Below are 47788 nucleotides of genomic sequence, written 5' to 3'. Positions count from 1 at the left end.
AGACTACACAGGTGGTATCATCGGCGATCTGACATCGCGTCGCGGTCAGGTTCAGGGTCAGGATACACGCGGTAACGCCATTGCGATCGACGCACAGGTGCCGCTGGCCAACATGTTCGGCTACATCAACACGCTGCGTTCGATGTCGTCGGGTCGTGCGAACTTCACCATGCAGTTCTCGCACTACGAACCTGTTCCGCAGAACATCTCTGACGAGATCCAAGCGAAATTCGCGTAACTGGCGCGTTGCAATAACTGGGACGGCGGGGATAACCCCGCCCTACCCAAACCGTAGGGTGGGTGTTCAACCCACCGCCCAATTTGAAAACCAAGGAGGCCACCATGGCTAAGGCAAAGTTTGAACGTAATAAACCACACGTTAACATCGGTACCATTGGTCACGTTGACCACGGCAAAACCACGTTGACCGCGGCGATCACCAAGTACTTCGGCGACTTCCGCGCCTATGACCAGATTGACGGCGCGCCCGAAGAAAAAGCACGCGGCATCACCATCTCGACCGCACACGTTGAGTATGAGACCGAAGCACGTCACTACGCCCACGTCGACTGCCCCGGCCACGCTGACTATGTGAAAAACATGATCACCGGTGCGGCGCAGATGGACGGCGCGATCCTGGTTGTGAACGCTGCTGATGGCCCCATGCCACAAACCCGCGAGCACATCCTGCTGGGCCGTCAGGTCGGCATCCCCGCCATGGTTGTCTACATGAACAAAGTAGACCAGGTGGACGATGAAGAGCTGCTGGAACTGGTTGAAATGGAAATCCGCGAACTGCTGTCTTCCTACGACTACCCAGGCGACGACATCCCTGTGATCCCAGGTTCCGCTCTGGCGGCGATGGAAGGCCGTGACGAGAACATCGGCGAGAATTCCATCCGCAAGCTGATGGAAGAAGTCGACAACTACATCCCGACACCAGAGCGCGCTGTTGACCAGCCGTTCCTGATGCCTGTGGAAGACGTCTTCTCGATCTCCGGTCGTGGTACAGTTGTGACCGGCCGTGTTGAGCGTGGCGTGATCAACGTTGGCGACGAAATCGAAATCGTTGGCATCCGCGACACCAAGAAAACCACATGTACCGGCGTTGAAATGTTCCGCAAACTGCTGGACCGTGGGGAAGCTGGCGACAACATCGGTGCCCTGCTGCGCGGCGTTGACCGTGAAGGCGTTGAGCGTGGTCAGGTTCTGTGTAAGCCAGGTTCGGTTAAGCCGCACACCAAGTTCACCGCCGAAGCCTATATCCTCACCAAAGAAGAGGGTGGCCGTCACACGCCGTTCTTCGCGAACTACCGTCCACAGTTCTACTTCCGGACCACAGACGTCACCGGTACCGTTCAGCTGCCAGAAGGCACTGAAATGGTTATGCCTGGCGACAACCTGCAGTTCGACGTGGAACTGATCGCCCCCATCGCGATGGAAGACGGTCTGCGCTTCGCGATCCGCGAAGGCGGTCGTACCGTTGGCGCGGGCGTGGTTTCCAAAATCACCGAGTAAGCCAACCCGCGGGTCACCCCGCGCACCGGCANNAANNCGAAGGCCGCTCCCACNCGGGGCGGCCTTTTTCGTTGTGTGGGGGCGGGCGGTGCTGGCTGTGACACTACCGCTTTGACCGCTGATTGCGGTCGCACTGGGCGGATTTGAGCGAAACCTCGGATTCCCCCCTTGCCACATGGCGCGACTCGACCTATAGAGCGCAAGTCTCAGCGGGGTGCGTTTTTACGCGCCCCGTTTGATTTACGACAAAACGCAATGAAGGGCCGTGATGAGGCGTCTCTTCCTCTTCGTTTCTACTCCCAATGAGGGATGATGACATATGGCACAAAGCCAAAATATCCGCATCCGTTTGAAGGCGTTCGATTACCGCGTGCTGGATGCGTCCACACAGGAAATCGTTAACACCGCCAAGCGTACCGGTGCATCTGTTCGCGGCCCAATCCCGCTGCCGAACAAGATCGAAAAATTCACAGTTCTGCGTGGCCCACACGTTGACAAGAAATCCCGTGACCAGTTCGAAATCCGCACGCACAAGCGTCTGCTGGATATCGTTGATCCGACCCCCCAGACTGTGGACGCGCTGATGAAGCTCGACCTGGCCGCTGGTGTGGACGTCGAGATCAAGCTGCAGTCATAAGCGTAGGAGGGTAATAATATGTTGCGCTCAGGCGTTATTGCAAAAAAGATGGGCATGACCCGTTTGTTCATGGAAGACGGCAAGCAGATCCCTGTGACCGTTCTTCAGCTCGACAAACTGCAGGTTGTNGCTCAGCGTACCCCCGAGAAGGACGGCTACACAGCTGTTCAGCTTGGNGCAGGTACAGCCAAGGCCAAGCGGACGTCGCAGGCCATGCGTGGTCACTTTGCTGCGGCAAAGGTTGAACCCAAGCGTAAGGTTGCGGAGTTCCGTGTGGACCCCGAAGCCATGTTGAATGTTGGCGAAGAAATCATCGCCGATCACTACTTTGCTGGTCAGTATGTTGACGTTGCAGGCACCTCCATCGGTAAAGGTTTTGCCGGTGCGATGAAGCGCCACAACTTTGGCGGTCTGCGTGCGACACACGGTGTNTCGATCTCTCACCGTTCGCANGGTTCGACAGGTCAGTGTCAGGATCCAGGCAAGGTTTTCAAAGGCAAGAAAATGGCCGGTCACATGGGTGCTGCCCGTGTTACCACGCAGAACCTCGAAGTTGTCAAAACNGACAGCGCACGCGGTCTGATCATGGTCAAAGGCGCCGTACCAGGCTCCAAAGGTGGTTGGGTGACTGTTAAGGACGCGGTGAAAAAGCCGTTCCCAGCAGACGCGATCCTGCCTGCCGCTTTGAAATCCGCCGCTGACGAAGCCGCGAAAGCCGCTGAAGAAGCCGCCGCAGCAGCCGCTGCAGAGGCCGANGCAGAAGCAGCACGCTTGGCAGAAGAGCAAGCAGCGACCGAAGCTGCCGCACTTGCCGAAGCCGAAGCATCCATTGAGTCGGACAAGAAGGAAGGTGACGAATGAAACTTGATGTCATCAAACTCGACGGCGGCGCAGCCGGTTCGGTAGACTTGGACGAGGCCCTGTTCGGTCTTGAGCCACGCGCCGACATTCTGCACCGTGTTGTCCGCTGGCAGCGTAACAACGCGCAGCAGGGTACGCACAAGGTCAAGACACGGTCCGAGGTCAGCTATTCGACCAAGAAGATCTATCGCCAGAAAGGCACCGGCGGCGCACGCCACGGCGCNCGTTCTGCACCGATCTTCCGTTCGGGTGGTATCTACAAGGGTCCAACCCCTCGTAGCCACGGCCACGANCTGACCAAGAAGTTCCGCAAACTGGGTCTGCGCCACGCTTTGTCTTCCAAGGCAAAAACCGGCAACCTGGTCATCATCGACGATGCCACATCCGATGGGAAAACAGCTGCTTTGGCCAAACAGGTTAAGAACCTGGGCTGGAANCGCGCGTTGATCATCGACGGTGCCTCGGTAAATGAGAACTTCTTGCAAGCCGCGCGCAACATCGAAGGTCTGGATATCCTGCCGACGATGGGTGCAAACGTCTATGACATCCTCAAGCGTGACACTCTCGTGATCACCAAAGCGGGGATCGAAGCACTGGAGGCCCGTTTGAAATGAGCGCCAAGCACGAACATTACGATGTGATCCGCAAGCCGATCATCACTGAAAAAGCGACAATGGCTTCCGAGCACAATGCAGTCGTTTTCGAAGTTGCGATCGACAGCAACAAGCCAATGATCAAAGAAGCTGTTGAAGCTCTCTTTGGTGTCAAGGTGAAGGCCGTNAANACGACCATCACCAAAGGCAAGGCAAAGCGTTTCCGNGGCCAGATGGGTCGCCGGAAAGACGTGAAAAAGGCTTACGTTACGCTCGAAGAAGGTAACTCCATCGACGTATCCACCGGTCTGTAAGTCAGCCTGGACGTAAAAGTTAAAGGGCCCCTCGCTGCAAGGCGGGGGGCCTTTTCCGTTTTCAGGGCGGTGGTGCCTGNATGATNCCCGNTGCGCATNTCGCGCGGGAANTTGCCGACCTACGGTGCGTTGACCTTGCACATCACGTCAAAGGAATGGCCCCGCTAATGGGGGCCGGCTTTGCCCGAAGGGATAGCGCCACTATGTCGATCAACTCCGTCCAGTCCACCCGATCCCAGATCCTGTCCGACGTCGATCCAGACGACTTCGCCTGGGCCGTACCGATCATGCGGACGGGGTATGCTGGGCGCGGCTTGGTTTACCTTGTCGTGGCCGGGCTGTCACTCTGGTCCGTTGTATCTGGTGGTCAGGCCGAGGGCACCAAATCGACGCTCCAGTCATTAGACGGCGCGACGGGGTTTGCAGTGATCTTCGCGATCGCCACAGGCATGTTCGCCTATGCGATCTGGCGCGCGGTTGATAGCTTTTGGGACCTCGAGGCATATGGCAGCGGGGCCAAGGGGATCGTTGCGCGNTTCGGGATGNTGNTCACNGGCCTGATNCACGGTGCCATCGGTGCACTGGCTGTGACGGTGCTGGGGGTGGCGTCCTCTGGCTCTAGCAGCAAGGAGCTGCTGAANCAGTTNNTGCANACNACAGCGGGCGTGTGGGTCGTGGGCGGGATCGGTCTGGCGACGATGGGCACGGGGTTCTACTATTTCTACAANGCAGCGTCNCAGTCGTANCGNGAGCATNTGGANGCNAACCACTTTACCCTGCATTGGAATNCGCTGTTGCGTATCGGNGTNGCTGCGCAGGGNGTCGTGGTGCTGATCATCGGTGGTTTGATCGCCTATGCCGCGATAAGNGCCAATGCGTCGAGTGCAGGCGGNATNGATGCGGCGTTTGANTGGTTGCANCAGCAGGCCTACGGACGGGTGCTGGTTGGGCTGCTCTGTNCNGGATTGCTGATGTTTTCGCTGTTCTGCTTTGTGAATGCGGTCTACCGTATNGTACCGAAGGCNGCCGACCCNTCNGTNGAAAGCGTCGCGCGCAAGGTCAAGGCNATGGCGTCNTGANGGGCACCGCGTAGGTCTACGTAGGTCTACGTTGGGTTTTCCNGACTATTCCCGAACGCTCCCTTGACCCTCGGCTGATCCTCCCCTAAACGACCCCATCGGCAGTGCCCCGGATTCGTCCGGGGCTGTGTCGTTTTGCGCATTGGTGAGTTCTAGCCACGCGCNANGTNGGGCAAAGGGGTTCTTTGTCTGGCATTTCAAATTGGGGACCTTCGGGGCCCTACAACCATCTCGGCNCCANCACNACGGGGCCGGGGACAAGCAAAACGGAAGACAGAGAACATGGCACTCAAGTCGTACAAACCGACGACGCCAGGCCAGCGTGGGCTGGTACTGATCGACCGTTCGGAGCTTTGGAAAGGCCGCCCGGTCAAATCCCTTACACAGGGTTTGACCAAATCTGGCGGTCGGAACAACACCGGACGGATCACAATGCGTCGCACAGGCGGTGGGGCAAAGCGCCTTTACCGTATCGTCGATTTCAAGCGCAACAAGCTGGACATGTCCGCGGTTGTCGCNCGNATCGAATATGACCCTAACCGGACCGCATTCATCGCACTGATCCAGTACGAAGACGGCGAACAGGCTTACATCCTGGCCCCACAGCGTATCGCTGTTGGCGACAAGGTGATTTCCTCGGCCAAGGCCGACATCAAGCCTGGGAACGCTATGCCATTTTCGGGCATGCCAATCGGTACAATCGTTCACAACATCGAAATGAAGCCAGGCAAAGGCGGCCAGATCGCACGCGCCGCCGGTACCTACGCACAGTTCGTAGGCCGTGATGGTGGATACGCTCAGATCCGTTTGTCCTCGGGCGAACTGCGTCTGGTGCGTCAGGAATGCATGGCCACCGTTGGTGCCGTGTCCAACCCTGACAACTCCAACCAGAACTACGGTAAAGCGGGCCGCATGCGTCACAAGGGTATCCGCCCTTCGGTACGTGGTGTTGTTATGAACCCGATCGACCACCCTCACGGTGGTGGTGAAGGCCGTACATCGGGTGGTCGTCACCCTGTTACGCCTTGGGGCAAGCCCACAAAGGGTGCAAAAACCCGCAACAAGAACAAAGCGTCCAGCAAGCTTATCCTNCGCTCGCGCCACGCCAAGAAGAAGGGGCGTTAATAGATGTCTCGTTCAGTATGGAAAGGTCCTTTTGTTGACTCTTATGTCCTCAAGAAGGCCGAAGCCTCCCGCGAAAGCGGTCGCAGCGAAGTGATCAAAATCTGGTCGCGCCGTTCCACGATCCTGCCACAGTTTGTTGGCCTGACGTTCGGNGTGTACAACGGTCACAAGCATATCCCAGTAAACGTCAGCGAAGAAATGATCGGTCAGAAGTTTGGTGAGTATTCGCCAACTCGCACCTATTATGGTCACGCAGCTGACAAAAAAGCGAAGCGGAAATAAGCCATGAGCAAGGATAAAAATCCCCGCCGCGTGGCTGACAACGAAGCCCGTGCAAAACTGCGCATGCTTCGCACAAGCCCGCAGAAACTGAACCTCGTCGCCGCGATGATCCGTGGCAAGAAGGTAGACAAGGCCCTGACGGACCTGACCTTCTCGAAAAAGCGGATCGCACAGGACGTGAAGAAATGCCTTCAGTCCGCCATCGCGAACGGCGAAAACAACCACAACCTTGACGTGGATGAACTGGTCGTTGCCGAAGCATATGTCGGCAAGAACCTGATCATGAAGCGTGGTCGTCCACGTGCGCGTGGCCGTTTCGGCAAGATCATCAAGCCGTTTTCGGAAATCACGATTGTCGTGCGTCAAGTTGAGGAGCAAGCCTGATGGGTAACAAAGTAAATCCGATCGGTATGCGTCTTCAGGTCAACCGCACCTGGGACAGCCGCTGGTACGCCGATACGAAGGACTATGGTGATCTTCTGCTCGAAGACCTCGCCATCCGTGACTTCATCAAGAAAGAATGTGCACAGGCCGGTATCGCCCGTGTGATCATCGAACGCCCACACAAGAAGTGCCGCGTCACGATNCACACAGCGCGCCCCGGTGTGATCATCGGCAAGAAAGGTGCAGACATNGAAGGTCTGCGTCAGAAAATCGCCAAGATCACCAAATCTGACCTGCACCTCAACATCGTTGAAGTGCGCAAGCCAGAGCTGGACGCAGCCCTTGTTGGTGAATCCATCGCACAGCAGCTGGAACGCCGGGTCTCTTTCCGTCGCGCCATGAAGCGTGCNGTACAGAACGCCATGCGTATGGGTGCNCTGGGTATCCGTGTGAACGTTGCTGGTCGTCTGGGTGGTGCAGAAATCGCGCGTACCGAATGGTACCGTGAAGGCCGCGTGCCGCTCCACACTCTGCGTGCCGACATCGATTACGCGCATGTTGAAGCGTCGACCGCTTACGGCATCATCGGGATCAAAACCTGGATCTTCAAAGGCGAGATCATGGAACATGACCCGGCTGCGCGTGACCGCAAGGCACAAGAAATGCAAGACGGCCCAGCACCACGCGGTGCCGGCGGTCGTCGCTAAGGGGGAATGAAAGATGCTACAACCAAAGCGTACTAAATTCCGCAAGCAGCACAAAGGCCGTATCAAAGGTGTGGCAAAGGGCGGGTCTGACCTGAACTTTGGTACCTACGGTCTGAAGGCTCTCGAGCCCGAGCGTGTAACTGCACGTCAGATCGAAGCTGCTCGTCGTGCCATGACGCGTCACATGAAGCGTCAAGGCCGTGTCTGGATCCGTATTTTCCCGGATGTNCCTGTCACCGCAAAGCCCATCGAAGTTCGTATGGGTAAAGGTAAAGGTTCCGTGGATCGTTGGGTCTGCAAGGTCAAGCCAGGCCGTGTTATGTTCGAAATCGACGGTGTCGCCGAGGACGTTGCACAAGAAGCTCTGCGTCTTGCCGCGATGAAGCTGCCTATCAAAACCCGCGTCGTTGTACGCGAAGATTGGTANGACCTTCGCTTCGACANNTGTCGGAGAATGAATAGAAAAGCCCCCGCTGAGACATCAGCGGGGGCTTTTGTTTTTGTCGGCCTCTGTAAGGGTTAGGTAAACAGCTTGGCGGGGCGGCGCGCCAGNTTTTGCCAGACCATCGCGATGACAATGGTCATGCCCACGTGCCCCACGAAGGATGACTGCGTGTAGGTGCCAAAACCCATCATGAAGCTACGCCCCATCAGCGGTGCCAAAATGCCTTGGGCGACAAACCACAAGATGACTCCGGCCAGGGCACCCGCGCCGANATAGCCGAGNTGTGTCATCCGCTTGGTCAGATAGACCACCGCTGCAAATCCTAACGCGCCAATCAGGAAGTGGACGGCGAAGGCCGCGCCGTAAGTCAGGTCNAGGCCNAAAAGCTTTTTGCTTAGCCCGATGACNAGGTTCGCGGGNTCTAGCTTGACGCCGAACAGGACGGGAGAGGCGAGCCATGCGTAGGCCTCGAATGTGAGTTCGCCGACCAGACCGGCAAGGGCAAGGGCAAGGGCGGGCAGGGGGNTTTGGTTTGGGGTATCCACGTGGGGCTTCCTTATGTGCGCATCGTTTACGGTAACGGGGTCGAGATGGCACCGGGACACATGCAATCCTAGTCACAAGCTGCTGAACCCGCGGTGACGTGATCCAGCCCGCGATTTTTGAAACATTAATGCATGATGAATAAGCGGCGGCAGGGTCTAGCCAGCGCAAGGCGTGGCGCATAGGCTCGGGCTAACCTGCCTATAGGAGCTGACATGAAACATGTGCCCAAGCCCACCACCGACGAAGACCTGATCAANGCNTTTCTNGAGAAGGGGGGNACGATCAAAAAGGGCAAGACCAAGCCGATGCCNGATGATCTGGGNCTTAGCAATAATCAGTGGGGCAATAAGCTGACCAAAGAGGAAAANGCCGCGATCAAAGANCAAGAGGCGGCGCGCAAGGCAACGCCGCCCAAACGTGGTTAACCCCAGGCGTAGTTGAACGAGACCGAGATGCGATCGTCTTCGGACATGTTCATCGGCACTTCGTGCCGCAGCCAGCTTTCCCAAAGCAGCACGTCACCGACGACGGGTTNTGCATAGACGAACTGGCGCAGCTCCCGCGGGGCGTCTTTCTTGCGACCGGGGGCAGCCATCATCATCGGCAGCCGCGGATCTTCGAGCTTAAGCGCGCTCGTGCCTTCGGGCATCGCCACATAGGTCGTGCCGGAGATCACCGAATGGGGATGGATATGCGCCGTATGGATACCGCCTTCGGGTAGGATGTTAATCCAGAGATCTTCCAGCTTGAGCTTGCGCCCGTCCAGATCAAACGCCAGTTCCTTTGCAAANGCNTTGACGTGTTTATCCAGCGCTTTCTTCACCGTCTTGAAGATCGGGAANCGCCACGGCAGATCGGTGAGCGACGCATAGCTGGTGTAGCCGGGGAAATCATGTTCCTCGCACCATTCCTGCCCGGCCTCGTCATCCTCGGCGATGGACAGGCACGCGGCCTCCAGCTCGGCCGGATCAACNGGTTGACCGTGCTCGGACAGGGCGGCGCGGTAAAGACGGGTGACGAAAAGGGATTCTATCTGTGACATAGGGCCGTTCTATATCAGCCCGTNCTGGGTGGCGATACGGTTTTATAGAAAGCTTGCTTGCCAAACAGGGGTAGGGCCTGTAGAGGAACCTTTCACATGAACTCCACCAGAATCATGGTCACCCATACGGGGCCTACTGGTGATGTCGAAAGGAAGAGGCGATGAACGCCAAAGAACTGCACGACAAGACGCCGGATCAACTCCGCGATGAGCTTGTTAACCTGAAAAAAGAATCCTTCAACCTGCGTTTCCAGCAAGCCACAGGCCAGCTGGAGAACTCCGCACGTTTGAAGACCGTTAAGCGTGACGTCGCACGTGTCAAAACCGTTCTGAACCAGAAAGCCGCTGCCGCGGCATCTGCTGAATAATAGGAGCCTGAGAGTATGCCCAAACGTATCCTGACAGGCACCGTGACAAGCGATGCCAACGCACAGACAGTAACCGTTTCCGTAGAGCGTCGCTTTACGCACCCGGTTCTGAAGAAAACCATCCGTAAGTCCAAAAAATACCGGGCGCACGATGAGAACAACACATTCAAAGTGGGCGACGCTGTTCGCATCATCGAATGTGCACCAAAGTCGAAAACCAAACGTTGGGAAGTGCTGCAAGCCGCTGAGGCTTAAGGTTACTGCTCGCTCGGGCCTGAGGTCCTTGTTTCCCTTGACTCTGAGGGCGGCAAGGCCCAAAGGCACGAGCGAGATGCCCATTTCGGGCGGACCAATATAATCGAAACCCTGGGGTTAGGGCACGCATCGCCCCCCAGAAGGTCGGGAGAAACCAAATGATCCAGATGCAGACCAACCTGGATGTTGCTGACAACAGCGGCGCGCGCCGTGTTCAGTGCATCAAGGTATTGGGTGGTTCCAAGCGTAAATACGCATCCGTCGGCGACATTATTGTCGTGTCGGTCAAGGAAGCCATCCCTCGCGGTCGTGTGAAAAAAGGTGACGTGCGTAAAGCCGTCGTCGTTCGCACTGCCAAGGAAGTTCGTCGTGAAGATGGCACAGCCATCCGTTTCGATCGTAACGCCGCCGTCATCCTGAACAACTCGAATGAACCTGTAGGTACACGTATCTTCGGGCCAGTTGTTCGTGAGCTGCGCGCCAAGAACTTCATGAAGATTATCTCGCTTGCGCCGGAGGTGCTGTAATGGCTGCTAAACTTCGCAAAGGTGACAAAGTCATCGTGCTTGCTGGCAAGGATAAGGGCAAGACGGGTTCCATCTCGTCCGTTGACCCTAAGGCCAACAAAGCAATCGTAGATGGTATCAACATGGCAATCCGCGCCACGCGTCAGTCCCAGACGTCGCAAGGCGGCCGTATTCCCAAAGCGATGCCCATCGACCTGAGCAACCTGGCGCTGGTTGATGCCAACGGCAAAGCAACCCGCGTTGGCTTTAAAATCGAAGGCGACAAGAAAGTGCGCTTTGCAAAAACCACGGGGGACGTGATCGATGCTTGATAACGCAACATACACACCCCGCCTGAAGGGCGAATACGCGGATAAAATTCGCGCTGCTCTGAAGGAAGAGTTTGGTTACAAGAACGAAATGCAGATCCCGCGTCTGGATAAAATCGTTCTGAACATCGGCTGTGGTGCAGAAGCTGTTCGTGACAGCAAGAAAGCCAAATCCGCACAGGAAGACCTGACAACAATCGCCGGCCAAAAAGCGCTGACAACTGTTGCCAAGAAATCCATCGCTGGTTTCCGCGTACGTGAAGACATGCCTTTGGGTGCGAAAGTGACCCTGCGTGGCGAGCGTATGTACGAATTCCTGGATCGTCTGATCACGATCGCAATGCCTCGTATCCGCGACTTCCGCGGTATCAACGGCAACAGCTTTGACGGCCGTGGCAACTACGCCATGGGCTTGAAAGAGCACATCGTGTTCCCCGAAATCGACTTTGATAAAGTTGATGAGACTTGGGGAATGGACATCGTGATCGCCACCACGGCGAAAACCGACGCTGAAGCGAAGGCACTGTTGAAAGCGTTCAACATGCCCTTCACATCGTAAGCGCGGGGAGGATTTAGATATGGCTAAGAAATCCATGATCGAGCGCGAAAAGAAGCGCGAAGCACTGGTCAAGAAGTACGCTGCCAAGCGCGCTGCCTTGAAAGAGATCGTAAGCGACGAATCCAAGCCGATGGAAGAGCGTTTCCGCGCCTCCCTGAAGCTGGCAAAACTGCCTCGCAACTCCAGCGCTGTGCGTCTGCACAACCGCTGCCAGCTGACAGGCCGTCCACACGCTTACTACCGTAAACTGAAAATTTCGCGGATCGCGCTGCGGGACCTTGGCTCTTCGGGCCAAATCCCCGGCATGGTCAAGTCGAGCTGGTAAGGAGCGCATCAGATGAACGATCCTATCGCAGATATGCTGACACGCATCCGTAACTCTTCGCTGCGCGGCAAATCCACCGTCATGACACCAGCTTCCAAGCTGCGTGCATGGGTTCTGGACGTGCTTGCAGACGAAGGCTACATCCGTGGCTACGAAGCAAAAACGGGCGCCGATGGCCACCCCGCGATTGAAATCAGCCTCAAGTACTACGAGGGCGAACCTGTTATTCGTGAGCTGAAGCGGGTTTCCAAGCCCGGTCGCCGCGTCTACATGGGCGTCAATGACATTCCTGTTGTCCGTCAGGGCCTTGGTGTGTCGATTGTCTCCACCCCCAAGGGTGTGATGTCGGATCAGAATGCACGCAGCCAGAATGTTGGCGGCGAAGTGCTCTGCACCGTATTCTAAGGAGAGCAAAATGTCTCGTATTGGTAAAAAACCGGTCGACCTGCCAAGCGGTGTTACAGCATCCGTGAGCGGCCAGACCATCGAAGTCAAAGGCCCCAAGGGAACACGTTCCTTCAAGGCAACTGACGACGTTACATTGGCTGTCGAAGACAACGTGGTCACCATCACACCACGCGGCAAATCCAAGCGCGCACGCCAGCAGTGGGGCATGAGCCGCACAATGGTAAGCAACCTGGTTGCCGGCGTCACCGAAGGCTTCAAAAAAGAGCTTGAGATCCAGGGTGTTGGTTATCGTGCTGCCATGAACGGCAACACGTTGAAACTGAACCTGGGCCTGTCCCACGATGTTGACTATGTGGCACCCGAAGGTGTGACAGTCACAGCCCCGAAACAGACCGAGATTGTGGTAGAAGGCATTGACGAACAGCTTGTTGGTCAGGTCGCTGCGAACATCCGCGCATGGCGCAAGCCCGAGCCCTACAAGGGCAAAGGCATCCGCTATAAGGGTGAGTTCGTCTTCCGCAAAGAAGGCAAGAAGAAGTAAGGATCGCACAGATGGCAAACAGCAAAAGACAACTGTTTCTGAAACGCCGCCTGCGCGTTCGGAACAAACTTCGCCGGGTCAACGCAGGGCGTCTTCGCCTCTCCGTTCACCGCTCGAACAAAAACATCAGCGCCCAGCTGATCGACGACGTAAACGGGGTCACATTGGCTTCCGCGTCCTCGATGGAAAAAGACTTGGGCGTTGTTGGCAAGAACAACATCGAAGCAGCGACCAAGGTTGGTTCGGCAATTGCCGAGCGTGCCAAGAAGGCCGGTGTAAGCGAAGCATATTTTGACCGTGGCGGTTTCCTGTTCCACGGCAAGATCAAAGCTTTGGCCGATGCAGCCCGTGAAGGCGGTCTGAAAATCTAAGCGAACGTAGGCGGCGCGGGTCTCGCGCCGCCTCGATGATCCGGGGGCTTTGCCCACTTGGATTGACTCTATGACGCGCGCAAGCGCAGCACCAAAAGGATGATGCCGCATGGCAAGAGATGACAACCGGGGTGGCAACCGCCGCAACCAACGCGACGAGACACCNGAATTCGCCGACCGCCTAGTGGCGATCAACCGCGTTTCCAAAACCGTTAAGGGTGGTAAGCGCTTTGGCTTCGCTGCACTTGTCGTTGTTGGCGACCAAAAGGGCCGTGTAGGCTTCGGCAAAGGTAAAGCGAAAGAGGTTCCAGAAGCCATTCGCAAAGCCACCGAGCAAGCTAAGCGCCAAATGATCCGCGTTCAGCTGCGCGAAGGCCGCACTTTGCACCACGACATGGAAGGCCGTCACGGCGCCGGTCGNGTTGTAATGCGCACAGCACCAGAAGGTACCGGGATCATCGCCGGTGGTCCAATGCGTGCCGTATTCGAAATGCTGGGTGTTAAGGACGTTGTATCGAAGTCCATCGGGACCCAGAACCCTTACAACATGATCCGNGCCACCATGGACGGCCTGAAAAAAGAATCTTCGCCACGTGCTGTTGCTCAGCGTCGCGGCAAGAAAGTTGCAGACATTCTGCCCAAGCGTGAGGACAATGTTGAATCGTCCGCACAAGTCGCTGAGGAGGCATAAGCATGGCTAAGACGATCGTAATCAAGCAGGTTGGCTCGCCAATCCGCCGCCCCGCCGACCAGCGCGCTACGTTGATTGGTCTGGGTCTGAACAAAATGCACCGTGTGCGTGAACTGGAAGACACNCCTTCCGTTCGCGGCATGATCCGCAAGATNTCTCACATGGTTGAGATCATCGAAGAAAAAGGCTGAACGCTTTCCTAGAAAGCTAGAGACTTTATATTGGTCTTGTTGCTCGNTATCGACGCCCCGTGGGAAACTACGGGGCGTTTTCATTTGTCTCGGGCACCTGGGAGTTGGGGCAGGGCTTGAAACCTTCAGGCCTCCCGTCTATACGCCCCCAGTGGCCACCAATCCGCCACAAGAATCATGCAACGCCGCGTTTGGCCGCTCCCGTCGCTGGGGGCCACATCCGGCAAAAGGAGAAGCGACATGAAACTTCATGAACTGTCTGACAACGAAGGCGCCACCAAGAAACGCAAGCGCGTAGGCCGTGGTCCTGGTTCCGGCACCGGTAAGATGGGTGGCCGTGGTATCAAAGGTCAGAAATCCCGTTCGGGTGTATCGATCAACGGNTACGAAGGCGGTCAAATGCCCTTGTACCAACGTCTTCCAAAGCGCGGCTTCACCAAGCCAAACCGGAAGTCNTANGCCGTTGTNAACCTGGGCCTGATCCAGAAATTCATCGACGCCAAAAAGATCGACGCCTCCGCTGCGATCACCGAGGACGCCCTGATTTCCTCCGGTCTGGTCCGTCGCAAGTTGGACGGTATCCGCGTTCTGGCCAAAGGCGATTTCAACGCCAAGGTTGANCTGCAGGTATCCGGTGCATCCAAATCCGCGGTTGAAGCCGTAGAAAAAGCGGGCGGCAAACTGACCGTCACAGCACCTGCCGCGGCAAACGCAGACGCGTAACCCGACCTTTTGCCTTGTGAGCGGGACGCGTCCCGCTTACATAGTCAATCGAGTTTTCCCAAATGCCGCCCGCCGGAAAACGGCTTGGGCGGCGTTTTTGCAAAGAAAGAGCNCTATATCATGGTATCAGCCGTCGAAAGCATGGCCGCCAACACCAGTTGGTCCGCGTTGGGCAAGGCGACAGACCTGCGCAACCGGATTCTATTCACTCTGGGGTTGTTGATCGTTTATCGCCTTGGCACGTTCATTCCGGTTCCCGGGATCGACGGCACCGCCCTGCGCCAGTTTATGGAAAGCGCGGGTCAAGGNATCGGCGGCATGGTTTCCATGTTCACCGGCGGCGCACTTGGCCGTATGGGGATCTTTGCCTTGGGTATCATGCCCTACATCTCTGCATCGATCATCGTTCAGCTGATGACCTCGATGGTGCCCGCGCTTGAGCAGCTCAAGAAAGAGGGCGAGCAGGGGCGCAAGAAAATCAACCAATACACCCGCTTTGGTACGGTGGCTCTGGCGACGCTGCAGGCCTATGGCTTGGCTGTCTCCCTTGAGGCTGGTGATATCGCCGCTGATCCGGGCATGTATTTCCGCATTGCTTGTATGATCACGCTGGTCGGCGGCACGATGTTCCTGATGTGGCTGGGTGAGCAGATCACCGCACGCGGCATCGGTAACGGTATCTCGCTGATCATCTTTGTNGGCATCATCGCCGAGGTTCCTGCCGCGATTGCGCAGTTCTTCTCTTCGGGTCGTTCTGGTGCGATCAGCCCCGCGATTATCGTTGGCGTGCTGGTTATGGTTATCGCGACGATCATGTTCGTCGTCTTTATGGAACGCGCCTTGCGCAAGATCCACATCCAGTACCCGCGCCGTCAGGTTGGGCAAAAGATGTACGATGGCGGTTCTTCGCACCTGCCGGTCAAGGTNAACCCCGCCGGTGTTATCCCTGCGATCTTTGCCAGCTCTTTGNTGCTGCTGCCGGTCACGATCAGCACGTTCTCGGGCAATTCTACCGGTCCGGTGATGTCGGTTCTGCTGGCCAACTTCGGCCCCGGNCAGCCGCTGTACCTGCTGTTCTTTGTCGCGATGATCGTCTTCTTTGCGTATTTCTACACGTTCAACGTCAGCTTCAAACCTGACGAGGTTGCNGACAANCTGAAGAANCAGAACGGTTTCGTCCCCGGCATCCGCCCCGGTAAGAAAACCGCCGAGTATCTGGAATATGTTGTGAACCGCATTNTNGTGCTCGGGTCGCTTTACCTCGCGGCTGTTTGTATTCTGCCCGAAATCCTGCGNGGCCANTTTGCGATCCCGTTCTACTTTGGCGGTACGTCGGTGCTGATTGTTGTGTCCGTGACCATGGACACGATCCAGCAGGTACAAAGCCATCTGCTTGCACATCAGTATGAAGGTCTGCTTGAACGTTCCCAGTTGCGCGGTAAGTCTGGCAAACCACGGAAAAAACGGAGCCCGGTACGTCGATGAACATTATTCTCTTAGGACCACCCGGAGCGGGTAAAGGTACACAAGCGCGTCATCTNGTTGAGACACGCAATATGGTACAGCTTTCCACCGGTGACATGCTGCGTGAAGCCAAAGACAGCGGGACAGAGATGGGCAACATGGTTGCCGATGTCATGGCGCGCGGTGATCTGGTGACCGACGAGATCGTGATCGGCCTGATCCGCGAAAAGNTGGAAGACACCACNGACCACGGCGGTTTCATCTTTGACGGTTTCCCNCGCACGCTGGCGCAGGCCACTGCGCTTGGTGAGCTNCNGGANGCGACAGGCAAGCCANTGGATCACGTGATCCAGTTGGGCGTGGATGACGAGGCGCTGGTTGCGCGTATCTCTGGTCGGTCGACCTGCGGCAACTGTGGCGAAGTCTATCACGACGTGACCAAGCCGCAGCCAGCCGACGGTAAGTGCGAGAAATGCGGCGCGTCTGACTTCAAGCGCCGCGCAGACGATAACGAGGAAAGCCTCCGCAATCGTTTGATGGAATACTACAAGAAGACCTCACCGCTGTTGGGCTATTACTACGCCCACAACATGCTCACGCGCGTTGACGGTCTGGCGGAGATTAAAGAGGTGCAGGACAGCATCGCCAAGGTTCTGGACGCTTAATCCAACCTTACGACCGACAGGCAACGGCGCGCATTTCGAAGCGCGCCGTTTTGCTATTGTATGGGGCAGGGTGGGGCGCTTTCGGTTTGTAAGACATATCCATACGGCGTACCGCCGCTATGGGTTGACGCGCCGGTCAATTCCTCATAACCAGCCGTATCTCGTAAGAGAATCGAATTGCAACGGGCACCGATCACGCCCTGCGCATGAACACCTGATCAGCTGGAGCCCGACGGCACATTCGCCTCGGGCTTCACGTTGTGAAAAAAGGGTCTGGCATGACGGACCCGCAACGAAAAGGAAGCACACACGTGGCACGTATTGCCGGCGTAAACATCCCGACTGCAAAGCGGGTTCCAATCGCCCTCACATATATCACCGGTATCGGTAACTCCTCCGCAGCTGCAATCTGCGAAGCTGTTGGCATCGATTCCACACGTCGTATCAACGAACTTTCGGATGCTGAAATCCTGAAAATCCGTGAGTATATCGACGAAAACTACACCGTCGAAGGTGACCTGCGTCGCGACACGCAGATGAACATCAAGCGTCTGATGGACCTTGGTTGCTACCGTGGCCTGCGCCACCGTCGTAACCTGCCGGTTCGTGGTCAGCGTACCCACACCAACGCTCGTACGCGCAAAGGCCCTGCAAAGGCCATTGCCGGTAAGAAGAAGTAAGGGAGGGTCTGATCAATGGCACGCGAAAAGACAAAGACGAAGCGTAAGGTTTCCAAGAACATCGCCGCAGGTGTGGCGCATGTTAACTCCAGCTTCAACAACACAAAGATCCTGATCTCTGACGTTCAGGGTAACGCAATTTCCTGGTCCTCCGCAGGCACCATGGGCTTTAAAGGGTCGCGCAAATCGACACCTTACGCGGCTCAGATGGCTGCTGAAGATGCAGGTAAAAAAGCCCAGGACCACGGCGTGAAAACGCTGGAAGTCGAAGTGCAAGGCCCCGGCTCCGGCCGTGAAAGCGCCCTGCGCGCGCTGGCAGCTGCCGGGTTCAACATCACATCGATCCGTGACGTGACCCCAATGGCGCACAACGGCTGCCGCCCTCCGAAACGCCGCCGCGTCTAAGAGTATAAGTTACAAAAGGGGCCGCGCCTTTGCGCACGGCCTCTTACTGCTTTGTTGAAACCTCGGGAGTTCTTCGTCATTTGGACATGGGGCGCAGAACAGGAATGGAGGGACGTATGATCCACAAAAATTGGGCTGAATTGATCAAGCCACAGCAGTTGGACGTCAAGCCGGGCAATGACCCTGCACGTCAGGCTACTGTCATCGCAGAGCCGCTCGAGCGTGGCTTTGGTTTGACAATGGGCAACGCGCTGCGCCGCGTTCTGATGTCGTCGCTGCAAGGTGCCGCCATCACATCTGTACAAATTGATAATGTTTTGCACGAATTTTCGAGCGTTGCGGGTGTTCGCGAAGATGTCACCGACATCGTTCTGAACCTCAAAGGCGTTTCCCTGCGCATGGAAGTCGAAGGGCCCAAGCGCCTATCGATCTCTGCCAAGGGGCCGGGTGTTGTCACTGCTGGTGACATCTCCGAAAGCGCTGGTATCGAAATTCTGAACCGCGATCACGTGATCTGCCACCTGGATGACAATGCTGACGTTTACATGGAACTGACGGTCAACACCGGCAAGGGCTATGTGGCCGCAGACAAGAACAAGCCAGAAGATGCGCCTATCGGTCTTATCCCGATCGACGCGATCTATTCGCCGGTCAAGAAAGTGTCCTATGACGTGCAGCCGACCCGCGAAGGTCAGGTGCTGGATTATGACAAGCTGACGATGAAGGTCGAAACAGACGGCTCCATCTCTCCTGACGATGCCGTGGCCTTTGCTGCGCGTATTCTGCAGGATCAGCTGGGCATCTTCGTCAACTTCGACGAGCCCGAATCCGCATCGCGTCAGGACGACGACGACGGTCTGGAATTCAACCCGCTGCTGCTGAAGAAAGTAGACGAGCTGGAACTGTCCGTCCGTTCGGCAAACTGCCTGAAGAACGACAACATCGTCTACATCGGCGATCTGATCCAGAAGACCGAGGCCGAAATGCTGCGCACGCCGAACTTTGGCCGCAAGTCCTTGAACGAGATCAAGGAAGTGCTGTCGGGCATGGGCCTGCACCTTGGTATGGACGTCGAGGACTGGCCACCAGACAACATCGAAGACCTCGCGAAAAAGTTCGAGGATTCGTTCTAAGAGATTTGTCGGGTGGGGTTTCCCCGCCCGACAATACGACCGGGCATCGGCCCCAAGGAGAGTTGGCGCTACGCACGCCAACCAGACAAAGCAAAACCGCCCGTAGAGGGCATTAAACTGGAGACTAGAAAATGCGTCACGCACGTGGTTACCGCCGCCTGAACCGTACACATGAGCACCGCAAGGCGTTGTTCTCGAACATGGCAGGCTCGCTCATCGAACATGAGCAAATCAAAACAACATTGCCAAAAGCCAAAGAATTGAAGCCAATCATCGAAAAGATGATCACATTGGCAAAGCGCGGCGACCTGCACGCGCGTCGTCAGGCTGCAAGCAAGCTGAAGCAAGACCAGTATGTCGCGAAACTGTTCGACATCCTGGGCCCTCGCTACAAAGACCGTCAGGGTGGCTATGTCCGCGTTCTGAAAGCGGGCTTCCGTTATGGCGACATGGCACCTATGGCCATTATCGAATTCGTAGATCGCGACCGCGACGCGAAGGGTGCAAACGACAAGGCGCGCGTCGCGGCCTATGAGGTTGCCGAAGACTAAAGCGACCTGCTTTTGTTAAGAATTCTGAAAGCCCCTGCCAACGCAGGGGCTTTTTGCTTTTATGCCTTCGGCGAGGATTTAAATCCATTTGGAACTCGGGTGTTGCGCAAGGGCCTATGGCTGCGCATATCTGGGGGCATGAGAATACTTCTGATCCTGCTGACCGTTCTGTCTTTCCCTGCCGCTGCGCAAACTGTGCCAAGCTCTGCCGCGCAGATCCAGTTGAGCTTTGCGCCGCTTGTGCGGGAGGCCGCGCCCGCCGTGGTGAACATCTACGCCCGCACCATCGTCGAACAAAGCCGCACGCCGCTGCAGGCTGATCCCTTCTTTGAACGTTTCTTCCGGCGGCCAGACGCCGGCCGCCCACGGGTTCAGAACTCGCTCGGGTCCGGCGTGATCCTGTCGGAGGACGGGATCGTCGTGTCGAATTATCATGTGGTCGGGATGTCGACGGACATTCGGATCGTCTTGTCGGACCGTCGCGAGTTTTCCGCCCGTGTGCTGCTGAGCGATGTAGAGAGCGATCTGGCTATCCTGAAAATCGATGACGTCGACGGGCTTATCCCTTTGTCGTTGCGCGATAGCGATACCGTCGAAGTCGGAGAGTTGACGCTGGCCATCGGCAACCCCTTTGGGGTCGGGCAAACGGTGAGCAGCGGGATCGTGTCAGGGCTTGCGCGGTCTGGCGGTATGAACGGTGGCGGGCAGGGATACTTCATCCAGACGGATGCACCGATCAACCCGGGCAACTCTGGCGGTGCGTTGATCGACGTAGAGGGGCGGTTGATCGGGATCAACACCTCGATCTTAACACGCTCTGGCGGGTCAAACGGGATCGGCTTTGCGATACCTGCCAATTTGATCGCGGCGTTCATGGCGCAGGCGCGCGACGGGGCCGTTGAATTTACCCGACCTTGGGCGGGGATGAGCGGGCAGCCGGTGGACGCGGATATGGCGGGCCCGCTGGGGCTGGACCGGCCTGGTGGCATCATCGTGTCTGGGATGCACCCTGCCAGCCCGTTTCTGAAGGCCGGTGTTGCAGTCGGCGATGTGATCACGGCGGTCGATGGGCAAGAGGTACATACACCCGCCGAGATGATTTACCGCATGAGCGTGGCCGGGATGGGCGCACAAGCGCGGATCACGCGGCTGCGCGATGGCGCGGTGGAAGAGGTTGAGGTCGCCCTGATCGCCGCACCGGAAGAGCCATCGCGTGCCGCGCTCACGCTGGATGACAGCAGCTTGCTACCGGGGTTGGCGTTGGCGCGGATCAATCCTGCTGTGATGGCTGAATTGAACCTCCCGCTTGAGGTCGCGGGTGTGGCGGTGATGGATACCGGCCCATATGGTGCGCGCGTGGGGCTGCGGCAGGGGGATGTGATCTTGGCCGTGAACGGGGCCGAGGTGCAAACACCGTCGGATGTCAGAGACCAGATGGCGGGCAGCCGTCAGGTGTCGATGGTGGTGCAGCGTGGCGTGCAGCGTCTGTCGCTGCAATTCCGGGTCTAGCGCGATGGCGGACCTATTTGGATCGGACGCACCGGCTGTGGAAAGCGGGCACCGCCCGTTGGCGGACCGGCTGCGCCCGCGAAGCTTGGGCGAGGTCATCGGCCAGTCACAGGTGTTGGGGCCGGATGCACCGCTGACGGTCATGCTGCAGTCGGGGTCGTTGGGGTCGCTGATTTTCTGGGGCCCGCCCGGCGTNGGCAAAACGACGATCGCGCGACTGCTGGCNGATGAGACGGACCTGCANTTCGTGCAGATCAGCGCGATTTTCAGCGGTGTGCCTGAGCTGCGCAAGGTCTTTGATGCGGCGAAAATCCGGCGACAGANCGGGCAGGGGACACTGCTGTTCGTCGACGAGATCCACCGCTTTAACAAGGCGCAGCAGGACGGCTTCCTGCCTCATATGGAGGATGGAACGATCCTGCTGGTCGGGGCCACGACCGAGAANCCATCGTTCGAGCTGAACGCCGCTGTGCTGAGCCGGTCGCAGGTTCTGGTGTTGGAGCGTTTACCGCTGTCTGATCTGGAACGGCTGGCCCAAAGGGCCGAAAAGGAACTGGGTCGTGGCTTNCCANTGGACGGGCCTGCGCGNGAAAACCTGCTTGAGATGGCCGATGGCGACGGGCGTGCGTTGCTCAACCTGATAGAGCAGGTCGCCGCTTGGAAGGTTGAGGGCAAGCTGGACGGCAAGGCGCTGTCGGCGCGGTTGATGCGGCGCGCGGCGCAATACGACAAAGGGGGGGACGCGCATTATAACCTCATCTCAGCGCTGCATAAATCCGTGCGCGGCTCTGACCCTGACGCGGCGCTGTACTGGTTGNCGCGGATGCTGGAGGGGGGCGAAGACCCGCGGTATCTGATGCGCCGGATCACGCGCATGGCGGTCGAGGATATCGGGCTTGCCGATCCGCAGGCGCAGTCTGTTTGCCTGCAATCGTGGGAGACCTACGAGCGGCTCGGCTCGCCCGAAGGGGAGCTGGCGATTGCGCAGGCGTTGACCTATCTCGCGCTGGCCCCNAAGTCGAACGCGGCCTACGTGGCCTATAAGGCTGCGCGGCGTGCGGCCAAGCAAACCGGGTCCTCTTTGCCGCCCAAGCACATCATGAACGCGCCCACCAAGATGATGAAAGAACAGGGCTACGGCGCGGGGTATGCNTATGACCATGATGCCGAAGACGGGTTTTCCGGCCAGAACTACTTTCCCGACGGGATGGAGCGACCGCAATTCTATCAACCTGTCGAACGNGGCTTTGAACGTGACCTGAAAAAACGTGTCGAGTATTTCGAAAAGCTGCGGGCAACGCGGAAAACTTGACATTCGGGGCGTGAACCGTGAGAGACCGCAGATGATTTCAACCCTGTCCCTTGTCGCTATGGGCGGCGCGATCGGTGCCTCCTTGCGGTATCTGTTTGGTGTCGCCGTGACGCGGCTGGTCGGNNTGTCGGATTTTCCGNTCGCGGTNCTGACGGTCAACATCATCGGGTCGTTCTTGATGGGCCTCTTTGTGGTGTGTGCCGCACAAAAAGGGCTGACGCAGATCAGCCCGTTTGTGATGACCGGNGTGCTTGGCGGCTTTACAACGTTCTCGTCCTTCTCGCTCGAGACGGTCACGNTGATGGAGCGCGGCCAGATCGGGGCGGCAGGGATATATGTGGCACTGTCCGTCGGGCTNTCGGTGCTAGGATTAATGCTGGGCCTTTTCGTGGCCAGAGGGGTATTTGCATGAGCCGGGTTCAACATCTGGTCGTAGAAGAAGGCGACGGGGATCAACGGTTGGACCGTTGGTTCAAACGGACCTTNCCGCTGATTGGCCAAGGGCTGATCGAAAAGATGTGCCGNAAAGGTGACATCCGTGTTGATGGGGGGCGGGTCAAAGCCTCTACTCGGCTTGAGGTCGGGCAGACCGTGCGTATCCCNCCGCTGCCTGATGAAAAGGCNCCGCCGCCGCCCAAGCGCACGCGGATATCAGAGGCGGATACCAAGTTTATCCGGTCCTGTGTGATCTATCGCGACGATCACATCATCGCGCTGAACAANCCGCCGGGGCTGCCGGTGCAGGGCGGGTCTGGTCAATCGGNCCGCCACGTCGACGCGCTTGCCGATGCTTTGATGTTCGAACTTGATGAAAAGCCGCGCCTTGTGCATCGGTTGGATAAAGACACCTCTGGCGTGCTGATCATGGCGCGGACACGGTCGATTGCCGCCGCGCTGACAGCGTCGTTCCGCCATCGCGAAACCCGCAAGATTTACTGGGCTGCGGTCGCGGGCGTCCCGCATCCGCGCAATGGGACGATCAAATTCGGCCTGGTCAAAGCCTTCGGTCACGGGGCCCGTGGTGAGGGCGAAAAGATGTACTGCGTCCACCCGAAAGACATGGAAACAACCGAAGGCGCCAAACGCGCGACCACCGATTATGCGACCCTCGCACAAGCCGGAAAGCGGACCTGCTGGATGACGCTGATCCCTGTGACGGGCCGGACGCACCAGCTGCGTGCGCATATGGCTGAAATCGGGCATCCCATTGTCGGAGATGGTAAATATGGCGGTTCAGGTCAGGAGAACATGGGCGACGGATGGGGTGCACAACTTGGGGGTGATATCTCTAAGAAGCTGCACCTGCATGCGCGATCCCTGACGCTGGAGCANCCTGTCACCAAGGCGCGGCTGAACCTCACGGCCCCGCTGCCGGACCATATGGCGCGCACCTGGGACACGTTCCAGTGGGCACCCTCCGACGTGCCTGCTGACCCGTTCGAGGAGGATTGGGGGTGAGCGATTGGAAAGCGAAACGTTTCTGGAAAGAGGCGGCCGTTGTCGAGGCGGAGGGTGGCTATACTGTCGAGCTTGACGGGCGCGGGATCAAGACGCCGGCCAAACGTGCGCTGGTGGTGCCAACCCGNGCNATGGCGCAGAAAATCGCCGCTGAGTGGCAGGCACAGGACGGGGTGATNAACCCCGACACCATGCCCGCNACNAANACCGCCAATGCCGCGATCGACAAGGTTGCGCTGCAACATGCCGAGGTTGCGGATATGTTGGCGGCCTACGGCGACTGTGATCTGCTGTGCTATCGCGCGGATAGCCCGGCTGAGCTGGTCGCGCGGCAGGCCGAACAATGGGACCCCATGCTGGAGTGGGCCCGCGANGCCTTGGGCGTGAGCTTGCAGNCCCGNGTGGGGATCATGCACGAACCCCAGTCACCTGCGGATGTCGCACGCCTGTCNGCGCGCACCCATGCGTTAAGCAACTTTCAACTCGCTGCCTTNCACGACCTTGTGAGCCTNTCNGGCTCGNTNATCNTGGGCTTTGCGGCGGCGCTTGACGCAANGGAAGCGGAATCGATTTGGGAAATTTCGCGTCTGGACGAGATTTGGCAGGCCGANCAGTGGGGCAATGATGACGAGGCAGACGCCTTGGCCGCAGTGAAAAAGACTAGTTTCTTACACGCTAAGTTGATGTTTGACCTGAGCGTGCCCGAATAGGTTTCACGGTGACCCCAATACATAGGATTGAGGGCATTTTTTAAGCACACTGACTTGACGTTCCGGCGTAAATTCGCCCAAACTCCCTTCCACTGACGGGGATAACCCCGCCAAAACATCTCCGGTCCGAAAAGGTGCCGGGTGAACCGCCCTAAAACGTGGCGGAAAATCAGGAAGAGGTTAAAATGAACAAATCCGTATTTTTTGGTGCGCTAACAGTAGCCGGCCTTGCGGCTGGCGCAGCTGCTGCGTCCACGCTTGACGATGTCAAAGCGCGCGGCAAGCTGAACTGCGGCGTTACCACCGGTCTGGCTGGCTTTGCGGCCCCCAACGCCAATGGTGAATGGGAAGGCTTTGACGTGGCGGTATGCCGCGCCGTTGCCGCTGCTGTACTGGGCGACCCCGCAGCTGTCGAATTCATCCCCACAACCGGCAAAACACGCTTCACCGCGCTGGCTTCGGGCGAGATCGATTTCCTNGCACGTAACACCACATGGACCTTCAGCCGCGATGTCGACCTCAAGTTCGACTTCATCGGCGTGAACTACTATGACGGTCAGGGCTTCATGGTTCCGAAAGANCTTGGCGTTTCCTCNGCCAAGGATCTGGATGGCGCGACTGTCTGCATCCAAACCGGCACCACGACCGAGCTGAACCTCGCGGACTTCTTCCGCAACAACAACATCAGCTACGAGCCCGTGCCTGTTGAAACAAACGCCGAAGGCCAACAGCAGTATCTGGCCGGTGCGTGCGACACCTATACTACCGACGCCTCCGGTCTGGCCGCGACACGTGCGACCTTTGAAAACCCAGGTGAGCACATCATCCTGCCCGAAATCATCTCCAAAGAGCCTCTGGGCCCGCTTGTTCGCCATGGCGACAACGACTGGGGCGATGTAACCCGCTGGGTTCTCTACGCTCTGATCGCAGCTGAAGAGCTGGGTGTCACATCGGCAAACGTCGAAGAGATGACAACAAACACCACAAACCCAGAAGTTGCCCGTCTGCTTGGCACCGAAGGTACTTTGGGTGAAATGCTGGGTCTGGAAGCTGACTGGGCGAAAAAAGCCATCGCGTCGCAAGGTAACTACGGCGAAATCTTTGCCAAGAACATCGGCGAAGAAACACCAATCGGTCTGGCCCGTGGCCTGAACGCTCAGTGGACAGACGGCGGCCTGATGTACGCGCCTCCTTTCCGCTAAACACANCCGTCGAGGGGCGCGGAGCAATTCCGCGCCCTTTGCGCCTATACGACGCAAAAATAAAACCCGGCCCGCGACACCGAATGGTGCGTGAAAAACAGGTCCGGCACACAGGGAAAATCTGATGACGACAATGTCCGACCCTCAACAGGGCTCGTTCCGGCTGTCGATGTTGCTTAACGACACCCGCTATAGATCCTACACTTTCCAGTTTATCGCGCTGATACTGCTTATCGCATTGATGTCGTTTCTGGGCATTAACCTGGTACGAAATCTGGCAGAGGCCGGATTGAACATCTCTTACGGGTTTTTGAACGTGCCAGCCGGCTACGATATCAACCAATCCTTAATCGATTATAACAGCCAGTCATCGAACCTGCGTGCCGCAATGGTCGGTATCATCAACACGCTTCTTGTTGCGTTTCTGGCCTGTNTCACTGCGACAATTCTGGGTGTGATCGCCGGTGTGGCGCGCNTGTCCAAGAACTGGCTCGTGTCCAAACTGATGTCGGTCTACGTCGAGATTTTCCGGAATATTCCGGTNCTGATCTGGATCCTGATGATCTACACCTTGATGACGGCCGTNTTGCCCGCGCCCAACAAGTTCCGCGGTGACAACGCCACGTCGAGCATGCTTTTCGACGCCTTCGCCTTCACCAACCGGGGCATCTATATTCCCGCACCGGTTTGGGGCCCGGGGTCTATGATCGTGGTTGCGACCTTTGTGCTGTCGATCATCGCCGCGATTATCTATCGCCGGTATGCGGTTAGCCTTCTGTTCCGTACGGGCAAGCTGCTGCCTATGGGATGGCCCACTGTCGCGATCTTGCTGGTGCCGACGATTGTGATGTTCTTCATCATGGGCAGCCCCATCGCATTGGATTACCCCGAGCTTAAGGGCTTTAACTTCCGTGGTGGTCTGCAGATCGGCGCGCCGCTGATCGCATTGTGGTTGGCTTTGTCCGTATACACCGGTGCCTTCATCGCCGAAAACGTGCGTGCAGGTATTCAGGCGATCTCAAAAGGGCAGACCGAAGCTGCNTCGTCNNTGGGCTTGCGCCCGAAGCGGGTCATGAANCTTGTGGTTCTGCCGCAGGCGTTGCGTGTGATCATTCCGCCGCTGATTTCGCAATACCTCAACATCACCAAGAACTCGTCGCTCGCGATTGCCGTAGGGTATGCCGATATCACTGCGACACTGGGGGGGATCACATTGAACCAAACCGGCCGCGCGATCGAATGCGTGCTTTTGCTGATGCTGTTCTATCTTACGATCTCGCTGTCGATCTCTGCGATCATGAACGTTTACAACAACTCTGTCAGCTTGAAGGAGCGGTAAGATGTCAGATACACACGCCGCCTCCGTCCCTTATGTGCGGGACACCATGTTGCCACAGCACGCGCCCCCGCCAACCGCGCAGGGGCCTGTAAAATGGGTCCGCGAAAGCCTGTTTTCGTCGATCCCTTACACCATTCTCACGCTCGCAGCGCTTTACGTTATCTATCTGATCCTTTCCGGCTTCCTTCCTTGGTTGCTGGGCGGCGTTTGGACGACATCCAACATTCGCGAGTGTCGCGAAGTATTGGACGGTGTCCAAGCTGGCTGTTTCTCGGTGCTGACAGAACGCTGGAACCANCTGNTGTTTGGTATCGCCTATCCACAGGACGGCTACTGGCGCCCGACATTGGCATTCGTACTACTGTTCGTCGCCGTGTCACCGGTGCTGTTTAGCAATCTGCCACGTGGGCTCATCCTTTTTACCGTCATCTATCCTTTCATCGCCTTTTGGTTGATTTGGGGCGGTTCCCTTTTGGTGCCATTGTCGGCGTTGCTGGCNGTTGTGGTNGGCTATGTGGTCTACAGCAGAATCGTTAANACAAGCTTTGCAGGCGGCCTTTTNGCGGGTCTCATTGCAGGCGTCGTGACGTGGTTTGTCCTTGGCTTCATTACGCCAAGCCTATCNGGCGTGCTCGCGCTGGAACCGGTCGCCTCGCGGAACATGGGGGGCTTTATGCTCAACATGATCTTGGGCGTGATCTGNGTNTCTTTGTCCCTGCCGATGGGCATTCTGCTTGCGCTGGGTCGTCAATCGAGCTTGCCGATCATCAAACTGATCTGCGTTGTTTTCATTGAGTTTATCCGAGGGGTGCCTCTGATTACGTTGCTTTTTGTTGCCAACGTGGTCCTGGCTTACTTCCTGCCACCGGGCACAAACTTCGACCTGATCCTGCGTGTTATCATCATGATCACCATGTTCGCGTCTGCCTATATCGCCGAGGTGATCCGGGGTGGGTTGGCAGCCTTGCCACGTGGTCAATACGAGGCTGCAGACAGCTTGGGCCTNGATTATGCGCAGGCCATGCGCCTGATTATTTTGCCCCAAGCCTTGAAAATCTCGATCCCAGGGATCGTTAACGTGGCCGTCGGGCTGTTCAAGGATACTACGTTGGTGTCGATTATTTCGATGTTCGACCTGGTNGGGATGATCCGCGGGCCGATCCTAGCGTCGACTGACTGGAACGGNGTCTACTGGGAACTTTGGGGCTTTGCCGCCTTGCTCTTCTTCGTCGTCTGCTACGGCATCTCGCAATATTCACAATGGCTGGAACGTCAACTCCAGACCGACCACCATTAAGGAAAGGCTGTAATTATGGCTGAACAAGCACAAGCGCTGAAAGTCTCGAACGAGGTCGCGATCAGCATCGAGAACATGAACAANTGGTANGGNACGTTTCACGTNNTNCGGGATATTGANCTGACCGTNTACCGTGGTGAACGTATCGTTATTGCCGGACCGTCGGGCTCGGGGAAGTCAACTCTGATCCGCTGTATCAATGCCTTGGAAGAGCATCAGAAAGGCCGGATCGAAGTCGACGGTACGGTGCTGTCTTCGGACGTTAAGAACATCGACAAGATCCGCTCCGAAGTCGGGATGTGTTTCCAGCACTTCAACCTTTTCCCNCACTTGACGATCCTCGAAAACTGCACNCTTGCTCCGATCTGGGTGCGAAAAACACCTAAGAAGGAAGCCGAAGAAATCGCNATGCATTTCCTTGAGAAGGTTAAGATCCCGGATCAGGCGGACAAGTACCCAGGNCAGCTTTCTGGTGGCCAGCAGCAACGCGTGGCGATCGCGCGCAGCCTGTGTATGCGTCCGCGTATCATGTTGTTTGACGAACCAACCTCAGCCCTGGANCCGGAGATGATCAAAGAGGTNCTGGACACGATGGTCGAACTGGCNGAGGAAGGCATGACGATGCTCTGCGTNACGCACGAGATGGGCTTTGCCCGTCAGGTGGCCAACCGCGTCATCTTTATGGATGAAGGTCAGATCGTCGAACAGAACGAACCTGAAGAGTTCTTTAACAACCCCCAAAGCCCGAGGACCAAGCTNTTCCTCAGCCANATTTTGGGCCACTAAGTTTCAAGGGCGGGGATTTCCCCGCCCTTTTCTATTGGGCAAGCATCCGTGGCGTCANGTACGCCTGTACGTCGCCGNTGTGCCAGTGCACNCCCCTCCAGTCGTCCACNNCGAATGACATCACCATTGTCGCACCCGGTGGGGTTCCGGCTGCAAGATGAGCTNTGGCACCCACACGGGGCAGGAGGTGCGCCATCTCNGCCACGCCGGGGTTGTGCGCCAGAAGTAATACTGTGGACCCTTCAGCGCCCTGTATGGCCGCCATCAGNCGTTCTGTATNTGCTAGATAAAGNCGGTCTGTGAAGATTCGTTTAACAGCGGAGGGAATTTCCAAAAGTTCGAGCGTTTCCGACGTTCGCCGAGATGCAGAGCATAGCACAAGATCAGGTCTGTAGTCTTCGGCGTCGAGCCATCGCCCGATTGCATGTGCGTCTTGNCGACCTTTGTCATCCAAAGGCCGGTCAAAGTCCGTCGCGATCCCCGCCGGCCAACCTGCTTTTGCATGGCGCATCAGAATAAGGCGTCTCATCAACGTTTCCTTAATGTATCGGCCGCATAAACAAGAAGCTCAAACAGCCGGAAACAGGGGAGGGGGCAATATGCAATAATCAAAGACGTCGTTGNTACTGGCCGCGGATAATGCTCCCTGCACCATGTTCGGTGAAAAGCTCCAACAAGCAGGCGTTAGGGGCTCTCCCGTCCAGAATCACCGCTGCGCGGACGCCACCGTCGATCGCATCAAGCGCAGTTTGCGTTTTGGGTATCATACCACCGGCAATCGTTCCGTCTGCCACCATCTCGCGTATCTGGCTCGCTGTTAGCTCCGTCAGNACGTCGCCTTCGGCATTCTTCACGCCTGCAACGTCGGTAAGCAGCAGCAAGCGGTCTGCCTTCAGCGCAGCTGCAATCGCGCCCGCCGCAGTATCNCCGTTGATGTTAAATGTTTCGCCGTTGCGGCCCATGCCAAGGGGCGCAATCACCGGGATAATNCCTTTGTCGGCTAGATCGCGTAGCAAACGGGGGTTTACTTCGGTCGGTGCGCCAACCAACCCCAGCTCTGGGTCCTCTTGGTCACAGATAATAAGGCCGCTGTCCTTGCCAGACACACCGACGCAACGCCCACCCTGTGCCGTGATCGCTTGCACAATGCGGGCGTTCACAAGGCCCGACAGAACCATTTCAACGATTTCCATCGTGGCAGCGTCGGTCACCCGTTTGCCGTTTACGAATTCGGACTTGATGTTCAGCCGGCCGAGCATGTCATTGATCATCGGGCCGCCGCCNTGAATGATGACGGGGTTCACGCCGACCTGGCGCATAAGTGCTACGTCGCGCGCGAACTCTTCCATCGCATCGTCGCTGCCCATGGCGTGACCGCCCAGCTTTATAACAACGGTCGCGTCAGCGTAACGCTGCAAGTAGGGGAGCGCTTGGCTCAGGGTGCGTGCGGTGGCGATCCAGTCGCGATTCATGTNTTGTTTTCTCATTCTCTGCCTCGGTAAACGCCGAAGTGCTCGTCACTCCAACGTCGCGATAATGGCACGGAGCGTAGGGATGCCCCAGCCCTTTTCAGAAGACGTAACCACGATTTCGGGGTAGGCGGCTGGGTGCTTGGCAAGCGCACCACGGACCTGATCCANAACCTTCTGACGCTCTACTTCTTTAACCTTGTCGGCTTTCGTGAGGACACATTGAAAAGTCACGGCTGAGCTATCTAGCAAAGACATGATTTCGTCATCAACCTTCTTCACACCATGCCGCGCGTCGATCAGCACAAACGCACGGCGGAGCGTTTGCCGACCTGAAAGGTACTGTTTCAGCAACCGTTGCCATTTTTCGACGACGGGTAGAGGGGCGTTTGCATAGCCATACCCGGGCAAATCGACGAGGTAGTGATCGTCGGCCGCGGTAAAATAGTTGATCTCTTGAGTGCGCCCCGGCGTGTTGGACGCTCTTGCCAGCGCTTTTGTGCCCGTCAAGGCATTGATCAAAGTCGATTTACCAACGTTTGATCGCCCTGCAAAACACACCTCCATCCGGTNGGCGGGTGGCAGGCCGTCCATCGCGACAACGCCTTTCACAAACAGCGTTTCGCCTGCAAATAGCATGCGGCCTTTTTCGGCTGCATAGGCATCAGGCTCTTCGGCGATGCTAAATTGGANTTGCATGAGTTAAAGTACCTTTACCTGGTCGCTAATTGCGACGGAGCCCGTGTGAATGACCTCAGCGTATACGCGGAAATCTTGGTGACCCCAAGTGCTCAATACGCGCAACATGTCGATGTCGCGCTCGCCGTTGAGTGGATTCGCGGTGGTCGCTTGGCACCGCTTGATGGTTTCCCGTACGCGTAGGACAGTTTCGCCAGCTGACACGTCGTTCCCGACCCAATCAAGCTCGCTCCANGGTGTTGTAGTATCAAACCAAATGGTGCTTTTGACCCGGTGCTCAGATTTGCACAATGCGCCCATTCGGTCTCATCTAGACGCGTCGCGCCATGCGCCACCGCCCAGGTCTGGTTCCACGGCATCGACTGCCCCTGGGAGGGCGCTGTATGATCCAGCTCTTCGCGACCATTGCTTTTGAGCGGGTGGCGATAGAGCTGGTTCACTGTTGTCATTATTTCGGATCACCCTTCCGTCCGAATTTCATGCTGCCTTTAATATTCCCTAGGATATCNGGCTTATAGCCNTGNCTGCGCATGATCAGNTACTGCTGCGTAAAGGTAATCGTGTTGTTTGCGATCCAGTAGACAACGAGGCCAGATGCGAAACCGCCAAGCATGAACATAAACACCCATGGCATCCAGGCAAAGATCATCTGCTGCGTGGGATCCGTAGGGGCCGGGTTCAGTTTCTGCTGCAGGAACATNGAAATACCCAGCAGCAGCGGTAGGATCCCGATAAAGACCAAGGCNAGAACGGTCCCTGCTTCGGGCGCAGCCCATGGCAGCAGACCATAGAAGTTGAAGATAGATGTCGGGTCTGGGGCGCTCAAATCCTGAAACGGGCCGAAGAAGGGGGCGTGGCGCAGCTCCAACGTGACGAAGATCACTTTGTAGAGGGAAAAGAAAATCGGNATCTGCANCAAAATCGGCAGACAGCCGGCGGCTGGATTCACTTTCTCGCGTTTATATAGCTCCATCATGCCCTGTTGAAGCTTTTGACGGTCGTCGCCTGCNTCCTTTTTCAGCTTCTCCATCTGTGGCTGAAGCTCTTTCATCTTCGCCATCGAAACNTAGGATTTATACGCAAGTGGGAAGAGCAGAGCTTTGATCAGCAACGTCAGGCCGATGATCGCGACACCCATGTTGCCGATCAGCAGGTTTAGGTGGTGAAGTACCCAAAAGATCGGTTTGGTCAGGAAAAAGAACCAGCCCCAATCGATGGAGTCGATAAANTTNTACACGCCTTGCGCCTCATAGTCGCGCAGAATTTCCCATTCTTTGGCACCGGCGAACAACTGTGTGGTGACCGTTGCTGTNTGCCCGCTTGCGACNGTTTGCGTCGGCATCACNGATTCGGTTTGAAAAATCTCAGTGCGTGGCAGGTATTTGACNGNTAAGCGNGTTGGCTGTNCCGGATCCGGNATCAGGTTGGTCATGAAATAGTGCCCGGTGAAGCCGATCCAGCCGTTGGTTACACCGTCAATACGTTTGGATGGCACGCCGTTCACGACATCCAGCTCGGGAATATCATCCCAAGCGGTCTCAAGCAGTTCACCATTGTTCATGGCGACAAGACCCTCGTGAAGAATGAAGAAATTCTGCGCGTCGCTTGGAATACCGTGGCGTGCAATTAGCCCGTAAGGTGCAAGCGAAACCGAGTTTTCGGAAGTGTTCTCAACCTTCTGTTCGATCTTGAACATATAGTTTTCGTCGATTGAGATGGTGCGTGAGAAAAGCTGACCGGCGTCGTTGTCCCAAGTGAGCGTGACCGGGGTTTCGACTGACAGCGTTTCACCTTGGCTAAGTGTCCAAAGGGTGTTTGGTCCTGGAACCTGTTCAGGGGCAATCCCCGCACCTGGAGCCCAGCCGTAAAGCGCATAGTAGGCGTCGGGTGTGCCTGCAGGTGATAGCAAGCTTACGATGGGAGAATCTTTTTCGATAGTTGTATTGTAATCCTTCAAATGAAGGTCATCGACCCGCCCNCCTAGCAGNGAGATTGAGCCGGAAATGCGCGCCGTTTCAACGGGAATACGCGGCGCTTCTTCGAGAGCTGCCGTTGCCTCGTCCGACGCATCGGTCACATTGTCGGCTGCGCCTGCACTTGAAGGGACAATAGCTTCTGTCGAGGTCGCGTCCGTCACTTGCTGTGTGGCAGCTGGGTCAGTGATGGTTTCGGTTTCCGGAGGCGGAAACAACAAGAACCACCCTAGGATGACTATGAAACTTAGAACCGTCGCGAAAATGAGATTCTTGTTTTGATCGTCCATGTGACCGTCACCTGATGCCTGTAATATCAGCGTGGGTTCAACAGAGTAAGGCACCAAAGGTCAAGTAGATTCGCCTTTTCCCCTTTGGTGCACACTGATCTGCCGAAGCCAAACATCAACGAATGCCACCTACCACACTGGGCAGACGTGTCAGTTTTTGGCTATGTGTATGCATCCAAGTGGTCGCTTCGTGTATCTGCATGGGCGGCGCGATGCCGTCGCCTTGAACATGGTCGCAGCCCAGTTGAGACAATAAGCTATGCTCTCCGGCGGTTCGTATATCACAAGCCAGGGTTTCGACGCCCAAATCATGAGCCATCGCAACTACCGCTGACAGGATGCGGCGACGGTTGGGGTGTTTATCAACGTCATTGGTGAGAGATGGGTCGATAATCGCGAGGTCAACGCCGCATTTTTGAATAATCTCAACGCAGTGCGGACCGCTGCCGAAACCGTTAAGCGCGATACCGCATCCTAGCGTACGAAGGTCACGGCATGTAGAAATGAGTGGGTGAGAAGGCGTATGCTGGCAAAGGTGTTGCGGCAGGGCTAGTCGCAAAGTCGCGGTTTTGACGTCAAGACGATCAAGTTCCCATTCCAGTTTTGCCGCCAGCTGCGCGTCATCCACTTGCTCGGTAGAAAGGCTGCATGTGATGATAATAGGAAAGTGAGACGCTCGTTGCAGGGTTTTGGCCCTGTGCAGCGCGTGAGTCAGATTGCTGAAGTGACTGAAAGGAGTTTCATCCTCTGCAATTTCCGAGGCGTTGAGCGGCGCGGCCATATCGGTGTTCATGCTGGTGTGGCAGGTCGGAACTGCAGAGAATCCGGTGATCATGCCGGAATGGGTGGATATCTGAGGCTGGAATAGCACTTGAGCGTGCTGCATCGGTTCCCGAGGTGTAGGATCGGTGCCGCCGCTTGGTCGGGCAGTGGACGTCCTATCCAGGGGGCGCGTTCGCATTGGTTCTGATGGGGTACTCCGCCACCTATCTGACGCCAAATACAGCAAAGGGGGGGCGATAAAGCCGATGAAAATTAACCCCTGCCAGCCGAACCAAAGCACGGACAACGCAAACCCCAGCAAGAGCACGAGGCCGGCGGGTAAATGGCGACGGGTTGTGCTGCGCCTCGAAAGATTGGGTTTAAGATCGTGTTGCAAATGAAGCCTCGGCTGACAGTGTTACCGCCATACCGATAGCCCTTGCCTCTGACCAAAAGATTAATGTTCTGCCTTTAATCTAAAGGATTTGAATTAAACCCTCAGCTTTTCGAGGGTTTACTTGTCTCGAGTGAGGCCCGCAAAATCAAACAGGTTCGGGTCCAACAGATGCGAAGGGCGTGCGTTCATCAGCGCGCGGAACATCACCTGACGGCGTCCGGGGCTATTCGCCTCCCAGCCGTCTAGAATCGATTTTACCTGCTGGCGTTGCAGACCGTCTTGCGAGCCGCACAAATCACACGGAATGATTGGATAATTCATGGCAGTAGAGAATTTTTCGCAATCGACCTCCGCGACATGGGCGAGGGGGCGGTATAGGAACAGATCGCCTTCTTCGTTCACGAGTTTTGGCGGCATGGTCGCCAAGCGCCCGCCATGAAACAGGTTCATGAAAAACGTCTCTAGGATATCGTCACGGTGGTGGCCTAGGACAACAGCGGTACATCCTTCTTCGCGCGCGATGCGATAGAGGTGCCCCCGACGAAGCCTACTGCACAGCGCACAGAATGTGCGGCCCGCGGGTATTTTATCCATGACGATGGAATAGGTATCTTGGTATTCGATGCGGTGTTTGACACCCATCTTTTCAAGAAACGCGGGCAAGACCGTGGCGGGGAAATTGGGCTGACCTTGATCGAGGTTACAGGCGACCAGTTCGACGGGCAGAAGACCGCGCCATTGGAGCTCATGCAAGATGGCCAACAGGGTGTAGCTATCTTTTCCCCCGGACATGCAAACCAGCCATTTGCCGCCGGATTCGATCATCCCGTATTGCTCAATCGCCTCGCGCGTTTGTCGCACAAGACGTTTGCGCAGTTTGCGAAACTCGGTGCTTTGGGGGGCACCGTTGAAAAGCGGGTGAATATCTTCGGGATGATCAAGCATGGGCTTGGCTTAGTGCAACTGGGTTTGCCGATCAAGCGCCAGTGCATGTGTATGGCGGCGATTGGTGATGTAGAGAAAGGAGAGAAGCGGAAGGGCTAGTCAGGTACGTTGTCGATGCCGCTATCGCCCCAAGGGTGGCAGCGAGCGATGCGCCGCAGGGTGAGCCAGCCGCCCTTGATGCCGCCATGTTTAGCAAGTGCTTCCAGCGCATATGCGCTGCATGTCGGGTGGTATCGGCAGTTGTGGCCAACCCAGGGGCTAAAGACGAGGCGATACCCTTTCACAGGCAGTGCCAAAACGCGCGCCAAAGGGGTCACTTTTTTGAGCCAGAGCGTTGCTTGCCGTGCAGGATCCCCAAGGCTTTGGTGAAATCCGACTGCAATTTGTCAAAAGGGAGGGATGCCGTGGCATCGCTGCGACCTACGAGGACATAGTCCATACCGTCGCGTCCCTCGTGAGGGAGCGTCAGGCGTGCGACTTCGCGTAGACGTCGTTTGGCCCGATTGCGCGCGACGGCGTTGCCCACTTTTTTAGAGCAGGTGAATCCAACCCGTATGCCATCGGCTTCGCCCGCTGCGCGTTTACGCATCTGCAGGATGAAACCGGGCATGGCGACCCGAGGGGCACGGGATGCCCGTTGAAAGTCGGGGCGATTTTTGAGCGTTTGCACACGTAAAGAAACCGCCGGAAGCGTTTCCTCTGGTGTGGCGATGCTGCCATCCATAGGTGCCTCCGACGGTGTCATATCTTTTTGAAACCGAGGTCGCGTATTACGCGCTCAGTTCCTTCCGGCCTTGTGCACGGCGCGCGTTGATGATCTTGCGACCCGCTTTGGTTGCCATGCGTGCGCGGAAACCGTGGCGCCGTTTGCGCACAAGGTTTGAAGGTTGATAGGTGCGTTTCATCGCTCCGACTCCACTTTATACTTTAGCACGCGACCAGATTCGGCGCGTCACTGTCATTTCAAGCCCTGCTCCTAAAGCTGCAGCACGGGCAAGTCAAACCCTTGGTGCCGTTATTTCGGCCTTTGCAACAAATTAAGCCAGCTTATCTGCGCAATGTTACAGTTTTCTTGGGAATTGCCGTGACATCGTCATAAAAGCCGCCTTCACATCAACCACACGTGAGCACCCTATCTGACTGGCGATATTTGACCCATCTAATAAGGAGCAACCTATACCCTTTTGAAAGTGACCCGACAATATGTCCGCACAAGCCTCTGAAAAGCCTTCGTGGTTTCGCTACTTGCCCTTTGTGGCCATCTTGGCGGTCGCGGTGATCGGCTATTTCGCCCTGCGCGATTACCTTACCTTCGAGACGCTGCGCGACAACCGCGAGGCGTTGATCGCTTTTCGTGACCAGCACTATGCGCTGACGATCCTCGTGTTCCTGGGTATTTATATCATGATTGTGGGGTTCTCCCTTCCAGGGGCGAGCGTGGCAACAATCACTGGCGGTTTTCTATTCGGGACAGTGTTCGGCGTTCTGGCAAATGTCACCGGCGCGACACTGGGGGCGGTCGTGATCTTTCTTGCCGCGCGTATGGGTCTCGGAGAGACATTGAAGGCGCGTATGGACGCGTCGGAGGGGCTTGTGCGGAAGGTCAAAGCGGGCATTGACGAAAACCAGTGGTCGATGCTTTTCTTCATACGATTGGTGCCCGTGGTCCCTTTCTTTGTGGCGAACCTTATTCCTGCCTTTCTGGGCGTGCCTCTTTATCGCTTTGTGATCTCTACCTTTCTAGGGATCATCCCCGGGTCGCTTGTGTTCACCTCAATCGGTGCTGGGCTGGGTTCCGTTTTTGCACGGGGTGAAACGCCAGACTTCGGCATTATATTCGAACCTCACATCCTGCTTCCCATTCTGGGGCTTTGCGCTTTGTCGGTGCTGCCCGTCGTGTTGAAAGCTGTCACCGGCAAAAAGGAACTTTTGAAATGAACCGCATTAAAACCGACCTGTTGATCATTGGCGCAGGCTCCGGCGGGTTGTCCGTCGCGGCGGGGGCGTCACAAATGGGGGCGGACGTTGTGCTGCTTGAAGGGCACAAGATGGGCGGCGACTGCCTGAACTTTGGCTGCGTGCCGTCAAAGGCGCTGATTGCTACGGGCAAGGCGGCCTATGGGCAGCGGCACAGCGCGGAATATGGCGTGGCCAATGCGGCGGGCGAGGTGGATTACGCCGCTGCAAAAGATCATGTGGCGGACGTGATTGCGCAGATCGCGCCGGTCGACAGCCAGGAACGCTTCGAAGGCTTCGGGGTCAACGTGATCCGCGAGTACGGGCGCTTCATCTCCGAAGACGAAGTGCAGGCCGGGGATACGGTGATCAAGGCGCGGCGCATCGTCATCGCGACGGGATCATCGCCGCTGGTGCCCCCAATTACAGGTCTGGATAAAACGCCGTACGAGACGAACGAGACGTTGTTCAATCTGCGCGAAAAGCCCGAGCATCTGCTGATCATCGGTGGCGGGCCGATCGGGATGGAAATGGCGCAGGCCCATATACGCATGGGGTGCAAGGTTACCGTGATCGAGGGAGATAAAGCGCTTTCAAAGGACGACCCCGAACTTGCCGCCATCGTTTTGCAAACGCTTAAGGACGAAGGCATCGAGATTGCAGAAGGTGCGCAAGCCGCTGAAATCCGTGGGGATGTCGGCGCGATAGAGGTGGAAGCAAAAGACGGGCGCGTGTTCAAAGGCTCGCATCTTCTGGTGGCCGTCGGCCGCAAGGCAAACACGGATCGTCTGGATCTGGAAAAGGCGGGGATCGAACCGATCAAGAACGGGATCAAGGTTGACGATTCCCTGCGCACCACCAACCGCAAGGTCTATGCCATTGGCGACGTCGCAGGCGGGATGCAATTTACCCATGTCGCGGGCTATCACGGCGGCGTCGTGATCCGGTCGCTGATGTTCGCGCTGCCCGCCAAGGCGAAGACGGCGCATATCCCTTGGGCCACCTACACCGACCCAGAACTGTCGCAAGTCGGCCTGACCGAGGCGCAAGCCAAAGAGAAACACGGTGACAAGCTGGAGGTCGTGCGCTTTCACTATAACCACAATGATCGCGCCATCGCGGAGCGTAAAACCAAAGGTTTGATCAAGGTCATGGTGGTCAAGGGGCGCCCCGTGGGCGCAAGCATCGTCGGTTACCAAGCAGGAGAGTTGATCAACCTGTGGGCTTTGGCGCTGGCAAATAACATGAAAATGAGCCAGATTGCGTCTATGGTTGCACCTTACCCCACCATCGGCGAAATCAACAAACGTGCGGCGGGGGCGTATTTCAGCCCGCGTCTGTTCGAAAGCGATTTGGTCAAGACTGTCGTTCGACTGGTGCAGCGGTTCATCCCATAAAGCGCGCGCCTATGCTCAAATCCCTCTCTGGCAGGCTTCTTATTCTGACCACCATCTTTGTGATGCTGGCAGAAGTGTTGATCTTTGTGCCCTCTATCGCTCGGTTTCGCGAAGAATACATGATGAACCGGCTGGAGAGGGCGCAGATCGCGTCGCTGACCCTGCTCGCAAGCGATATGATCGACCCCGAGCTTGAGGCAGAGCTGTTGCGCACCGCGCAGGTGTTTAATGTGGTGCTGCGGCGGGACCGTATACGGCAATTGGCACTGTCGTCCCCGATGTCGCAGACCATCAAAGAGACATACGATCTGCGCGATGCCTCCGCATGGGTGTTGATTCGCGATGCGTTCCATCAGCTCGCCGAAACAGAGCCGGGGGTGATCCGCGTGATCGGTGCCCCGGTACAGGATGCGGGCTTGCTGATCGAAATCACGATGGAGGCGGGCTCCTTACGGACCGCCATGATCGACTATGGTATTCGCATTCTGGTGCTGTCTGCCGCCATCTCGATGATCACGGCGTTTTTGCTGTTTCTGACCATGCGGGCGTTTTTGCTGAAACCGATCAAGGGTGTGGTCGGGCATATGCAGAACTACGCNCTTGCCCCCGAGGATGCGCGACGAATCATTTCGCCTTCNGCTGGTGTGACAGAGGTGCGCGANGCCGAAGAAGCTTTGATGAAGCTTGAAACCGAACTGACCCAAGCCCTGCGCCAGAAAGAGCGTCTGGCGCAGCTGGGGCAGGCGGTGAGCAAGATCAGCCACGATCTGCGTAACATCCTGACATCGGCACAGCTGTTTACCGACCGGATCGAAATGTCCGAGGATCCGACGGTCAAACGCATGGCCCCGAAGCTGGTCAGCTCAATCACCCGCGCCGTGCACCTGTGCGAATCCACGCTGGCCTTTGGCCGCGCGGAAGAGCCAAGCCCGACGCTGACGGTCACGCCACTGTTGCGCATCGTCGATGACGTNGTTGATAGCGAGCGGCTGGCGATCAACGGGGCGGACCTGNCGTTCACCTGCGACGTGCCGCAAGATTTGCACGTGCGCGCCGATCCGGAGCATTTGTTCAGGGTCTTGGCGAATCTCGTGCGCAACGCCCGACAGGCGATCATCGCCACGGGTAAATCTGGCGAAATCATCGTTGCTGCCAGTGAACANGCCAGCGACTGGGTGATCCGCGTCAGCGACAACGGCCCCGGCCTTCCCCCCAAGGCGCGGGAGCATCTGTTTACTGCGTTCAAGGGCGGTGCGCGCAAGGGGGGCTCAGGTCTGGGCCTTGCCATCGCGGCAGAGCTGGTGCGCGGTCACGGTGGGACGCTCAAACTGTCAGAGACCAGCGCGTCGGGCACGGTATTCATCGTGACATTGCCCAAGGGCGACGGGTCTTTCTAATTTGTTTGAAGAAAATTCACGTTAGGCAAAAGAAGGGGTTGCAAACCCCCGCGCCCAGAACTAAACCCCGCCTTAACGGACCGATAGCTCAGCTGGATAGAGTACCTGACTACGAATCAGGGGGTCGGGGGTTCGAATCCTCCTCGGTCCGCCACTTTCAAACNTCGTTAGATTTTGAACTTGGCGGCACAACCGTCTGNATTTTTTTATAATCAAATTGATCACCCTGCACGCATGATCGCGCGCTGGGCTGTTTGTGTTTAATCGTTTGATTTNATGGGGGGTACGGCCCNTCGGGGNNAGGTAACCCGCGCGGGTGCAAGGGCGCGCGGGTTGTTGGNGTGGGTGCCTCAGGCGGCNGGCTTAGGCGATGGCCTCGTCCCAGCCNGTGTCCTGATCCGCCAGTTTGACACGGGTCGGCAGACCGATGGTGTCGAGCAGGGCGAACAGCGGCTTTGGGTCCAGCTCTTCNACGTTNACCATCGTGCCGGTGTCATAGGTGCCATCGGCAATCAGCATCGCCATCGCCACNGGNGGNACGCCAGCGGTATAGGAAATGCCNTGGCTGCCGACCTCGTTATAGGCGTCCTTGTGGTCGGCNACGTTGTAGACAAACACCTCNACNTCNTTGCCGTNCTTGGTGCCNTTGACCAGATCGCCAATGCAGGTCTTGCCNGTATAGTTCGGCGCAAGNGTCGATGGGTCGGGTAGCACGGCTTTGACCACCTTCAGCGGCACGACCTCNAGCCCTTCGGCGGTCACAACGGGNTGTTCAGACAGCAGGCCAAGGTTNTGCAGCACGGTNAAGACNTTGATNTAGTGATCNCCAAAGCCCATCCAGAANCGCACGTCGGCCTGCGGNTAGTTCGCNGCGAGCGAATGCACCTCGTCATGGCCGGACATATAGGCCTTTTGCTTGCCAACNACGGGNAGATCCCATTCGCGGCCGACCTCGAACATCTTGTTCTCTTGCCACGCGCCGTCCTGCCAGCTGTAGACCGTGCCGGTNAATTCGCGGAAGTTGATCTCGGGGTCGAAGTTGGTCGAGAAATACTTGCCGTGATTGCCCGCGTTGATGTCGACGATGTCGATGGATTTCACGTCGTCCATGAATTCGTCCACGGCGAAACGGGCGAAGGCGTTAACCATACCGGGATCGAAGCCTGCCCCCAGAATGGCGGTGGTGTTGGCCTTGGCGCAATCCTCGCGGCGTTTCCATTCGTAGTTGCCGTACCACGGGGGTGTTTCGCAGATTTTGGTCGGGTCTTCGTGAATGGCCGTGTCGATATAGGCGACNCCGGTGCGGATGCAGGCTTCGAGCACGGTCATGTTCACGAAGGGCGAGCCGACGTTAATCACAATTTGCACGCCAAGCTCGTTGATCAGCGCCTCTACCGCGTCGCTGTCCATCCCGTCGACCGCATGGGCCTTGAATACGCCGTCCTGTTTCATCGCACCTTTGGCATGCACGCTTTCAATGATCGCTTCGCATTTTGACACAGTGCGGCTGGCGATATGCAGATCGCCCAACACGTCATTATTTTGCGCGCATTTATGCGCCACGACCTGAGCCACGCCACCGGCGCCGATGATAAGAACGTTACGTTTCATGTATTCAGTACACCTCTTGTAAGGGAAGGGTTAGGAGAGGGCGGATTTGAAATCCTCGTAGTCGAATGACCGGACCGATGTGATCGTTCCATCAAGTTCACGAATGGCGATGCCGGGCATCTTGACGCCGTTGAACCAGTTCTTCTTGACCATAGTATAGCCCGCAGCGTCCTGAAACGAAATGCGGTCACCGGGTTTAAGCGGGGCGTCGAACTTGAACTCGCCAAAGATGTCGCCCGCAAGGCAGGATTTGCCGCAGATCATCCAGTCGTGGTCGCCGGTGTTCGGGGCCACTTTGGCGGGCTCGCGGTAGATCAGCAGATCAAGCATATGCGCCTCGATCGAGCTGTCGACGATTGCTAGGTTCTTGCCGTTGTGCAGCGTGTCGAGCACGGTCGTCTCTAGCGTGGCGGCACCGGTAATCGCGGCTTCGCCCGGCTCGAGGTAGACCTGCACGCCATAGGTATCCGACAGGGTTTTCAATCGCGCGGCGAGACGGTCCAGCGGGTAGCCTTCGCCGGTGAAATGGATGCCACCGCCAAGGCTGATCCAGTCCATTCGGTGGATCGTGTCGCCAAAGCGGTCCTCGATCAACGTCAGCATGTCGGCGAAACGGTCAAAATCGTCATTCTCGCAGTTATTGTGGAACATGAGCCCGGTGATGCGGTCGGCCACGGCGGCGATCTGCGCCGGATCATGTTCGCCCAAACGGCTGAAGGGGCGGGCGGGGTCGGCCAGATCGAATTCCGATGTCGACACACCGGGGTTCACCCGCAGCCCGCGCGTATGCCCTGCCGATGCCACATCGAAACGGTCCAGCTGGCCGATGGAATTGAAGATGATCTTGTCGCTATTGGCCAGCACCTCGGCGATCTCGTCATCGTCATAGGCCACTGAATAGGCGTGGGTTTCACCGCCGAATTTCTCGTACCCCAGTTTGACCTCGTAGAGCGAGGAGGACGTGGACCCATCCATATACTGCGCCATGAAGTCAAAGACCGACCATGTGGCAAAGCATTTCAACGCCAGCAAGGATTTCGCGCCGGATGCCTCGCGCAGCCAGGCGATCTTTTCCATGTTGGCCTGAAGGCGGGATTTGTCGATCAGATAATACGGGGTCTTCATGGCAGATCCTTTACAAAACGACGCAGACGCGGTGCGCGTTCCGATTAGGGGATGTTGCCGTTCAACGCAAACTCTGATGTGTCATGAACGGATGTCGCAGTGCCGGCGTGCGGGGGGCGGTTGACGCTTAGTTGCTGCGGAAAATGCGCGACTCGCCGATCATCTGTTCCAGCGCCGCGATCCTCTCGGCACTCTGGTCGGAGCTGCGCGATTGCACGTCGGCGACCAGCGCTTCAATCAGAAAGTTGATCGCCAGCGTTGAGTCCCAGCTCGACGGCACCTCGACCATGGCGCGGAAACAGTGGCGGGCGTGTTTTTCGATGGGCGACCCCCAAGCATCGGTGAACAGCACGATGGTCGCGCCTTGCTTGACCGCAAGATCGGCGAGCTTTTCCAGCTCTTTTTCGTAGCGGCGGATGTCAAACACGATCAGCACTGAACCCGCGTCCATATCCAGCAAGGATTGTGGCCATGCACTGGGGGAGGAATCAAGCAGGGTGACCTGCGGCCGGATGATCTGCAGGTGGTTGAAAAAGTAATGCGCGTTGGACCGCGTGATCCGCCCGCCCAGCAGATAGAGCCTGTGCGACGGATCGGAAAGCAGCGCCGCAACCTCGTCGAATTCAGCCAGATCAAGCCGTTCAAGCGTGCGGTTCACATTGCCCGATACCGCCTGAATAAAGCGCGATACCACGTGGTCGCTGCTGTCACCGGGGGTGTCGAGCTTGGCCAGCGGCTTTTTCATCCGTGCGCCGATTTCGTCGCGGATGGCGTCCTGCATATCCGAGAATCCATCGAACCCCAGCTTGCGCGCCAGCCGGATGATGGTGGGCGATGACACCTCGGCCAGCTCGGCCAGCCGTGTGATGGATTGCAGCCCCGTAAGCAACTGGTCGTCCAGCAGAACAGCCGACAGTTTACGCTCTGCCGCCGTTAGCTCGGTCTGCTTTTCTTTCAGCAGATCGCGGACCAGTGCTTTTTTGTGCAACTCATGTTCCTTTCGGTACAGCGCAGATCAGTGTGAAGCAAAGATTACAGAAAAAATCTTGACAGGCTAGAAAATTCTGTAGTGATTGTGAGGCAACAAGACGATAGGGGCACCGTGACCAATACCGACTGGAATGCCGTAAACATCGTGAACCCGCAGGGGCAGGGGGGCTGGCTGTTGGTGTGTGAACACGCCTCGCGCCGGATACCCGATGCGTTGGACGGGTTGGGGTTGTCCCCTGCGGCAAGCTGTTCGCACGCCGCGTGGGACATTGGCGCGCTGGATGTGGCGCACGCGCTGTCAGATGCCCTGGACGCGCCTTTGGTGGCCGGTGACATCTCCCGTCTGGTCTATGATTGCAACCGCCCGCTTGACGCCCCGGACTGTATTCCGGCGCGCAGCGAGATCTATGACATCCCCGGAAATGCCGCCTTGGACGATGCCGGAAGGCAGCAGCGTTTTGACCAAGTGCATACGCCATTTCACGATGCGGTCGCCCGTGTTCGCGAAAGCTGGCAGCCCGCCCAAGCCGCGCCGGTGCTGGTCACGATCCACAGCTTTACGCCTGTCTATAACGGGGCGACCCGCGCGGTTGAACTTGGCTTTCTTTACCACGCGCAGCCCGCCGCCGCGCAGGCATTGCTGGCGGTTGAACAGGCGCGGGGGCGCTATGCGACGGCGCTGAACGAACCCTATGCCGCGACGGACGGCGTGACCTATACGCTTGAACAACATGGCGAGGCGCAGGCGCTGCCCGCCGTGATGATCGAGATTCGCAATGATCTGATCGATACACCCGAAAAAGCGCAGGCCATGGCGCGGCATCTGGCCGAAAGCCTGACCCAAGCCTTTCCCATCCCCGACAGCGAGGCCGCAGAATGAACGCGATGCGCAGATATATCCGGGTGGTCGACGGCTTTAACTATGGCCTTGGCCGGATCATGATGTACGGGATTTTCGTGCTCATGGGGATCCTGCTGTGGTCGTCCTATAACAAGACCTTCGCCTCGCCGCAGATCTGGACGCTGGAAATGGCGCAGTTCGTGATGGTGGGCTATTACATCCTTGGCGGGCCTTATGCTTTGCAGATGGGCGCGAACGTGCGGATGGACCTGTTCTATGCCGAATTGACCCCGCGCAAGAAGGCCTGGACGGACTGTATCACCGTCTTTTTCCTGCTGATCTATCTGGTGATCCTGCTGTGGGGCGGTATCGAATCCACGATGTATTCGTTCAAATACGGGGGGGAGCGCAGCCCGACCGCGTGGCGCCCCTATATGTGGCCGGTCAAAGTGACCATGTGCATCGGCATCACCCTGATGCTGCTTCAAGCTGTCTCTGAACTGTTCAAGGACATCCTTTTCCTCAAATCGGCAGAGGAGACCCGCGATGCCCTATGAGTTGATCGCCATCCTGATGTTTTCGACCATGATGCTGATGCTGCTGACCGGACAGCGGGTGTTCGGGGCCATCGGCTTTGTCGCGGTGATTGCGGCGCTGTTTCTTTGGGGGGATCGCGGCGGCTATGACATCGGGTTCTCTGCCGCGATCAAGCTGATGCGTTGGTATCCGCTGCTGACCCTGCCGATGTTCATCTTCATGGGGTACGTGCTTTCTGAAAGTAAAATTGCCGACGATCTATATAAAATGTTTCACGTGTGGATGGGCGGTCTGCGCGGCGGGCTGGCCATCGGGACGATCGGGCTGATGGTGCTGATCTCTGCCATGAACGGCCTGTCGGTGGCGGGCATGGCGATTGGGGCCACGATTGCGCTGCCCGAGCTGTTGAAACGCAATTATGACAAGCTGATGGTGACAGGGGTCATTCAGGCGGGGTCCAGCCTTGGCATCCTTGTGCCGCCGTCGGTCGTGCTGGTGCTGTATGCGATGATCGCGCGGCAACCTGTGGGGCAATTGTGGCTGGCCGGCGCGATCCCGGGGTTGATGATGGCCACGATGTTCATCATCTATATCGCCATCCGCTGCCGCCTGAACCCCGATCTGGGCCCCGCCCTTTCCGCTGAGGAACGCGATGTGGGCTGGCCCGAAAAGCTGCGCTTGCTGCGCGCGGGCCTGCTGCCTGTGGTGATCTTTGCCGTGATGATGGTGCCCTTTGTGAACGGCTGGACCTCGCTTGTCGAAAGCTCTGCCATTGGTGCGATTGCGGCCTTCCTCGCTGCCGTGCTCAAGGGGCGGATGACGCGGGCGGTGTTCGAGACTTCGGTGCGCCAGACCCTTGCGATCACTTGCATGTTCATGTGGATCATCCTCGCCGCGCTGGCCTTTGGTGCGGTGTTCGACGGGCTTGGGGCGGTCAAGGCGATTGAAAACCTGTTTACCGAACAATGGGGCCTGAACCCTTGGGTGATCCTAATCCTGATGCAGCTGTCGTTTCTGGTCATGGGGACGTTTCTGGACGATACGGCGATGCTGGTCATCGTGGCCCCGCTCTATGTGCCGCTGGTGGGCGCGCTCGGGTTCGATCTGGTGTGGTATGGTGTGCTTTATACGATCACCTGCCAGATCGCCTATATGACGCCACCTTTCGGCTATAACCTGTTCCTGATGCGCGCCATGGCCCCGCCAGAGATCACGATCCGCGATATCTACCGGTCGATCATCCCCTTTGTCGGGGTCATGGTGCTGGCGCTCGCGGTGGTCATGATCTTCCCGCAGATCGCGCTTTGGCTGCCGGACTATGTCTATGGAAAATAAGCATTAACAACCAAGCGGTCAGAGCAACTGGCCCTTTTCATCCCAACCCCAACAAGGAGTATGAGACATGACAACAAGACGTAAGTTCCTGAAAGGTGCCGCCGTTGCCGGTCCGGCAACCCTTGCCGCACCATCGATCCTGCACGCCCAAGAGCCGATCCGCTGGCGTTTCCAGACCTATGCGGGGTCTGCACTTGGCGAAGAGGTGACGAAACCCGCCATCGACGCGATCAACGCCGCTGCTCAAGGTGAGCTGGAAATCGAGCTGTTCTACGCCGACCAGATCGTCCCCACGGGCGAGCTGTTCCAGGCACTTCAACGCGGCACCATCGACGGCGTGCACTCGGATGATGACTCCATGGCGTCGCCTACGCCTGTCCGCTCCTTCGGCGGATATTTCCCGCTGGCGACGAAGCACGCGCTCGACGTGCCGGTGCTGTTCAACCAATACGGTCTGGCCGACATCTGGCGCGAGGAATACGCCAAGGTTGGCGTGCACTGGCTGTCTGCGGCGGGGCAAGACCCGTGTAACTTCAACACCGTCAAACCGATCAAATCGCTGGCCGACATGGACGGGCTCAAGCTTTATACCTTCCCGACGGCGGGCCGCTTCCTGTCGCAATTCGGTGTCGTGCCGGTCAACATCCCCTATGAAGACGCTGAAGTCGCGGTGCAGACCGGCGAGCTGGACGGTATGGCGTGGTCGGGCATCACCGAAGACTACACCGTGGGCTGGGCCGATGTGACCAACTA

At 57.3% G+C, this 47788-nt stretch carries 58 protein-coding genes, 1 tRNA gene and 2 pseudogenes; 47 read left to right on the top strand and 14 right to left on the bottom strand.

The features are described 5' to 3' along the window. From fusA to rplP, 12 genes and pseudogenes are all read left to right on the top strand, one after another. Positions 1-238 (top strand): annotated as a pseudogene (gene fusA / locus CBB63_RS01210) (elongation factor G); the annotation flags it as partial. Positions 239-342: 104 nt separating this feature from the next. Then, on the top strand, positions 343-1518 hold the full coding sequence (gene tuf, locus CBB63_RS01205; protein WP_286697835.1) for an elongation factor Tu: 1176 nt from the start codon (positions 343-345) through the stop codon (positions 1516-1518). Positions 1519-1837: 319 nt separating this feature from the next. After that, a complete protein-coding gene (rpsJ, locus tag CBB63_RS01200; protein WP_005849850.1) occupies positions 1838-2155 on the top strand; it encodes a 30S ribosomal protein S10 in 318 nt (105 codons plus the stop codon). A gap of 18 nt (positions 2156-2173) precedes the next feature. After that, positions 2174-3016 (top strand): 50S ribosomal protein L3, encoded by an 843-nt coding sequence (rplC, locus tag CBB63_RS01195; RefSeq protein WP_286697834.1) that lies wholly within the window; start codon positions 2174-2176, stop codon positions 3014-3016. After that, entirely contained in the window at positions 3013-3630 is a 618-nt protein-coding gene (gene rplD, locus CBB63_RS01190; RefSeq protein WP_286697833.1) for a 50S ribosomal protein L4, read from the top strand. The genes rplC and rplD overlap by 4 nt, the downstream gene beginning before the upstream one ends. Further along, positions 3627-3923, top strand: a complete 297-nt coding sequence (locus CBB63_RS01185) for a 50S ribosomal protein L23 (protein WP_286697832.1) — start codon at positions 3627-3629, stop codon at positions 3921-3923. The genes rplD and CBB63_RS01185 overlap by 4 nt, the downstream gene beginning before the upstream one ends. A gap of 80 nt (positions 3924-4003) precedes the next feature. Further along, positions 4004-5002, top strand: coding sequence for a DUF1206 domain-containing protein (locus CBB63_RS01180; RefSeq protein WP_353744239.1), 999 nt, complete (start codon positions 4004-4006; stop codon positions 5000-5002). A gap of 282 nt (positions 5003-5284) precedes the next feature. Then, entirely contained in the window at positions 5285-6127 is an 843-nt protein-coding gene (gene rplB, locus CBB63_RS01175) for a 50S ribosomal protein L2 (RefSeq protein WP_005849835.1), read from the top strand. 3 nt (positions 6128-6130) lie between these two features. After that, positions 6131-6409 carry a 30S ribosomal protein S19 gene (gene rpsS / locus CBB63_RS01170; RefSeq protein ID WP_005849833.1) on the top strand — a complete coding sequence of 93 codons (279 nt, stop codon included), beginning with the start codon at positions 6131-6133 and terminating at the stop codon, positions 6407-6409. A gap of 3 nt (positions 6410-6412) precedes the next feature. After that, the gene (rplV, locus tag CBB63_RS01165) at positions 6413-6793 is read left to right on the top strand and encodes a 50S ribosomal protein L22 (RefSeq protein WP_005849831.1); all 381 of its coding nucleotides are present in this window, start codon (positions 6413-6415) and stop codon (positions 6791-6793) included. After that, positions 6793-7500, top strand: a complete 708-nt coding sequence (gene rpsC / locus CBB63_RS01160; protein WP_286697831.1) for a 30S ribosomal protein S3 — start codon at positions 6793-6795, stop codon at positions 7498-7500. The genes rplV and rpsC overlap by 1 nt, the downstream gene beginning before the upstream one ends. Before the next feature lie 13 nt (positions 7501-7513). Continuing rightward, positions 7514-7924 (top strand): annotated as a pseudogene (gene rplP, locus CBB63_RS01155) (50S ribosomal protein L16); the annotation flags it as partial. A gap of 988 nt (positions 7925-8912) precedes the next feature. Here the strand turns inward: rplP and CBB63_RS01140 are convergent. Further along, a complete protein-coding gene (locus CBB63_RS01140; RefSeq protein WP_286697828.1) occupies positions 8913-9533 on the bottom strand; it encodes a TIGR02466 family protein in 621 nt (206 codons plus the stop codon). A 161-nt stretch (positions 9534-9694) separates the two neighbouring features. Between CBB63_RS01140 and rpmC the strand changes: the two genes are divergently transcribed. From rpmC to CBB63_RS01005, 27 genes are all read left to right on the top strand, one after another. Next, entirely contained in the window at positions 9695-9901 is a 207-nt protein-coding gene (rpmC, locus tag CBB63_RS01135; protein ID WP_005849818.1) for a 50S ribosomal protein L29, read from the top strand. A 15-nt stretch (positions 9902-9916) separates the two neighbouring features. Then, entirely contained in the window at positions 9917-10156 is a 240-nt protein-coding gene (gene rpsQ / locus CBB63_RS01130) for a 30S ribosomal protein S17 (RefSeq protein WP_005849816.1), read from the top strand. Positions 10157-10314: 158 nt separating this feature from the next. Continuing rightward, on the top strand, positions 10315-10683 hold the full coding sequence (rplN, locus tag CBB63_RS01125) for a 50S ribosomal protein L14 (protein WP_005849814.1): 369 nt from the start codon (positions 10315-10317) through the stop codon (positions 10681-10683). Further along, entirely contained in the window at positions 10683-10994 is a 312-nt protein-coding gene (rplX, locus tag CBB63_RS01120) for a 50S ribosomal protein L24 (RefSeq protein WP_005849812.1), read from the top strand. The genes rplN and rplX overlap by 1 nt, the downstream gene beginning before the upstream one ends. Next, positions 10987-11550, top strand: coding sequence for a 50S ribosomal protein L5 (rplE, locus tag CBB63_RS01115; protein ID WP_005849810.1), 564 nt, complete (start codon positions 10987-10989; stop codon positions 11548-11550). The genes rplX and rplE overlap by 8 nt, the downstream gene beginning before the upstream one ends. 19 nt (positions 11551-11569) lie before the next feature. After that, positions 11570-11875, top strand: coding sequence for a 30S ribosomal protein S14 (gene rpsN, locus CBB63_RS01110; RefSeq protein WP_005849808.1), 306 nt, complete (start codon positions 11570-11572; stop codon positions 11873-11875). A gap of 12 nt (positions 11876-11887) precedes the next feature. Continuing rightward, the gene (rpsH, locus tag CBB63_RS01105; RefSeq protein WP_005849806.1) at positions 11888-12280 is read left to right on the top strand and encodes a 30S ribosomal protein S8; all 393 of its coding nucleotides are present in this window, start codon (positions 11888-11890) and stop codon (positions 12278-12280) included. Between the two features lie 10 nt (positions 12281-12290). Further along, positions 12291-12824 (top strand): 50S ribosomal protein L6, encoded by a 534-nt coding sequence (gene rplF / locus CBB63_RS01100; protein WP_005849804.1) that lies wholly within the window; start codon positions 12291-12293, stop codon positions 12822-12824. A gap of 11 nt (positions 12825-12835) precedes the next feature. Further along, positions 12836-13195 (top strand): 50S ribosomal protein L18, encoded by a 360-nt coding sequence (gene rplR / locus CBB63_RS01095; protein WP_005849801.1) that lies wholly within the window; start codon positions 12836-12838, stop codon positions 13193-13195. Positions 13196-13304: 109 nt separating this feature from the next. Further along, a complete protein-coding gene (rpsE, locus tag CBB63_RS01090) occupies positions 13305-13886 on the top strand; it encodes a 30S ribosomal protein S5 (RefSeq protein WP_005849799.1) in 582 nt (193 codons plus the stop codon). A gap of 2 nt (positions 13887-13888) precedes the next feature. Beyond that, positions 13889-14077, top strand: coding sequence for a 50S ribosomal protein L30 (rpmD, locus tag CBB63_RS01085; RefSeq protein WP_286697827.1), 189 nt, complete (start codon positions 13889-13891; stop codon positions 14075-14077). Between the two features lie 240 nt (positions 14078-14317). Further along, positions 14318-14800: a 50S ribosomal protein L15 gene (rplO, locus tag CBB63_RS01080; protein WP_286697826.1), complete on the top strand. Its 483-nt coding sequence runs from the start codon at positions 14318-14320 to the stop codon at positions 14798-14800. Positions 14801-14920: 120 nt separating this feature from the next. Then, positions 14921-16285, top strand: a complete 1365-nt coding sequence (gene secY, locus CBB63_RS01075; protein ID WP_286697825.1) for a preprotein translocase subunit SecY — start codon at positions 14921-14923, stop codon at positions 16283-16285. Next, entirely contained in the window at positions 16282-16929 is a 648-nt protein-coding gene (locus tag CBB63_RS01070; protein WP_286697824.1) for an adenylate kinase, read from the top strand. Before secY ends, CBB63_RS01070 begins: the two co-directional genes overlap by 4 nt. 311 nt (positions 16930-17240) lie before the next feature. Next, on the top strand, positions 17241-17609 hold the full coding sequence (gene rpsM, locus CBB63_RS01065; protein ID WP_005849790.1) for a 30S ribosomal protein S13: 369 nt from the start codon (positions 17241-17243) through the stop codon (positions 17607-17609). Positions 17610-17624: 15 nt separating this feature from the next. Then, the gene (gene rpsK, locus CBB63_RS01060; protein WP_005849789.1) at positions 17625-18014 is read left to right on the top strand and encodes a 30S ribosomal protein S11; all 390 of its coding nucleotides are present in this window, start codon (positions 17625-17627) and stop codon (positions 18012-18014) included. Positions 18015-18130: 116 nt separating this feature from the next. After that, positions 18131-19147 (top strand): DNA-directed RNA polymerase subunit alpha, encoded by a 1017-nt coding sequence (locus CBB63_RS01055; RefSeq protein WP_005849787.1) that lies wholly within the window; start codon positions 18131-18133, stop codon positions 19145-19147. A 131-nt stretch (positions 19148-19278) separates the two neighbouring features. Next, positions 19279-19698 carry a 50S ribosomal protein L17 gene (gene rplQ / locus CBB63_RS01050; protein WP_005849785.1) on the top strand — a complete coding sequence of 140 codons (420 nt, stop codon included), beginning with the start codon at positions 19279-19281 and terminating at the stop codon, positions 19696-19698. A 138-nt stretch (positions 19699-19836) separates the two neighbouring features. Further along, positions 19837-21207 (top strand): trypsin-like peptidase domain-containing protein, encoded by a 1371-nt coding sequence (locus CBB63_RS01045; RefSeq protein WP_286697823.1) that lies wholly within the window; start codon positions 19837-19839, stop codon positions 21205-21207. A gap of 4 nt (positions 21208-21211) precedes the next feature. Next, positions 21212-22519, top strand: coding sequence for a replication-associated recombination protein A (locus CBB63_RS01040; protein WP_286697822.1), 1308 nt, complete (start codon positions 21212-21214; stop codon positions 22517-22519). Positions 22520-22550: 31 nt separating this feature from the next. Further along, positions 22551-22931, top strand: a complete 381-nt coding sequence (crcB, locus tag CBB63_RS01035) for a fluoride efflux transporter CrcB (protein WP_286697821.1) — start codon at positions 22551-22553, stop codon at positions 22929-22931. Beyond that, the gene (locus CBB63_RS01030; protein ID WP_286697820.1) at positions 22928-23977 is read left to right on the top strand and encodes an RluA family pseudouridine synthase; all 1050 of its coding nucleotides are present in this window, start codon (positions 22928-22930) and stop codon (positions 23975-23977) included. The genes crcB and CBB63_RS01030 overlap by 4 nt, the downstream gene beginning before the upstream one ends. Continuing rightward, complete coding sequence (locus CBB63_RS01025) at positions 23974-24687, top strand: ATP12 family chaperone protein (protein WP_286697819.1); 714 nt, start codon at positions 23974-23976, stop codon at positions 24685-24687. The genes CBB63_RS01030 and CBB63_RS01025 overlap by 4 nt, the downstream gene beginning before the upstream one ends. A gap of 185 nt (positions 24688-24872) precedes the next feature. Continuing rightward, positions 24873-25889, top strand: a complete 1017-nt coding sequence (locus tag CBB63_RS01020) for an amino acid ABC transporter substrate-binding protein (protein WP_286697818.1) — start codon at positions 24873-24875, stop codon at positions 25887-25889. Between the two features lie 124 nt (positions 25890-26013). Further along, positions 26014-27228, top strand: a complete 1215-nt coding sequence (locus CBB63_RS01015) for an amino acid ABC transporter permease (RefSeq protein WP_286697817.1) — start codon at positions 26014-26016, stop codon at positions 27226-27228. 1 nt (position 27229) lies between these two features. Then, positions 27230-28525 (top strand): amino acid ABC transporter permease, encoded by a 1296-nt coding sequence (locus tag CBB63_RS01010; protein WP_286697816.1) that lies wholly within the window; start codon positions 27230-27232, stop codon positions 28523-28525. A gap of 15 nt (positions 28526-28540) precedes the next feature. Further along, a complete protein-coding gene (locus CBB63_RS01005; protein ID WP_286697815.1) occupies positions 28541-29311 on the top strand; it encodes an amino acid ABC transporter ATP-binding protein in 771 nt (256 codons plus the stop codon). A gap of 31 nt (positions 29312-29342) precedes the next feature. Here CBB63_RS01005 and CBB63_RS01000 read toward each other — a convergent pair whose 3' ends face one another. The 10 genes from CBB63_RS01000 to rpmH form a co-directional block, all read right to left on the bottom strand. Further along, positions 29343-29822: a SixA phosphatase family protein gene (locus CBB63_RS01000; protein ID WP_286697836.1), complete on the bottom strand. Its 480-nt coding sequence runs from the start codon at positions 29820-29822 to the stop codon at positions 29343-29345. 97 nt (positions 29823-29919) lie between these two features. Next, positions 29920-30798: an acetylglutamate kinase gene (gene argB, locus CBB63_RS00995; RefSeq protein WP_286697814.1), complete on the bottom strand. Its 879-nt coding sequence runs from the start codon at positions 30796-30798 to the stop codon at positions 29920-29922. 30 nt (positions 30799-30828) lie between these two features. Then, positions 30829-31479 (bottom strand): ribosome biogenesis GTP-binding protein YihA/YsxC, encoded by a 651-nt coding sequence (yihA, locus tag CBB63_RS00990; RefSeq protein ID WP_286697813.1) that lies wholly within the window; start codon positions 31477-31479, stop codon positions 30829-30831. Positions 31480-31482: 3 nt separating this feature from the next. Continuing rightward, positions 31483-31779 carry an MOSC domain-containing protein gene (locus CBB63_RS16390; RefSeq protein WP_009825285.1) on the bottom strand — a complete coding sequence of 99 codons (297 nt, stop codon included), beginning with the start codon at positions 31777-31779 and terminating at the stop codon, positions 31483-31485. Positions 31780-31927: 148 nt separating this feature from the next. Next, positions 31928-33742, bottom strand: coding sequence for a membrane protein insertase YidC (gene yidC, locus CBB63_RS00980; protein WP_286697812.1), 1815 nt, complete (start codon positions 33740-33742; stop codon positions 31928-31930). 115 nt (positions 33743-33857) lie between these two features. Next, complete coding sequence (locus CBB63_RS00975) at positions 33858-34628, bottom strand: EAL domain-containing protein (RefSeq protein ID WP_286697811.1); 771 nt, start codon at positions 34626-34628, stop codon at positions 33858-33860. A gap of 390 nt (positions 34629-35018) precedes the next feature. After that, entirely contained in the window at positions 35019-35846 is an 828-nt protein-coding gene (gene ttcA / locus CBB63_RS00970; RefSeq protein ID WP_009825282.1) for a tRNA 2-thiocytidine(32) synthetase TtcA, read from the bottom strand. A 95-nt stretch (positions 35847-35941) separates the two neighbouring features. After that, positions 35942-36163 (bottom strand): membrane protein insertion efficiency factor YidD, encoded by a 222-nt coding sequence (gene yidD, locus CBB63_RS00965; protein ID WP_152540662.1) that lies wholly within the window; start codon positions 36161-36163, stop codon positions 35942-35944. Next, positions 36160-36570 (bottom strand): ribonuclease P protein component, encoded by a 411-nt coding sequence (gene rnpA / locus CBB63_RS00960; RefSeq protein ID WP_005849750.1) that lies wholly within the window; start codon positions 36568-36570, stop codon positions 36160-36162. The genes yidD and rnpA overlap by 4 nt, the downstream gene beginning before the upstream one ends. A 46-nt stretch (positions 36571-36616) precedes the next feature. Continuing rightward, on the bottom strand, positions 36617-36751 hold the full coding sequence (gene rpmH / locus CBB63_RS00955) for a 50S ribosomal protein L34 (protein WP_005849748.1): 135 nt from the start codon (positions 36749-36751) through the stop codon (positions 36617-36619). Between the two features lie 298 nt (positions 36752-37049). Here rpmH and CBB63_RS00950 point away from each other — a divergent pair, with 298 nt between their 5' ends. The 4 genes from CBB63_RS00950 to CBB63_RS00935 all read left to right on the top strand — a co-directional run bounded on the left by CBB63_RS00950 (position 37050) and on the right by CBB63_RS00935 (position 40750). Continuing rightward, positions 37050-37784, top strand: coding sequence for a TVP38/TMEM64 family protein (locus CBB63_RS00950; protein WP_009825278.1), 735 nt, complete (start codon positions 37050-37052; stop codon positions 37782-37784). Then, complete coding sequence (locus CBB63_RS00945; protein WP_037965969.1) at positions 37781-39199, top strand: dihydrolipoyl dehydrogenase family protein; 1419 nt, start codon at positions 37781-37783, stop codon at positions 39197-39199. The genes CBB63_RS00950 and CBB63_RS00945 overlap by 4 nt, the downstream gene beginning before the upstream one ends. Before the next feature lie 11 nt (positions 39200-39210). Beyond that, a complete protein-coding gene (locus CBB63_RS00940) occupies positions 39211-40596 on the top strand; it encodes a sensor histidine kinase (RefSeq protein WP_286697810.1) in 1386 nt (461 codons plus the stop codon). Between the two features lie 77 nt (positions 40597-40673). Beyond that, positions 40674-40750, top strand: a tRNA-Arg gene (locus tag CBB63_RS00935). 209 nt (positions 40751-40959) lie between these two features. Here CBB63_RS00935 and CBB63_RS00930 read toward each other — a convergent pair. From CBB63_RS00930 to CBB63_RS00920, 3 genes are all read right to left on the bottom strand, one after another. Then, a complete protein-coding gene (locus CBB63_RS00930; protein ID WP_286697809.1) occupies positions 40960-42207 on the bottom strand; it encodes a saccharopine dehydrogenase family protein in 1248 nt (415 codons plus the stop codon). Positions 42208-42237: 30 nt separating this feature from the next. Continuing rightward, positions 42238-43332, bottom strand: a complete 1095-nt coding sequence (gene nspC / locus CBB63_RS00925) for a carboxynorspermidine decarboxylase (protein ID WP_074634760.1) — start codon at positions 43330-43332, stop codon at positions 42238-42240. Positions 43333-43459: 127 nt separating this feature from the next. Next, on the bottom strand, positions 43460-44320 hold the full coding sequence (locus tag CBB63_RS00920; RefSeq protein ID WP_009825273.1) for a MurR/RpiR family transcriptional regulator: 861 nt from the start codon (positions 44318-44320) through the stop codon (positions 43460-43462). A gap of 114 nt (positions 44321-44434) precedes the next feature. On the opposite strand from CBB63_RS00920, the gene CBB63_RS00915 reads away from it, so the two are divergent. The 4 genes from CBB63_RS00915 to CBB63_RS00900 form a co-directional block, all read left to right on the top strand. Then, positions 44435-45202, top strand: coding sequence for an N-formylglutamate amidohydrolase (locus tag CBB63_RS00915; protein ID WP_286697808.1), 768 nt, complete (start codon positions 44435-44437; stop codon positions 45200-45202). Continuing rightward, on the top strand, positions 45199-45720 hold the full coding sequence (locus tag CBB63_RS00910) for a TRAP transporter small permease subunit (protein WP_005849730.1): 522 nt from the start codon (positions 45199-45201) through the stop codon (positions 45718-45720). Before CBB63_RS00915 ends, CBB63_RS00910 begins: the two co-directional genes overlap by 4 nt. Then, entirely contained in the window at positions 45710-47035 is a 1326-nt protein-coding gene (locus tag CBB63_RS00905; RefSeq protein ID WP_005849728.1) for a TRAP transporter large permease, read from the top strand. The genes CBB63_RS00910 and CBB63_RS00905 overlap by 11 nt, the downstream gene beginning before the upstream one ends. A 67-nt stretch (positions 47036-47102) precedes the next feature. Further along, positions 47103-47788 (top strand): twin-arginine translocation signal domain-containing protein (locus CBB63_RS00900; RefSeq protein ID WP_286697807.1); only part of this gene is annotated, 686 nt, incomplete at its 3' end.

Origin of the sequence: Sulfitobacter sp. TMED3 (assembly GCF_002167505.1) — a bacterium.
Taxonomy (GTDB): Bacteria; Pseudomonadota; Alphaproteobacteria; order Rhodobacterales; family Rhodobacteraceae; genus Sulfitobacter; species Sulfitobacter pontiacus.
Note: the sequence above shows the minus strand (reverse complement) of the source record. Positions and strands in the feature narration are given on the sequence as shown.

Bases quoted from the DNA above. Each gene is read 5' to 3' on its own strand.
- rpsK (WP_005849789.1), top strand. From the start codon at position 17,625: ATGGCACGCGAAAAGACAAAGACGAAGCGTAAGGTTTCCAAGAACATC.
- rpsN (WP_005849808.1), top strand. From the start codon at position 11,570: ATGGCTAAGAAATCCATGATCGAGCGCGAAAAGAAGCGCGAAGCACTG.
- rpsH (WP_005849806.1), top strand. From the start codon at position 11,888: ATGAACGATCCTATCGCAGATATGCTGACACGCATCCGTAACTCTTCG.
- CBB63_RS00905 (WP_005849728.1), top strand. From the start codon at position 45,710: ATGCCCTATGAGTTGATCGCCATCCTGATGTTTTCGACCATGATGCTG.
- nspC (WP_074634760.1), bottom strand. From the start codon at position 43,332: ATGAAGACCCCGTATTATCTGATCGACAAATCCCGCCTTCAGGCCAAC.
- rplQ (WP_005849785.1), top strand. From the start codon at position 19,279: ATGCGTCACGCACGTGGTTACCGCCGCCTGAACCGTACACATGAGCAC.
- rplF (WP_005849804.1), top strand. From the start codon at position 12,291: ATGTCTCGTATTGGTAAAAAACCGGTCGACCTGCCAAGCGGTGTTACA.
- CBB63_RS01045 (WP_286697823.1), top strand. From the start codon at position 19,837: ATGAGAATACTTCTGATCCTGCTGACCGTTCTGTCTTTCCCTGCCGCT.
- ttcA (WP_009825282.1), bottom strand. From the start codon at position 35,846: ATGCTTGATCATCCCGAAGATATTCACCCGCTTTTCAACGGTGCCCCC.
- rnpA (WP_005849750.1), bottom strand. From the start codon at position 36,570: ATGGATGGCAGCATCGCCACACCAGAGGAAACGCTTCCGGCGGTTTCT.
- rpmC (WP_005849818.1), top strand. From the start codon at position 9,695: ATGAACGCCAAAGAACTGCACGACAAGACGCCGGATCAACTCCGCGAT.
- CBB63_RS00945 (WP_037965969.1), top strand. From the start codon at position 37,781: ATGAACCGCATTAAAACCGACCTGTTGATCATTGGCGCAGGCTCCGGC.
- tuf (WP_286697835.1), top strand. From the start codon at position 343: ATGGCTAAGGCAAAGTTTGAACGTAATAAACCACACGTTAACATCGGT.
- rpsQ (WP_005849816.1), top strand. From the start codon at position 9,917: ATGCCCAAACGTATCCTGACAGGCACCGTGACAAGCGATGCCAACGCA.
- rplE (WP_005849810.1), top strand. From the start codon at position 10,987: ATGCTTGATAACGCAACATACACACCCCGCCTGAAGGGCGAATACGCG.
- CBB63_RS00950 (WP_009825278.1), top strand. From the start codon at position 37,050: ATGTCCGCACAAGCCTCTGAAAAGCCTTCGTGGTTTCGCTACTTGCCC.
- rplR (WP_005849801.1), top strand. From the start codon at position 12,836: ATGGCAAACAGCAAAAGACAACTGTTTCTGAAACGCCGCCTGCGCGTT.
- CBB63_RS01055 (WP_005849787.1), top strand. From the start codon at position 18,131: ATGATCCACAAAAATTGGGCTGAATTGATCAAGCCACAGCAGTTGGAC.
- CBB63_RS00910 (WP_005849730.1), top strand. From the start codon at position 45,199: ATGAACGCGATGCGCAGATATATCCGGGTGGTCGACGGCTTTAACTAT.
- rplX (WP_005849812.1), top strand. From the start codon at position 10,683: ATGGCTGCTAAACTTCGCAAAGGTGACAAAGTCATCGTGCTTGCTGGC.
- rpsJ (WP_005849850.1), top strand. From the start codon at position 1,838: ATGGCACAAAGCCAAAATATCCGCATCCGTTTGAAGGCGTTCGATTAC.
- rplN (WP_005849814.1), top strand. From the start codon at position 10,315: ATGATCCAGATGCAGACCAACCTGGATGTTGCTGACAACAGCGGCGCG.
- rplV (WP_005849831.1), top strand. From the start codon at position 6,413: ATGAGCAAGGATAAAAATCCCCGCCGCGTGGCTGACAACGAAGCCCGT.
- rpmH (WP_005849748.1), bottom strand. From the start codon at position 36,751: ATGAAACGCACCTATCAACCTTCAAACCTTGTGCGCAAACGGCGCCAC.
- CBB63_RS00975 (WP_286697811.1), bottom strand. From the start codon at position 34,628: ATGCAGCACGCTCAAGTGCTATTCCAGCCTCAGATATCCACCCATTCC.